Source organism: Pseudactinotalea sp. Z1732 (assembly GCF_049724975.1).
In the GTDB taxonomy this organism is placed as follows: Bacteria; Actinomycetota; Actinomycetes; order Actinomycetales; family Beutenbergiaceae; genus CALKWS01.
Genome location: NZ_JBMPQC010000006.1, coordinates 169,283 through 226,953, shown reverse-complemented (window position 1 = coordinate 226,953; position 57,671 = coordinate 169,283). Strand labels below are relative to the sequence as shown.

48 protein-coding genes (2 of these 48 running past the window's edge) are annotated in these 57,671 nt (G+C 68.8%); 39 read left to right on the top strand and 9 right to left on the bottom strand.

Annotated features, from left to right (window positions below; genetic code table 11):
- The 5 genes from ACPL7H_RS13030 to ACPL7H_RS13010 all read left to right on the top strand — a co-directional run.
- Positions 1 to 3,025, top strand: the 3' portion of a protein-coding gene (locus tag ACPL7H_RS13030) for a DEAD/DEAH box helicase family protein (protein ID WP_424797313.1). Its footprint begins 347 nt before the window's first position; the window shows 3,025 of its 3,372 coding nt (coding positions 348-3,372); the start codon falls outside the window, past its left edge; it ends in the stop codon at positions 3,023 to 3,025.
- A 219-nt stretch (positions 3,026 to 3,244) separates the two neighbouring features.
- Positions 3,245 to 5,032, top strand: coding sequence for an FAD-dependent oxidoreductase (locus tag ACPL7H_RS13025; RefSeq protein WP_424797312.1), 1,788 nt, complete (start codon positions 3,245 to 3,247; stop codon positions 5,030 to 5,032).
- Entirely contained in the window at positions 5,016 to 5,957 is a 942-nt protein-coding gene (locus ACPL7H_RS13020; RefSeq protein ID WP_424797311.1) for a hypothetical protein, read from the top strand. The genes ACPL7H_RS13025 and ACPL7H_RS13020 overlap by 17 nt, the downstream gene beginning before the upstream one ends.
- A gap of 381 nt (positions 5,958 to 6,338) precedes the next feature.
- A complete protein-coding gene (gene ileS / locus ACPL7H_RS13015) occupies positions 6,339 to 9,674 on the top strand; it encodes an isoleucine--tRNA ligase (RefSeq protein WP_424797310.1) in 3,336 nt (1,111 codons plus the stop codon).
- On the top strand, positions 9,671 to 11,095 hold the full coding sequence (locus ACPL7H_RS13010) for a bifunctional folylpolyglutamate synthase/dihydrofolate synthase (protein WP_424797309.1): 1,425 nt from the start codon (positions 9,671 to 9,673) through the stop codon (positions 11,093 to 11,095). The genes ileS and ACPL7H_RS13010 overlap by 4 nt, the downstream gene beginning before the upstream one ends.
- A 21-nt stretch (positions 11,096 to 11,116) precedes the next feature.
- Here the strand turns inward: ACPL7H_RS13010 and pflA are convergent, their stop codons facing one another.
- The 3 genes from pflA to ACPL7H_RS12995 all read right to left on the bottom strand — a co-directional run bounded on the left by pflA (position 11,117) and on the right by ACPL7H_RS12995 (position 15,480).
- Positions 11,117 to 11,992, bottom strand: coding sequence for a pyruvate formate-lyase-activating protein (pflA, locus tag ACPL7H_RS13005; protein WP_424797308.1), 876 nt, complete (start codon positions 11,990 to 11,992; stop codon positions 11,117 to 11,119).
- An 8-nt stretch (positions 11,993 to 12,000) separates the two neighbouring features.
- On the bottom strand, positions 12,001 to 14,262 hold the full coding sequence (gene pflB, locus ACPL7H_RS13000; RefSeq protein WP_424797307.1) for a formate C-acetyltransferase: 2,262 nt from the start codon (positions 14,260 to 14,262) through the stop codon (positions 12,001 to 12,003).
- Positions 14,263 to 14,367: 105 nt separating this feature from the next.
- The gene (locus tag ACPL7H_RS12995; protein ID WP_424797306.1) at positions 14,368 to 15,480 is read right to left on the bottom strand and encodes a DUF418 domain-containing protein; all 1,113 of its coding nucleotides are present in this window, start codon (positions 15,478 to 15,480) and stop codon (positions 14,368 to 14,370) included.
- 137 nt (positions 15,481 to 15,617) lie between these two features.
- On the opposite strand from ACPL7H_RS12995, the gene ACPL7H_RS12990 reads away from it, so the two are divergent.
- The gene (locus ACPL7H_RS12990; RefSeq protein WP_424797305.1) at positions 15,618 to 17,297 is read left to right on the top strand and encodes a gamma-glutamyltransferase; all 1,680 of its coding nucleotides are present in this window, start codon (positions 15,618 to 15,620) and stop codon (positions 17,295 to 17,297) included.
- A gap of 12 nt (positions 17,298 to 17,309) precedes the next feature.
- On the opposite strand, the gene ACPL7H_RS12985 is transcribed toward ACPL7H_RS12990, so the two are convergent.
- Positions 17,310 to 18,548 carry a DUF418 domain-containing protein gene (locus ACPL7H_RS12985; protein WP_424797304.1) on the bottom strand — a complete coding sequence of 413 codons (1,239 nt, stop codon included), beginning with the start codon at positions 18,546 to 18,548 and terminating at the stop codon, positions 17,310 to 17,312.
- 161 nt (positions 18,549 to 18,709) lie between these two features.
- Here ACPL7H_RS12985 and dhaK point away from each other — a divergent pair, with 161 nt between their 5' ends.
- From dhaK to ndk, 5 genes are all read left to right on the top strand, one after another.
- Positions 18,710 to 19,717 carry a dihydroxyacetone kinase subunit DhaK gene (gene dhaK, locus ACPL7H_RS12980; RefSeq protein ID WP_424797303.1) on the top strand — a complete coding sequence of 336 codons (1,008 nt, stop codon included), beginning with the start codon at positions 18,710 to 18,712 and terminating at the stop codon, positions 19,715 to 19,717.
- Positions 19,717 to 20,373 carry a dihydroxyacetone kinase subunit DhaL gene (gene dhaL, locus ACPL7H_RS12975; RefSeq protein WP_424797302.1) on the top strand — a complete coding sequence of 219 codons (657 nt, stop codon included), beginning with the start codon at positions 19,717 to 19,719 and terminating at the stop codon, positions 20,371 to 20,373. Before dhaK ends, dhaL begins: the two co-directional genes overlap by 1 nt.
- Positions 20,366 to 21,091 (top strand): dihydroxyacetone kinase phosphoryl donor subunit DhaM, encoded by a 726-nt coding sequence (gene dhaM, locus ACPL7H_RS12970; RefSeq protein WP_424788423.1) that lies wholly within the window; start codon positions 20,366 to 20,368, stop codon positions 21,089 to 21,091. Before dhaL ends, dhaM begins: the two co-directional genes overlap by 8 nt.
- 74 nt (positions 21,092 to 21,165) lie before the next feature.
- Entirely contained in the window at positions 21,166 to 21,618 is a 453-nt protein-coding gene (locus ACPL7H_RS12965) for a DUF4233 domain-containing protein (RefSeq protein ID WP_424797301.1), read from the top strand.
- A gap of 38 nt (positions 21,619 to 21,656) precedes the next feature.
- Entirely contained in the window at positions 21,657 to 22,094 is a 438-nt protein-coding gene (gene ndk / locus ACPL7H_RS12960) for a nucleoside-diphosphate kinase (protein ID WP_424797300.1), read from the top strand.
- Positions 22,095 to 22,167: 73 nt separating this feature from the next.
- Here the strand turns inward: ndk and putP are convergent, their stop codons facing one another.
- Positions 22,168 to 23,682, bottom strand: coding sequence for a sodium/proline symporter PutP (gene putP, locus ACPL7H_RS12955; RefSeq protein WP_424797299.1), 1,515 nt, complete (start codon positions 23,680 to 23,682; stop codon positions 22,168 to 22,170).
- Positions 23,683 to 23,744: 62 nt separating this feature from the next.
- The gene (locus tag ACPL7H_RS12950; RefSeq protein ID WP_424797298.1) at positions 23,745 to 27,215 is read right to left on the bottom strand and encodes a bifunctional proline dehydrogenase/L-glutamate gamma-semialdehyde dehydrogenase; all 3,471 of its coding nucleotides are present in this window, start codon (positions 27,213 to 27,215) and stop codon (positions 23,745 to 23,747) included.
- Between the two features lie 142 nt (positions 27,216 to 27,357).
- Between ACPL7H_RS12950 and ACPL7H_RS12945 the strand changes: the two genes are divergently transcribed.
- A complete protein-coding gene (locus ACPL7H_RS12945) occupies positions 27,358 to 28,305 on the top strand; it encodes a LysR family transcriptional regulator (protein WP_424797297.1) in 948 nt (315 codons plus the stop codon).
- A 7-nt stretch (positions 28,306 to 28,312) separates the two neighbouring features.
- On the opposite strand, the gene ACPL7H_RS12940 is transcribed toward ACPL7H_RS12945, so the two are convergent.
- Positions 28,313 to 28,720, bottom strand: coding sequence for a RidA family protein (locus ACPL7H_RS12940; protein WP_424797296.1), 408 nt, complete (start codon positions 28,718 to 28,720; stop codon positions 28,313 to 28,315).
- 195 nt (positions 28,721 to 28,915) lie between these two features.
- On the opposite strand from ACPL7H_RS12940, the gene ACPL7H_RS12935 reads away from it, so the two are divergent.
- Positions 28,916 to 29,146, top strand: a complete 231-nt coding sequence (locus ACPL7H_RS12935; protein WP_424797295.1) for a hypothetical protein — start codon at positions 28,916 to 28,918, stop codon at positions 29,144 to 29,146.
- A gap of 17 nt (positions 29,147 to 29,163) precedes the next feature.
- Here the strand turns inward: ACPL7H_RS12935 and ACPL7H_RS12930 are convergent, their stop codons facing one another.
- Positions 29,164 to 30,411: a CehA/McbA family metallohydrolase gene (locus tag ACPL7H_RS12930; protein ID WP_424797294.1), complete on the bottom strand. Its 1,248-nt coding sequence runs from the start codon at positions 30,409 to 30,411 to the stop codon at positions 29,164 to 29,166.
- A 162-nt stretch (positions 30,412 to 30,573) separates the two neighbouring features.
- Between ACPL7H_RS12930 and smc the strand changes: the two genes are divergently transcribed.
- From smc to ACPL7H_RS12910, 4 genes are all read left to right on the top strand, one after another.
- A complete protein-coding gene (gene smc, locus ACPL7H_RS12925) occupies positions 30,574 to 34,140 on the top strand; it encodes a chromosome segregation protein SMC (RefSeq protein ID WP_424797293.1) in 3,567 nt (1,188 codons plus the stop codon).
- Positions 34,141 to 34,236: 96 nt separating this feature from the next.
- Entirely contained in the window at positions 34,237 to 34,518 is a 282-nt protein-coding gene (locus tag ACPL7H_RS12920) for a hypothetical protein (protein ID WP_424797292.1), read from the top strand.
- Positions 34,519 to 34,641: 123 nt separating this feature from the next.
- Positions 34,642 to 35,856: a signal recognition particle-docking protein FtsY gene (gene ftsY, locus ACPL7H_RS12915; RefSeq protein ID WP_424797291.1), complete on the top strand. Its 1,215-nt coding sequence runs from the start codon at positions 34,642 to 34,644 to the stop codon at positions 35,854 to 35,856.
- 165 nt (positions 35,857 to 36,021) lie between these two features.
- Entirely contained in the window at positions 36,022 to 37,281 is a 1,260-nt protein-coding gene (locus ACPL7H_RS12910; protein ID WP_424797290.1) for an ammonium transporter, read from the top strand.
- Between the two features lie 117 nt (positions 37,282 to 37,398).
- Here the strand turns inward: ACPL7H_RS12910 and ACPL7H_RS12905 are convergent, their stop codons facing one another.
- Positions 37,399 to 37,785, bottom strand: coding sequence for an STAS domain-containing protein (locus ACPL7H_RS12905; protein ID WP_424797289.1), 387 nt, complete (start codon positions 37,783 to 37,785; stop codon positions 37,399 to 37,401).
- 253 nt (positions 37,786 to 38,038) lie between these two features.
- Here ACPL7H_RS12905 and ACPL7H_RS12900 point away from each other — a divergent pair, with 253 nt between their 5' ends.
- The 22 genes from ACPL7H_RS12900 to ACPL7H_RS12795 all read left to right on the top strand — a co-directional run.
- Complete coding sequence (locus ACPL7H_RS12900; RefSeq protein WP_424797288.1) at positions 38,039 to 38,818, top strand: TetR/AcrR family transcriptional regulator; 780 nt, start codon at positions 38,039 to 38,041, stop codon at positions 38,816 to 38,818.
- A 126-nt stretch (positions 38,819 to 38,944) separates the two neighbouring features.
- The gene (gene ffh, locus ACPL7H_RS12895) at positions 38,945 to 40,537 is read left to right on the top strand and encodes a signal recognition particle protein (RefSeq protein ID WP_424797287.1); all 1,593 of its coding nucleotides are present in this window, start codon (positions 38,945 to 38,947) and stop codon (positions 40,535 to 40,537) included.
- An 89-nt stretch (positions 40,538 to 40,626) separates the two neighbouring features.
- On the top strand, positions 40,627 to 41,712 hold the full coding sequence (locus ACPL7H_RS12890) for an amidohydrolase family protein (RefSeq protein WP_424797286.1): 1,086 nt from the start codon (positions 40,627 to 40,629) through the stop codon (positions 41,710 to 41,712).
- Between the two features lie 135 nt (positions 41,713 to 41,847).
- Entirely contained in the window at positions 41,848 to 42,747 is a 900-nt protein-coding gene (locus ACPL7H_RS12885; protein ID WP_424797285.1) for a carbohydrate ABC transporter permease, read from the top strand.
- Positions 42,748 to 42,765: 18 nt separating this feature from the next.
- Positions 42,766 to 43,713 carry a carbohydrate ABC transporter permease gene (locus ACPL7H_RS12880; protein WP_424788406.1) on the top strand — a complete coding sequence of 316 codons (948 nt, stop codon included), beginning with the start codon at positions 42,766 to 42,768 and terminating at the stop codon, positions 43,711 to 43,713.
- A gap of 11 nt (positions 43,714 to 43,724) precedes the next feature.
- On the top strand, positions 43,725 to 45,167 hold the full coding sequence (locus ACPL7H_RS12875; protein ID WP_424797284.1) for an ABC transporter substrate-binding protein: 1,443 nt from the start codon (positions 43,725 to 43,727) through the stop codon (positions 45,165 to 45,167).
- Positions 45,168 to 45,472: 305 nt separating this feature from the next.
- Complete coding sequence (locus ACPL7H_RS12870; protein WP_424797283.1) at positions 45,473 to 45,832, top strand: GntR family transcriptional regulator; 360 nt, start codon at positions 45,473 to 45,475, stop codon at positions 45,830 to 45,832.
- Complete coding sequence (locus ACPL7H_RS12865) at positions 45,829 to 46,707, top strand: ATP-binding cassette domain-containing protein (RefSeq protein ID WP_424797282.1); 879 nt, start codon at positions 45,829 to 45,831, stop codon at positions 46,705 to 46,707. The genes ACPL7H_RS12870 and ACPL7H_RS12865 overlap by 4 nt, the downstream gene beginning before the upstream one ends.
- The gene (locus ACPL7H_RS12860) at positions 46,704 to 47,423 is read left to right on the top strand and encodes a hypothetical protein (protein WP_424797281.1); all 720 of its coding nucleotides are present in this window, start codon (positions 46,704 to 46,706) and stop codon (positions 47,421 to 47,423) included. The genes ACPL7H_RS12865 and ACPL7H_RS12860 overlap by 4 nt, the downstream gene beginning before the upstream one ends.
- Positions 47,420 to 48,370: an ABC transporter ATP-binding protein gene (locus ACPL7H_RS12855; protein WP_424797280.1), complete on the top strand. Its 951-nt coding sequence runs from the start codon at positions 47,420 to 47,422 to the stop codon at positions 48,368 to 48,370. Before ACPL7H_RS12860 ends, ACPL7H_RS12855 begins: the two co-directional genes overlap by 4 nt.
- Entirely contained in the window at positions 48,367 to 49,152 is a 786-nt protein-coding gene (locus tag ACPL7H_RS12850) for an ABC transporter permease (protein ID WP_424797279.1), read from the top strand. Before ACPL7H_RS12855 ends, ACPL7H_RS12850 begins: the two co-directional genes overlap by 4 nt.
- A gap of 237 nt (positions 49,153 to 49,389) precedes the next feature.
- Complete coding sequence (rpsP, locus tag ACPL7H_RS12845) at positions 49,390 to 49,893, top strand: 30S ribosomal protein S16 (RefSeq protein WP_424797278.1); 504 nt, start codon at positions 49,390 to 49,392, stop codon at positions 49,891 to 49,893.
- On the top strand, positions 49,893 to 50,132 hold the full coding sequence (locus ACPL7H_RS12840) for an RNA-binding protein (RefSeq protein ID WP_424788398.1): 240 nt from the start codon (positions 49,893 to 49,895) through the stop codon (positions 50,130 to 50,132). Before rpsP ends, ACPL7H_RS12840 begins: the two co-directional genes overlap by 1 nt.
- 118 nt (positions 50,133 to 50,250) lie before the next feature.
- Positions 50,251 to 50,778, top strand: a complete 528-nt coding sequence (gene rimM / locus ACPL7H_RS12835; protein ID WP_424797277.1) for a ribosome maturation factor RimM — start codon at positions 50,251 to 50,253, stop codon at positions 50,776 to 50,778.
- Entirely contained in the window at positions 50,775 to 52,040 is a 1,266-nt protein-coding gene (gene trmD, locus ACPL7H_RS12830; RefSeq protein WP_424797276.1) for a tRNA (guanosine(37)-N1)-methyltransferase TrmD, read from the top strand. Before rimM ends, trmD begins: the two co-directional genes overlap by 4 nt.
- A 176-nt stretch (positions 52,041 to 52,216) precedes the next feature.
- Complete coding sequence (gene rplS, locus ACPL7H_RS12825; RefSeq protein WP_424788395.1) at positions 52,217 to 52,576, top strand: 50S ribosomal protein L19; 360 nt, start codon at positions 52,217 to 52,219, stop codon at positions 52,574 to 52,576.
- A gap of 20 nt (positions 52,577 to 52,596) precedes the next feature.
- Positions 52,597 to 53,388, top strand: coding sequence for a signal peptidase I (lepB, locus tag ACPL7H_RS12820; RefSeq protein ID WP_424797275.1), 792 nt, complete (start codon positions 52,597 to 52,599; stop codon positions 53,386 to 53,388).
- A 3-nt stretch (positions 53,389 to 53,391) separates the two neighbouring features.
- Positions 53,392 to 54,108: a ribonuclease HII gene (locus ACPL7H_RS12815; protein WP_424797274.1), complete on the top strand. Its 717-nt coding sequence runs from the start codon at positions 53,392 to 53,394 to the stop codon at positions 54,106 to 54,108.
- Positions 54,105 to 54,410, top strand: coding sequence for a DUF2469 domain-containing protein (locus ACPL7H_RS12810; RefSeq protein ID WP_424788392.1), 306 nt, complete (start codon positions 54,105 to 54,107; stop codon positions 54,408 to 54,410). The genes ACPL7H_RS12815 and ACPL7H_RS12810 overlap by 4 nt, the downstream gene beginning before the upstream one ends.
- Before the next feature lie 93 nt (positions 54,411 to 54,503).
- On the top strand, positions 54,504 to 56,105 hold the full coding sequence (locus ACPL7H_RS12805) for a hypothetical protein (RefSeq protein WP_424797273.1): 1,602 nt from the start codon (positions 54,504 to 54,506) through the stop codon (positions 56,103 to 56,105).
- Between the two features lie 94 nt (positions 56,106 to 56,199).
- Positions 56,200 to 56,559 (top strand): YraN family protein, encoded by a 360-nt coding sequence (locus tag ACPL7H_RS12800; RefSeq protein ID WP_424797272.1) that lies wholly within the window; start codon positions 56,200 to 56,202, stop codon positions 56,557 to 56,559.
- Between the two features lie 204 nt (positions 56,560 to 56,763).
- A protein-coding gene (locus ACPL7H_RS12795; protein WP_424797271.1) for a YifB family Mg chelatase-like AAA ATPase crosses the window boundary here: on the top strand, positions 56,764 to 57,671 show its 5' portion. The gene runs 706 nt beyond the window's last position; 908 of the gene's 1,614 nt are visible here — the first part of the coding sequence; its start codon is at positions 56,764 to 56,766; its stop codon lies beyond the right edge, outside the window.

Here is a 57,671-nt window from a genome sequence, read left to right as displayed (position 1 = left end):
GTGGGCGGCCTTCCACCACTCCGCCGACCCCGCGGCCGTCCCGGTACGAACTCCGTTCGACCCGACACTGGCAGCCAAGGCGGCGCCGCTCTCACGTGACGAACTGGTGCGCCTGGCCAAGAAGTTCCAAGAGCAGGACGAAGCACACGCCCGGGAACTCGCCCAACGGGACGAACTCCTGGCCGCCCACGAGGAACGGATCGCCCAACTCCAGGCACAGATCGCTTCGGCTCAGGACGCCAAAGCGGCTGCCGGTATCGAAGACACCCGCGACTACAGCGAGGCCCAGACCCGCGAGGCCTATATCGATGTCGACTTACGCGCAGCCGGGTGGCTCCTGGACCAGGACCATGACCGGGAGTACCCGGTGGCCGGGATGCCCGGCGGAGGCCGCGGCTACATCGACTACGTGCTGTGGGGCTCCGACGGCCTACCGCTGGCAGTGGTGGAGGCCAAACGCGCCGGCAGCAGCGTCCAGGTCGGCCGACAGCAGGCCGAACTTTACGCCGACCGGCTGGAAGCCCAGTTCGGCCGCCGACCGGTGATCTTCTACACCAACGGGTACGAGCATTGGCTCTGGGACGACGCCGCCGGCTATCCGCCCCGGAAGGTGCAGGGTTTCTGCACCCGCGACGAACTGGAACTGATGGTCCAGCGCCGTCACACCCGCATGCCCCTGGCCACAGCCACGGTGGACACCGACATCGCCGGGAGGCCCTACCAGGTGCGGGCGATCAAGGCCATCGGTGAGGTGCTCGATAGCAGGGAACGCCGAGCCCTGCTGGTGATGGCCACCGGATCCGGGAAAACCCGCACCGTCATCGCCCTGGTGGACCAACTTATGAAAGCCGGTTGGGTCAAGCGGGTCCTGTTCCTGGCTGACCGTAACGCCCTGGTGCGCCAGGCGGTCGGGGCGTTCAAGGAGCACTTGCCCGCCGCCACAACGGTCAACCTGGTCACCGAACGAGACGGCGAGGGCAGGGTATACGTGTCGACCTACCCGACCATCATGAACCTCATCAACGAAGCCGACGATGACGCTACCCAGGCGCAGCGGTTCGGGCCCGGACACTTCGACCTGGTCATCATCGATGAGGCGCACCGGTCGGTCTATGCCAAGTACGGCGTGATCTTCGACTACTTCGACGCGATACTGGTGGGTTTGACCGCCACTCCGAAGGATGAGGTTGATTACAACACGTACCGTCTCTTCGACCTTGAGGAAGGCGTCCCCACCGACGCCTACAGCCTGGAGGACGCGGTAGCCGACGGATATCTGGTGCCGCCCAAGGGCGTGTCCGTGGGTACGAAATTCCTACGCCGGGGCATCCGCTACGACGAACTCAGCGAAGATGAGAAGGACCAGTGGGACGTTCTGGACTGGGGCGAGGGCGAGGCGCCCGATGAGGTGGGCGCCGAGGAACTCAACCGGTTCCTGTTCAACACCGACACCGTGGACAAGGTGCTCGAGACGCTCATGACGCGTGGGTACAAGGTCGCCGGTGGCGACCGGATCGGCAAGACCATCATCTTCGCCAAGAACCAGCGCCACGCGGAGTTCATCGCAGAACGTTTCGACATCAATTGGCCCGGGTACGCCGGACACTTCGCCCGCACGATCACCCACGCCAGCCCGTACGCCCAGCAACTGATCGAGGACTTCGCCACACCCACCAAGGCCCCGCACATCGCGATCAGCGTGGACATGCTCGACACCGGCATCGACATCCCCGAGGTGGTCAACCTCGTCTTCTTCAAGACTGTGTGGTCCAAGTCGAAGTACTGGCAGATGATCGGCCGGGGCACCCGCCTGCGCCCCGACCTGTTCGGCCCCGGCGCAGACAAGACCGACTTCCTCGTCTTCGACTTCTGCGGCAACCTGGAGTACTTCAACCAGGACCTGCCAGGCAGCGAAGGGTCGATACAGAAATCCCTCACCCAGCACTTGTTTGAAGCCCGGGTTGCCCTGGCTCGTGGGCTGCAGCACGTTCGGGTCGAACCGGACTTGCGGAGAAGTATCACGGCTGCGTTGCAGCAGACCGTGGCGGGCATGCACCCGGGCAACGTCCTGGTGCGGCCGCACCGCCGCGCCGTCGAACGTTTCTCAGAACCCTCGTCATGGGTATCGCTCAGCAGCGCGGATGCCGAGGACGTTCTCGAACTCGCCGGTCTTCCCTCATCGGTGCGCGATGAGGACGAGCACGCCAAGCGATTCGACCTGCTGATCCTGCGTCGTCAACTGGCCGACCTCGAAGGCGATACCGCTACGGCCGATCGGTTGCGAAAGACCATTCAGGCGATCGCCGGCGCCCTCCTGGGCAAGACCACGATTCCGATGGTCGCCGAGCAAGCGACGTTGCTGGAGGCCGTGGCATCCGATGGCTGGTGGGTGGACGTCACCCTGCCGATGCTGGAGTCGGTCCGGAAGCGGATGCGCTCCCTGGTGCGCCTTGCCGACTCGGCGCGGCGCAATCCCGTCTACACCGACTTCGTCGACGAACTCGGCGAGGCCAGCGCGATCGAGTTGGCGATGGTGACCCCGGGCACCGACCTGGACCGCTTCCGGCAGAAGGCGGCCGCATACCTGGTCCGGCACCAGGATCATGTGGCATTGCAGCGCTTGCGCAGGAACCGGCAACTGACTCCGGAGGATCTGGCTGCGTTGGAACAGATGCTGCTGGCCAGCGGAACCGGTGAGCCGCAGGACATTGCCGCTGCCGCCGAGCAGACCGGCGGCCTGGGGCTCTTCATCCGCTCCCTGGTGGGCCTGGACCGGCAGGCCGCCACCGAGGCATTCGCCGACTACCTGGACGCCGCCACGTTCACCGTCAACCAAGTGCGCTTCGTGGAGTTGGTGGTCGAGGAACTCACCGCCAACGGGATGATGGAACCAGGCCGGCTGTTCGAGTCGCCCTACACCGACCACGGCCGCGCGGACCTACTATTCACCGACTCCCAGGTCGATGCCATCGTGGCGACCCTTCGCGACATCAAAGCGAGAGCCATCCCGGAGAGTGTCGCGTAGCCGTCTTCACAGCCTCCGCTGCCAGCGGCGCTTCCGCGGAAGCGTTCGAGGCGGGCGATCCTGTACTCGGGTATCAACTCGCTCCTGGTCACGTCGTCTCGGGTCCTTCTATGCGTGCAGGTTTGGCGCGGCGATCGGCATTGTGGCTCTTGTCGCGCCCTGGTGCCAGGAGTAGCGTCAGTCCTCTCGGGGCCAGGCACCCACCCGGAGGTGGCGACCATGGAGGATTCGGCCCAGACCGATGGTGCGCAGGTGCCGGTCATGCTGGTCGTCACAACCGATCCGGTCACGCGTACGATCCTGGCTGAGGAGTTCCACCGTCGCTACGGGGTGGATTACGAGGTGGTGGTGTGCGACCACTACGACCACGCCGAAACGGTGTTGCAGGAGTTGGCACGCTTGGGTCGGGGAGTGGTACTCATCGCCGGCTGCTACGGTCCGGCGGACCGCCAGGGCCTGGGCTTCCTCGGGCGCACCTACGCCACCCATCCAGCGGCCAAACGCGTGGTGGTGGTGATCTGGGGCGACTTCGCCAGTGCCGCCACGGTGTTCCAGGCCGTGGGCCAGGGGCACGCGGACCTGGTTGTCGTGCGCCCCGAGCGCCCGCGCGATGAGGAGTTCCATGGCGCGATCACCGACGCCCTGGACGACTGGTACCTGGCCCACGGAGTCGGTTTCGAGGCGGTCCGGCTGATCGGCAGGCAACAAGATCGGCGCACCCACACACTGCGGGATATGTTCGGGCGCAACCACATCCCGGTGGGCTTCTATGCGGTGGAGTCCGCTGCCACCGAGCGGTTAGTGGCAGGCCTGAACCTGCAGGGTGCGGAGTTGCCGATCGTGGTGCTGCAGTTCACCTCCCCGCCCACGGTGCTGACCAACCCCAGCGACCTGCAGATCGCCGACGCCTTCGGCCTGACCGGCGCGCCCCCGGTGAACAAGGTGTTCGACGTGGCCATCGTCGGTGCCGGACCTTCCGGGCTGGCCGCCGCGGTCTACGCCTCATCCGAAGGGCTGAGCACCTTGGTCGTGGAACAACAAGCCGTCGGCGGCCAAGCCGGAACCAGTTCACTCATCCGCAACTATCCGGGCTTCTCCAGCGGGGTGAGCGGTGCGCACCTGGCCTACCGCTCCTTCAAACAGGCCTGGAGTTTCGGCACTGAATACCTGTTCATGCGCCAGGTCACCGGCCTGAAAACGGAGGAACACGTGCACTCGGTCAGGCTCTCGGACGGCACCCACATCCGGGCCCGCAGCGTGATCGTGGCCACTGGCGTGGACTATCGCCTCCTGCCGGTGCCCGAACTGGAGGCACTGGTCGGTAGGGGAGTGTTCTACGGCGCGGCGGTCGCCGAAGCACCCGCCATGACCGGCGAGCGGGTCGTGGTGGTCGGCGGCGGGAACTCCGCGGGGCAAGCGGCCTTGCACCTTGCCCGGTACGCCCGGCAGGTGGACCTGCTGGTCCGCGGCCCGAGCCTGGCCGCCAGCATGTCCCATTACCTCATCGACCAACTCACCGCGACGCCGAACGTGACCATCCGCTATCGCAGCGAGGTGGTCGGTGCCCGGGTGGTGGACGGCTGCCTGGCGGCACTCACCGTCGCGCGCGCGGAGCCTGCTGCGGGGCTCCCTGAGCCCTCCGAGCAAGAGATCGAAGCCGTGGGGTTGTTCGTGCTCATCGGATCAACGCCACGCACCTCCTGGCTGCCGCCGGACGTGGCCCGCGATGGCGCAGGGTTCGTGCTCACCGGAAGCCTCACACCGCAACGCTCGGCAGCACCGGCACCAGAGCCATCACCCTCACCCGCGCCATCACCCTCACCCGGGCCCGCGCCGTCGTCATTGGAGACGACCATGCCCGGGGTGTACGCGGTAGGCGATGTGCGGTCCGGGTCCATCAAGCGCGTCGCGACCGCCGTGGGGGACGGTGCGGCTGTGGTCGCTCACCTGCACACCTATCTGGCGAGCCATCCCATCCCACAGCCCGCCGATGTCCCCGCGCACTGAATCCCCCGTCCTCCCCGCGATGCGAGTGTTGCTGTACGTGGCTGCCTTCCTGGTGTTCCTGGCCGGGCTGCAGTTGTTCCTCTTCCCGGAACGGACCGACTCCTGGTTCGCCTGGACCATTGACCCGCCAATGACGGCGGTGTTCCTGGGCGCGGCCTACTGGTCCAGTGCCGTGCTGGAGGTCGGCGGGGCAAGATCGGTGACCTGGCAGCGGGCGCGGTTGTCGGTGTGGCCGGTGTTCCTCTTCACCACCCTGACGCTGGTGGTCACGCTGGTGCACCTGGACCGCTTCCACCTGGGCCCGGCCCATCCGCTCGGTGCCCGGGTGGTCACCTGGGCTTGGCTGGCTATCTACGTGGTGGTGCCGATAGCAATGGTCCTCATCGGCGTCCTGCAGGCCCGGGCGGGCCGGCTCCCCACCAACAGCGCGCCTGGCGGTGGCGTCCCGCCGGCCACCAACAGCACGCCCGACGGTGCCGGCCCGCGCCCGGCGTTGCCGGCCCCGGTGCGGCACCTGCTGGAGGTGCTGGCGCTGATCATGCTCACCGTTGGCGCGGCGCTCCTCGTGGCCCCACTGTGGGCCGCGGCGTGGTGGCCCTGGGACCTGACTGCCCTCACCGGGCGTGCCGTGGGGGCGTGGCTGGTGGGCCTGGGCTCGACGGCCGCCTACACCCGGCTACGGGGCCGGCGTAACACGGTGGGGGCGGTGGGGGCGACTGCGGTCAGTTTCGTGGCCCTCCAGTTGATTGCCCTGATCCGGCACGGCGATGACCTGCGCTGGACCGGCCTGCCCGCTGCCGGAATCATCCTGGTGCTGGCGGTGCTGGGAGTCACCGGGATCTGGCTGCTCGCCCTGTCCGGTACGGCACGAGCGGGTCGACCGAACCGGCCGGTGCACCAGCGGCCCAAGCACGGCAGAATCTGACGTTGGCGACGCGGATACCACGACGTAATCGATGTCGGCACGAGCTGGTTCATCAGGACCGGGCGCACAATGAGCAGATCCTGATCAGGATGGACCGCTGCGGGCCGCTGCCGGTGATACGAGCCACGCCAAGCCGTTAGGTGCCAGGGCTGCAGCCACGTTAGACTGAAACCTGGCATTGACCCGGCTATCACCGGTGAGCCATCCGGAAGAACGGGCCCCGCGGGTGCGGAGCCTCATTAGACCCGGACGGGACGGCCCGTCACAGCCGGGAACGAGTGGTCGCAGGCGCGGGCCGGCGGCAATCGAGGTGGTACCGCGGGGCTTCCCGAATCCGGGTGGCATCGTCCTCGCACGAAGGCGACGAGGAGAAGGACCCCGATGGCGCAGCAGGCAGGCGAGCACCAGGCCAACCAGCACCAGGCCAACCACTACCCCCGGCACAGCGATACCTCTGGTGTGCCCGCCTCCCCGGACCTGCCCGCCCTGGAACGACAGGTGCTGGCCTACTGGGAGGACGACGACACCTTCACCGCCTCGATCGACCAGCGCGAGGCAGGCACCGACGGCGCCAACGAGTACGTCTTCTACGACGGCCCGCCGTTCGCGAACGGCCTGCCCCACTACGGCCACCTGCTCACCGGCTACGTCAAGGACGTGGTGCCCCGGTACCAGACCATGCGGGGCAAGCGGGTGGAGCGGCGCTTCGGATGGGACACCCACGGCCTGCCCGCCGAACTGGAGGCGATGGACCAGCTCGGGATCAAGACCAAGGACGAGATCCTGGACATGGGGCTCGAGGCGTTCAACGCCGCCTCGAGGGCCTCGGTGCTGAAGTACACCGACGAGTGGCGCGACTATGTGACCCGCCAGGCCCGGTGGGTGGACTTCGACAATGACTACAAGACGCTCAACCCCGACTACATGGAGTCGGTGCTGTGGGCGTTCAAGCAACTCTGGGACAAGGGCCTGGTGTACGAGGGCTTCCGGGTGCTGCCCTACTGCTGGAACGACCAGACACCGCTGTCCAACCACGAGTTGCGCATGGACGAGGACGTCTACCAGTCCCGCCAGGACCCCTCGGTCACCGTCGGCTACCGCCTGGAGACCGGCGAACTCGCGCTGGTCTGGACCACCACCCCCTGGACGATGCCTTCCAACCTGTTGGTCGTCGTCGGGGAGGACATCGACTACATCGTCGTCGAAGCCCCGCACCCGGGCGATGACTCGCGCACCGAGCGCTACATCCTGGCCGAGGAGCGCCTGGAGGCCTACGCCCGGGAGCTGGCCGGCGGCGACGCCGACCTGGCCCGCTCGCGGATCGTGGACCGGCTCAAGGGCGCCGACCTGGTCGGGCGGTCCTACACCCCGCCGTTCACCTACTTCCAGGGCCACGAGGGGGCCCACCGCATCGTGGCCGATGACTACGTCACCACCACCGACGGCACCGGGCTGGTGCACAACGCCGGCGCCTTCGGTGAGGAGGACAAGCAGACCACCGACCGCGAGGGCATCGAACCGGTGCGCCCGGTGGGCACCGACGGTGCCTTCACGCCCCCGGTGGACGAGTACGCCGGGATGCTCGTATTCGACGCCAACCTGCCCATCATCGAGCACCTCAAGGCCGCCACCACCGGGCACGGTGACGCCGGGTCGGTCACCCCCGGTACGGTGCTGCTGCGCCGGGAGACCTACGACCACTCCTACCCACACTGCTGGCGCTGCCGTCAGCCGCTGATCTACATGGGCGTCTCGTCCTGGTTCGTGGAGGTGACGAAGTTCAAGGACCGGATGGTCGAACTGAACCAGCAGATCACCTGGGTGCCCGAGCACGTCAAGGACGGCCAGTTCGGCAAGTGGCTCTCCAACGCACGGGACTGGTCGATCTCGCGTAACCGGTTCTGGGGCAGCCCGATCCCGGTGTGGCGCAGCGACAACCCCGACTACCCCCGCACCGACGTGTACGGCTCGTTCGAGGAGATCGAGCGCGACTTCGGGCGCCTGCCCCGCAATGCCGAAGGCGAGGTGGACCTGCACCGTCCGTTCGTCGACGAACTCACCCGGCCCAACCCGGACGACCCCACGGGCTCCTCCACCATGCGCCGGATCGAGGACGTGCTCGATGTGTGGTTCGACTCCGGGTCGATGAGCTTCGCCCAGGTGCACTACCCGTTCGAGAACGCCGAATGGTTCGCCCGCCACTTCCCGGCCGACTTCATCGTGGAGTACATCGGCCAGACCCGCGGTTGGTTCTACACCCTGCACATCCTGGCAACCGCGCTGTTCGACCGGCCGGCGTTCTCCGCGTGCGTCAGCCACGGCATCGTGCTGGGCAACGACGGGCAGAAGATGTCCAAGTCGCTGCGCAACTACCCGGACGTTCGCGAGGTCTTCGATCGCAACGGCTCCGATGCGATGCGCTGGTTCCTGATGGCCTCCCCGATCCTGCGCGGCGGCAACCTGGTGGTCACCGAGGACGGCATCCGTGACGCGGTGCGCACCATCCTGCTGCCGTTGTGGAGCACCTGGTACTTCTTCAGCCTGTACGCCAACACCACCAATGACGGCGCGGGATACCAGGCCAAGCCCGTCACCACCGAGCGGGTGGCGCAACTGGGGGAGATGGACCAGTACCTGCTGGCCCGCACCCACGACCTGGCGCTGGAGGTCACCAAGGCGCTGGACGTCTACGACATCGCCGGGGCGGCGGAGTCGATCCGCGACCACCTCGATGTGCTGACGAACTGGTACGTGCGCACCCAACGCGACCGGTTCTGGGCCGAGGACGCCGACGCCTACGACACCCTGTGGACCGCACTGGAGGTGCTGTGCCGGCTGATGGCACCGCTGGCCCCGCTGGTGACCGAGGAGATCTGGCGCGGCCTGACCGGTGCGCGGTCGGTGCACCTGACCGACTGGCCGGTGCGCGACGGTAGCGGCATCACCGGATCGGTCGGCGGTGCCGTGGTGGAGGACGGCCTGGTTCCCAATGCGGACCTGGTCGCGGCGATGGACCAGGCCAGGACTGCGGTCTCGGCCGCCCACGGCATGCGCAAGGCCCACCAACTACGTGTCCGCCAGCCCCTGCGGCGGGTCTACATCGCGGTGCAGGAGCCCGAGGCTGTCCAGCCCTTCAGCGGCTTGATCGCCGAGGAGCTCAACGTCAAGGAGGTCGAACTGCTGCTTGCCGGAGATGAGGCGGCACACCGGTTCGGGGTGACGACCCGGTTGAGTGTGAACGCCCGGGTAGCCGGACCGCGCCTGGGCAAGGACGTGCAGACGGCGATCAAGGGCGCCCGTGCCGGGGACTGGGCCGAGCAGGACGGCACCGTCGTGGCCGGCGGTATCGAACTGCACGACGACGAGTACGAGTTGGTCACCCAGGTAGCCGAGGACGCCGACGGCCGGCAAGCGGTGGCGATACTGCCCGGCGGCGGATTCGCGGTGCTGGAACTGGCACTGGACGATCAGTTGCGTGCCGAGGGTTACGCCCGGGACGTGGTGCGCCAGGTCCAGGACGCCCGCAAGAGTGCGGGGCTACACGTGGCCGACCGGATCACGCTGACGCTGACCCCGCCCGCGCAATGGTCGGCAGCGGTGCAGGCTCACGCCGACTTCATCGCCGCCGAGACGCTGGCCACCTCGGTGCAGGTCCACTCCGGCAACGGCGCGGACCTCGGGGTGGACCTGGCCCGGGATGAGGAGTGGGGCGCATGAGCCGATCGCCAGCAGTTCCCGGCCCGGATCGACCCGGGACCGGAGAAGATGCCGCACCGGTGGATCCCGCACTCGCCGCCCGCGCCGAGGAGATCTATCAACAGATCGTCCAACGCAGGCCCGAGCACGACATCGAGCCCACCATCGAGCGGGTCCAGATGCTCACCGACCTGCTCGGACGCCCGCAGGATGCCTTCCGGGTGATCCAGGTGACCGGCACCAACGGCAAGACCTCCACCGCTCGGATGATCGAGCAGCTCCTGCGGGAAGCAGGTCTGCGTACCGGACGGTTCACCTCCCCGCACCTGCACACGGTGCGCGAGCGGATCAGCATCGACGGCGAGCCGATCTCGGTGGAGGCGTTCGTGGCCGTGTGGGAGGACGTGGAGCCGTATGTGCAGATGGTCGATGCACAACTCGCCGAGCGGGGGGAGTCCCGGCTGAGTTTCTTCGAAGTCCTCACCTCGATGGGCTATGCCGCCTTCGCCGACGCCCCGGTTGAGGTTGCGGTGGTGGAGGTGGGTCTGGGCGGCCTCTGGGACTCCACCAACGTTGCCGACGCCGAGGTGGCGGTCTTCACCCCGATCGCCCGGGACCACCAGCGCTGGCTGGGGGAGACCTTGGAGGAGATCGCCGAGGTCAAGGCCGGCATCATCAAGGAGCGCGACCCCGAAGTGGTGGTGATCAGCGCCGAGCAGACCGAGGAGGTCGCCTCGATCATCGCCCGCACCGCCGTCCGGCGCCGGGCCCGGGTGTTGGCCCAGGGTTTCGACCTGGGGATCGCCAACCGGGCTGTGGCGGTGGGTGGCCAGTTGCTCGACCTGAGCAGCGCCGGGGCCCTGTACACCGAGATCTTCCTGCCGCTGCACGGCGCACACCAGGCACAGAACGCGCTGCTGGCGCTGGCTGCGGTGGAATCCTTCTTCGGCGGCGGGGCGCTGGACGGCAGCCTGGTCGAGGCAGCCTTCGCCGCGGTGACGTCACCGGGACGGCTGGAACTGGCTCGATCAAGCCCGGCGGTGCTGCTCGACGCCGCACACAACCCGGCCGGGGCGAAGGCGCTGGTCGAGGCCCTGCAGGAGGCCTTCTCCTTCACCCGCCTGGTCGGGGTGGTGGGCATCATGGCGGACAAGGACGTGGACGGGATCCTGGTCGAACTGGAACCGGCGCTCGATGAGGTGGTGATCACCCAGTCCACCTCGATGCGGTCGATGGATGCCGAGGACCTGGCCGAGATCGCCCGCGACATCTTCGACCCCGATCAGGTGCACGTGGCCCCGTTCGTGGGGGATGCGATCGCCCTCGCCGCGGACCTGGCCGAGCAGGGCCAGGTGGACCAGATTGCTTCCGGCACCGGTGTGCTGGTGACCGGATCGGTGATGCTGGCCGCGGACGCGCGCGCGATTCTCGGCCACGGGTGAGAGGCCGCGCCGGTCGTGTGATCAGTACGTCCTGAGCCCGCGTGCCCGGAACTGCCCGCGCACTCGCTCGATCAGTTCCGGGGACGGCGGGCAGGTATCGGCCAATTCATACGGCAGGCCCAGCGAGACCCACTTGTCCCTGCCCATCTGGTGGAACGGCAGCACCTCCACCCGGGCCACGGACGACCACGGCGCGACCTGAGCCGCAACCTGATCAACGTTCTGCGCGTCGTCGGTCAGGCCCGGGACCAGCACGAACCGCACCCACATCTGTACCCCGGCAGCGTCCAGCCGGGCACCGAACCGCAGCGTGGGCGCCAGTGATCCTCCGGTGACCCGTCTGTAGGTCTGCTCGTTGCCGGACTTCACATCCAGCAGCACCAGGTCGATATCGCCCAGCATCTCCTCGCCGCACACAGAACCGAGGAACCCCGAGGTGTCGATAGCGGTGTGCACGCCCATCTGCCGCGCCCCCGCCAGGATCCGGGCGGCGAAGGCCGGCTGCATCAGCACCTCCCCACCGGAGAGGGTGAGTCCGCCGCCGGTCGCGGCGAACACGGCGCGGTACCGGCGCACCAGCGCCAGCACGTCGTCGGCCCGGACCGCTTGTTCCTCGCGCATCCGCAGCATGTCCGGATTGTGGCAGTACAGGCAACGCAGTGGGCAACCGGACAGGAAGACGACCAGCCGGGTACCCGGCCCGTCCACCGCGGTGGACAACTCCCAGGAATGCACCGTACCCAACTCGCCGGAGCGCATGCCGGCCTCCAGGTCACCGCCCGTCAGGTCTCTGGTCGGAAGTCCGTTCAGACCGGCGCCGGCCAGCCGCTCGCGCGGGGCGTCCGGGTACGGCGGGCCCACCGGGGCGGGAGTCTGCGGGACCAGCGCGGGCGTCATCGTTCACCTCACGAGGATGTGTGGAAGGTCCGGGACAGCACATCCATCTGCTGCTCACGGGTGAGTTTGACGAAGTTCACCGCGTAGCCCGAAACCCGCACGGTCAGGTTGGGATAGTCCTGGGGGTTGTCCATCGCGTCCTGGAGGGTGGCCTTGTTCAGCACGTTGACGTTCGCGTGGAACAACCCTGAGCCGAAGCCGGCGTCCAGAATCCCGACCAGGTTCGCGACCTGCTCGGCCTTCGTGTGCCCGAGTCCGGCGGGAGTGATGGTGTTGGTCAGCGAGATTCCATCCAGCGCATCGGCGTAGGGCAGTTTCGCCACCGACAGCATCGAGGCGACCATTCCGTGGGTGTCCCGGCCGTTGCCCGGGTTGGCGCCGGGGGAGAACGGGGTGCCCGCTCGGTGCCCGCACGGGAACGAGCCGGTGGCCTTGCCGTAGACGACGTTGGAGGTGATCGTCAGCACCGACTGCGTGGGCACCGCATCGCGGTACCGGGGCAGAGCACGGATCTTGTTCATCACCGTCGTGACCACCAACCGGGCGAGATCGTCGGCGCGGTCGTCGTCGTTGCCGTACCGGGGGAACTCACCCTCGGTCCGGTAGTCCACGATCAGCCCGGACTCATCGCGGACCGGGGTGACGCTGGCGTACTTGATCGCTGCGAGGCTGTCCGCCACGATCGACAGTCCGGCGATCCCGCAGCCCAGGGTCCGCACCACCTCGGTGTCGTGCAGTGCCATCTCGATCGCCTCATAGGCGTACTTGTCGTGGCTGTAGTGAATGATGTTCAACGCTTCCACATACGTCTCGGCGACCCAGCCGAGCATGGCCTCGAACGCGTCCCACACCTGCTCGAAGTCCAGCGGCGCCGACCCCCGGGTCGGCTCGAATCCGGGCACCACCGGCTGACCGGACACTTCGTCCCGGCCGCCGTTGAGGGCGTACAGCAACGTCTTGGCGATGTTCATCCGGGCGCCGAAGAATTGCATCTGCTTGCCGATGCGCATCGCCGAGACACAGCACGCGATCGCCGCGTCGTCACCGAAATGCTCTCGCACGTGGTCATCGCAGATGTACTGCAGGGAGGATGTCTCCACGCTGATCGCCGCGGCGAACTCCTGGTACGGTCCGGGCAGTTCCTCGTCCCACAGCACCGTGATGTTCGGCTCCGGTGCCGGGCCCAGGTTGCGCAGCGTCTGCAGCAGCCGGAACGAGGTCCGGGTGACCGTTGTTCGCCCATCCTCACCGAAGCCACCGTCGGTCCAGGTGGCCCAGTAGGGGTCCCCGGAGAAGACCTGATCGTAGGCCTCGGTGCGCAGGAAGCGCACGATCCGTAACTTGATCACCAGCGCATCGATGAGTTCCTGTGCCTCGGTCTCGGTCAGCACCCCTTCGGCGAGGTCACGTTCGATGTAGATGTCGAAGAACCCGGAGAGCCGACCGAAACTCATCGCGGCACCGTCCTGGGACTTGATCGCCCCCAGGTAGGCCAGGTACGTCCACTGCACCGCCTCCCGGGCATCGGCGGCCGGCCGGGTCAGGTCGAACCCGTACTGGTGGCCCAGCGTGATGAGTTTGCGCAGTGCCCTGATCTGCTCGGCGTGCTCCTCGCGGGACCGTGCCCACTCCTCGGAGAATCCCTGCCCGGCCTGATCGGCCAGCGCCTGCTGCTTGTGCGCGATCAACGCATCGATGCCGTACAGCGCCACCCGCCGGTAGTCACCGATGATCCGGCCCCGCCCGTAGGAGTCCGGCAACCCCGTGATCAGGTGCACCGAGCGTGCCGACCGGACGCGCGGGGTGTACATGTCGAACACGGCGTCGTTGTGGGTCCTGCGGTACCGGGTGAAGATCTCCTTGATCCGTTCATCGACCTCACCGCCCGCTTCCTCGATCGCGGTCTGCACCATCCGCCAGCCGCCGGCCGGCATCATCGCCCGCTTCAGGGGCACATCGGTCTGCAACCCGACGACGACGTCGTCGTCGCCGCTGATGTAGCCGGGGCCGAAGGCGTCGATGTCCGCCGGGGTGCTGGTGTCCACGTCGTAGACCCGCCGGCTGCGCTCCACCGACAGGTAGTCCCGTTCCAGGGTGGCCCACAGCCTGCGGGTCTTGTCGGTGGAGCCGGTCAGGAACCCGGGATCGCCGTGGTAGGGCCGGTGGTTGCGGGTGAGGAAGTCGCGCACGTTGATCGTGTGCGTCCATGGCCCCTCGTAGAACCCGCGCCACGCGGGTTGGAGTCCGGACCGGACCGTGGTCGTGGTCATAGTTCACATCCCAGGTTGAGTGCCGCACGGCCAGGCTACGGCGAGCGATGGCCGCATCCCTGGGACCAACGGCCCGCCCAGGAGGGGGCGGGCGCACGGGGTGGTTCAGGGGGCCGTGTGTGATCTGCGCGGTCCCCAGCGCAGTAGTGCCTCCAGGGGGCCACGGCCCACGAAGTGGCGCCACAGCGTGGCCGCAACGACCAGGACCAGGGCGAGCGCCACCGTCGTCAGCGCACCACCGATCAGGGTGTGCGGGCCGGGGCGTACGAACACCGCCAGGAGCACCATGTGCGCCACGTACACGGTGAGGGCCATCTGCCCGGTGGCCACCAGCGGCCACGACGCCCCACCCAAGGCGGGTTGCACCAGGAGCGCCAACCCCAGCACGAACACTCCTGCTGCCGTGCCGGCCACCAGCCACAGCGGCATCTGCGAGTGGGCACCCCCGGAGATTAGCCGTTCGGCGCCCAGGGCCTCACCCGCAGGGCCCACGGCCGCCTCCAGCACCCGCGTGAGCACCTCGGCGGCCACGGCCACCACGCCGCCGAGGGTGAGCAGGCGCAACTGCACGTCTCGATCACCCAGGCGCAGGCGCCCCAGCCACATCCCGAACAGGAACGGGGCCAGCCACGTCAGCATCGGGTAAGGCCCGGAGGCCACCGTGGACACGAGGATCTGAAGGGGCGGATCCAGCACAGTGGCCGGCTCCCGGTCGAACTCGGCGCCACCGGACTGCATCACGAGCCACAACACCGGCCCCGCCAACGTGACGCCACCGGTGCCTGCCAGAAGGAGCCAACTGGGAGCGCGCACGAACAACAGTGCCACGACGAACAGCGCAGCGTAGGTGGTCAGGATGACGTCGATCTCGTGGTCGAGCAGTTGGGTGCTGAGTCCGATCAAGCCCAGCAGAACCGCCCGCCACAGCACCTGCTGCCACGGCACCGGACCACCCTGGCGGGCCCGGCGGGTGAGCAGGGTGTAGCCGATTCCGGCCAGCAGCACGAACAGCAATGAGGCCCGTCCGTGCGGGAGCACCAGCAACTTGCCCGTGATCCCGGAACCGTCCAGCGGGCCCACGTTCACCGCGAGCATGCCCAGAATCGCCAACGCACGGGCGGCATCCAGGCCCTCGACCCGGCGCCCGGAGGATTCCGCGGTGGGAGAGTGCGCGCTCCCGCCGGGCTTCCCCAGGTGCGAATCCGGTGCCGAGTCCACCGATTCAATGTAGCCGTGGCCCCCTGGCGCTGCCCGTTCAGGCACGCCGTTGCCGCAGGGGCTGCTGACCCGGCCCGACACGCGAGGACGTGACCGGGCGGGTACGGTGGCAGCCGATCGACGGGAAGGACCTGGCCATGTCCCGACAACTCACCATCACCGTGGCGGCCGCGGCCCTGCTGCTGGCCGGCTGTTCGGCGGCGCCGGAAGACGACGTCCAACCGACCCCGACCACGGAGCAGCCCGCCCCCACCGACACCGACGAGCCGACCGACGAACCGTCCGAGCCCACGCAGGAGCCCGAGCCGGAGCCGGAGCCGGAGCCGGAGAGTCCATTGGCCCAGTACGGCATCAGTGCCGCTCACCCACTGGCAGCGGCCGCGGGGGAGGAGATCTTCGATGCCGGCGGCAACGCCGCCGATGCGATCGTGGCGGCTGCCTTCGCGGTGTCGGTGGTGGAACCGTTCGCTTCCGGGATCGGTGGCGGCGGTTCGGCCATCGTGGTGCCCGCCGAGGGGGAGGCGCAGGCCTACGACTATCGCGAGGTCGTCCCGAACTCGGGGACGATCGGCGCCGGTGGAGCCGGAGTTCCGGGATTCGTGGCGGGCCTAGGTCATCTGCACGAGGAGTACGGCGAGCTGGAGTGGGACCAGGTACTGGCTCCGGCCATCGACCTCGCCCGGGACGGTTTCGAGGTCAGCCCGTTCCTGGCGTTGCGGATGCGCTCGGACTACGGGCCGGAGGCGATCAGCGGCCTGGAGCACTACGCCCCCGGCGGGCAGCCTCTCGACCAGGGCGACCTGTTGGTGCAGGCCGACCTGGCTACCACCATGTCAACCATCGCCCAGGAGGGCCCGGATGCCTACTACACCGGCTCCCTGGCGCAGGATCTCAGCGTCGTCGACGGCCTGGACGCACAGTCGCTCGCCGACTATGAGGTGATGACCTCCTCACCGGTGCGCGGGGAGTTCGCCGGGTACGAGGTGCTCGGTCCGGCGCCTCCGCTGCCCGGGGTGTCGCTGATCCAGATGCTGCAGATCGCCGAGGCCGGGGGGCTGGACGGCACCGAACCGGGGTCGGCTGCGTTCATCGAACTGATCGGCCGGGGCTGGGAGTCCGGCTACGAGACCACCACCACGGTGCTGGGCGATCCGGCGTTCGTGGACGTGCCGGTGGACGAACTCACCAACGCCCAGGCCAACGCCGGACTGGCCGGTGGCACCGTTCAGCCGCCCACCTTCGGGCCTCCCGATCCGGGAACCGCCGGCAACACCACCCACCTGACCGCCGTGGACCCCGACGGGCTGCTGATCTCCATGACGAACACGATCACGAGTTTCTGGGGCTCCCAGCAGCACGTCGGCGGGTACTTCCTGAACAACCAACTCACCCGGTTCGACGCCATCGGCACCACCGCGGCCAACCAGCCCGAAGCGGGCAGACGCTCCGTGAGTTGGTCCCTGCCCGCCGTCGTCGTCGACGCCGAGGGCAGAGCGGTCCTGGGAATCGGCACTCCCGGCGCCGAACGGATCCCGCAGGTCCTGGCCCAGGTGATCAGCCGCTGGGCGGTGCATGACCAGACCCTGACGGAGGCCACCGAGGCCCCGCGGTTCTCCTACGAGGACGGTCAGTTGCTGCTCGAGGCCGAACCCTCCGCCGGGTTCGCCCAGGGGGTGAGCGGGTCCTACGAGGTGGTCCCGCCGGAGTGGGCCTACTTCGGTTCCCTGCAGGCTCTGGAGGTCGACTATGACACCGGGGAGGTCACCGGACCGGTCGACGAGCGACGGGAGGCGGCCGTGGTTATCGGAGCGCCTTGACCGGCCCACCGCTCATCGGTAGACCAGCCGACGCAGGAGGGTCTCGGCCGGTCCGCGGTACTGCCGCCGCTCCCACAGGTAGGCCAGCGCAGCCAGTACGGCCCAGGTCGCGATGGCCAGGCCCGCCGCCGCAGCCGAACCGATCGTGGCGCCCAGACCCAGGCCCCAGGCCGTCAGTACCGGAGCCAGCAGCACCGACTGGCCCAGATAGCTGGACAGGGACCGCTTGCCCACCGCGGCCACCGCCACCACCGGCAGGCTCGAGGCCACCGGGCGATTCTGGATCCGGTAGGCGATCAGGGTGAACAGAGCCACGTAACCCAGGCCACCGAAGACGTTGGTGAGCATCTCCACGCTGCCGAAGATCCACGAGACGTGATCACCTACCTGCAGCGCGCCCACGTGATACAGCGCGTGCGGAATGCCACCACCGAAGGCCACCCCCAGGCCGATCACCGCGGTACGGCGCAACAAGGGCAGGTGCGCCCCGGGGTTCTCCAGGATCCCCCGCCGAGCGGCCCAGAGGGCCAGCAGGATCATCACCGGCACCACCACGTTGACGAACGCCTGGGTCAGCAACGTCACCGGCCAGCCGGCGGCTCGCATCAGTACCGATGTCACGTAGTTCGACTCCGCGCTGACGGCCACCCCCATCCCGTAGAACTCCGCGCCGAAGGTCTCCTCGGCAGCCATGTCGGTGGGCACGAACGGCAGACTGATCAGCGACACCACCGCCGTCAGCGCCAGCAGCCCGGTGATCACAGCAGCCCAGACGATCAGGGTCCTGTCCCTGCGGCGGAAGAACAGCGCCACCAGCACCAGCCCGGCCAGGCCGTAGGCGCTGACCACATCACCGACCCACAGCAGGGCGGCGTGGAGGAAGCCGAAGGCGATCATCCACAGGTGCCGTCGCCGCAACAGTCGCCGCGCCGCGCCGTCATCGGCTCCGGCTTCGCGCTGCCGGCGGTAGAGCTGGACGATGCCGTAGCCGAACAGGAACGCGAACAGCGGGTAGATGCGCCCGTCCACGGCCACGATCATCACCGCTTGCACGGCCCGGTCCAGGCCGGACCCCTCCACCGGGTGCATCGTGGTGGTGCCTTGGGTGGACCCGTACAGGAACCAGGGGACGTTCGCCAGGGCGATCAGCAGCAGCATCGCCCCCCGGGCCAGGTCCGGGGCCAGGGCACGTTCGCCGGAACTGACCGGGCCCCGTGGCGCGGGGATACTGGTTCGCGGTGTACGGCTCATGCACGAGATCGTGGCAGACGGCCCGGATCAGCACATCTGACGCCTGTCACCAATGCACGCGTGGGCGGTTCGGCTGGGAGGATAGGGGTGCGATCTGGCCAAGCCGGTCCATCCGGTCCACAGTGGGACGTAACACTCCACGGCGCATCCAAGGAGCCCTGATGAAGAAGCTGATCAATCACGCCGACGACATCGTCGCCGAGAGTGTCACCGGGTTCGTGCGCGCTCATGCCGACCTGGTCAGCGCTGGTGGTGGGCAGGACGCGCTCTTCATCCACCGGCGCGGTGGTGCCGTGACCGGCAAGGTCGGGCTGGTCAGCGGAGGTGGTTCCGGTCACGAACCGTTGCACGGGGGTTTCGTGGGGGTAGGCATGCTCGACGCCGCCGTGCCCGGGGCCATGTTCACCTCACCCACCCCGGACCCCGTCCTGGCTGCCACCAGGGCCGCCGACGGCGGCGCCGGGGTTCTGCACATCGTGAAGAACTACACCGGGGACGTGCTGAACTTCGAGACCGCGGCCGAACTGGCCGAGATGGAGGGACTCGAGGTGGCCTCGGTCACTGTCGATGACGACGTGGCGGTGCAGGACTCGCTGTACACCGCCGGGCGTCGCGGGGTCGCCGGTACGGTGCTGGTGGAGAAGATCGCCGGCGCCGCCGCCGAGCGCGGTGAGAACCTGGCATCGGTGGTCGCGATCGCTGAGCGGGTCGTGGGGAACGTGCGCACGATGGGGGTGGCGCTGAGCGCGTGCACGGTCCCGCACGCGGGCCGGCCCTCCTTCGACCTGGGCGGTGGTGAGATCGAGATCGGGATCGGCATCCACGGTGAACCGGGGCGCGAGCGCGTCCCGATGGCCGGTGCCGATGAGGTGACCGACCTGCTGCTGGACGCGGTGCTGGCCGACATGGACCTCCAGGCCGGGGAGCAGGTGTTGCTGCTCGTGAACGGGATGGGCGGGACGCCCCTGAGTGAGCTCTACATCGTCTACGGGCACGCCCGGGAACGGCTGGAGGCAGCCGGGATCACGGTGCACCGGTCCCTGGTCGGCAACTACGTGACCTCCCTGGAGATGCAGGGCGCCTCGGTCACGGTGCTGCGCCTGGACGAGGAACTGACCGGCCTCTTCGACGCGCCGGTCATCACTCCGGCCCTACGGTGGGGTGCCTGATGAGCACGTTGGATGTGACCTGGGCCAGGGCCTGGATCCGCGCCTGCGCCGAGGACGTGGCGAACCACCGGGTGGCGCTGAACGAGTTGGACCGGGCGATCGGGGACGGTGACCACGGGCAGAACCTGGACCGGGGACTGAGTGCGGTGACGGCCACGTTGGCGCAGACCACCACCGACACTCCCGGGGAGGTGTTTCGCCTGGTGGCCTCGGGGTTGATGTCCGCGGTGGGCGGGGCGGCCGGCCCGCTGTACGGGACCGCATTCCTGCGTGCTGCCAAGGCCGCCGGGGCCGGAAACCTGGACGCCACCGGGCTGGCCCGGGTGCTCGCCGCCGCCGTACAGGGAATCATTGACCGCGGAAAGGCCGAACCGGGCGACAAGACCATGGTGGACGCCTGGTTGCCGGCCGCGAATGCCGCCCGCGCGGTGGCCGAGGAGGGTGCAGACGTGACCCAGGTCCTCGACGCGGCCGCCGCTGCCGCTGCGCAGGGGGCCAGGGATACCGAGCCCTGGGTCGCGCGCAAGGGCCGGGCCAGTTACCTCGGCGAGCGGGCTAGGGGGCACCGGGATCCCGGGGCCCAATCCAGCGCCCTGATGCTGGCCGCGGCCGTACCGGCGAGCCTGGCCGGAGCAACGGAGGCCACCGATGGTTGAGACCGCACTGGTGTTGGTCTCGCATTCGGGGCAACTGGCCCGTGGTTGTGCCCAGGTCGCCGCGCAGATGGCGCCGGATGTGACCATCCTGGCGGCAGGAGGCACCAGCGAGGAGGGTATCGGCACCAGTTACGACCTGGTGGAGTCCAGTGTCCGGCGCGCGCTCGCCGATGGCGCCGGGTACGTCGTGCTGCTGGCCGACCTCGGCTCGGCGCTGCTGACGGCGGAGTCGGTGCAGGAGATGCTCGCGGACGAGCGCGTACTCATCGCCCACGCCCCGTTCGTGGAGGGCGCAGTCGCAGCGGCGGTCTCGGCCCAGTCCGGCGCCGACGGGGAACAGGTGCGTGCGGCAGCCCACGACGCCATCGACACATTCGGCCCACCGGAGGTGCAGGGGCCCGGGTCCGCACCCGGGAACGCAGCAGATGACGAGGCAGCCGTCGGCGAGGACGACACCGGGGTGACGATCGAGCGCACCCTGACGGTGCGCAATCGCCTCGGTCTGCACGCGCGCCCGGCGGCGATGCTGGCCCGACAGGTCGCTGAGTTCGATGCCCGGGTCAGTATCAACGGCGTCGACGCCACCAGCGTGCTCGCGTTGATGGGCTTGGGCCTGACCGGGGGGGCCAGAATCGACCTGGTCGCCAGTGGCGCACAGGCCGAGCAGGCGGTGGAGACCATCACAGCAGACGTGGAGGCCGGCTTCGGGGAGGAGTGAGGCACCGGCCGCAGAACTCTCGTGGCGCTCGCGGGCAGGCGTGGGCATGCCGGCACCGGCAGTATCTTGGGGGGATGAACAGTTCCGGCGCCACCCAGGCCGGCCAGACCGCACCGGGCGAGCGACCCAGACGGTCCGCCCGGGCGATCTTCTGCACAACCGTGCTCACCCTGGAGGCGTTCGTGGTGCTGTTCGCCACCCTGGTGGGTATCGGCCTGGACCTGGGCGAGCCGGTGCTGGTCTGGAGCGTGGGCGGGGTGAGCGCGCTGGCCTGCCTGGTGCTCGCCGGACTGGCGCGCCACCGCATCGGACGCATCCTGGGGTCGGTGATGCAGGGACTGTTGATCGCCTCCGGTCTGATCATCCCGATGATGGTCGTGGTCGGCATCATCTTCGCCGTGATATGGGTGGTGGCGCTGCAGCTGGGCCGGCGGATCGACGTCGAGCGCGCCGAGCGCGACGAAGCCGAGCGGGCCGGCGCCGCACCGGCGCAGGACCAACCCGCCGGGGGAACCGACGCCGGCTGAGTCGGCACACTGCGCCCTGGCCAGTAGTGTGTGCATCCATGAGCCTGAACACCGAGCGCACCCTGGTCATCATCAAGCCCGACGGCGTGCGGCGTGGCCTGGTGGGTGAGATCCTCCGGCGGATCGAGGCCAAGGGATACACCCTGGCCGCCGCGGAGTTGCGCACCGCCGACGTGCGCCTGCTCGCCGAACACTACGCCGAGCACGAGGGTAAGCCCTTCTACGGCCCGCTGATGGACTTCATGAGTTCGGGCCCGCTGTTGGCCGCGGTAGTCGAGGGCCAGCGCGTGATCGAGGGGTTCCGCGCCCTGTGCGGGGCGACCGATCCCACGGCCGCCGCACCCGGCTCGATCCGCGGTGACCTGGCCCGGGACTGGGGCCTGAACGTGCAGCAGAACCTGGTGCACGGCTCGGACTCACCGGAGTCGGCGGCTCGGGAGATCGCCCTGTGGTTCCCTGACGGCGCCAGCGCCTGAACCAACCGCCAGTCCACCGGGCCGCCTACCCGTATCGGGGCAGGCGGCCCGCCTCATGGTGATCTGTGAAGCATCAGGCGGTGGGCGCCTTCATCTTGCGCTTGGCCAACTCCACGGCCTGGTCGAACTCTTGCTCCAGGTTGGGGTTGGCCTTGTAGGTCAACTTGCTGACCACAACGGAGACCAGGACGTTGAGGAGGAACCCGGGCACGATCTCGTACAGGGAAGCGCCGAAGATCTCCGGTCCGAAGGAACTCCACAGGAATACCGTCACCGCACCGGTCACCATCCCGGCCAGCGCGCCCCAGTTGGTCAACTTGCGCCAGAACAGCGACAGCAGGATGGCCGGTCCGAAGGAGGCACCGAACCCGGCCCAGGCGAAGGCGACCAGGCCCAGGATGGTGTCACCGGGATCGATCGCCAGGATGATCGCGATGATGGCCACCGCGAACACGACTACCCGTCCCAGGATCATCAGGTGCCTGGGGGAGGAGTCCTTCTTGAACACCCGGTAGAGGTCCTCGACGAACGCCGAGGAACTGACGATCAACTGGGAGGACACCGTGGACATGATCGCCGCGAGCACCGCGGCGAACACGAGGCCGACCAGGAAGGGGTGCATCAGGATCTGCGACAGGGCCAGCACCACGTGCTCGGCGTTGTCCAACGTGAGGTCACTGACCTGGAAGTAGGCGATGCCGGCCAACGCCGTGACGGTCGCACCGAACAGGGAGATCACCATCCAGCCGATCCCGATCCGGCGCGCGGAACCGGCGGAGGCGGCCTCGCGCATCGCCATGAACCGCACGATGATGTGCGGCTGACCGAAGTACCCCAGTCCCCACGCCAGTGCTGAGATGATGGCAACCGTCGCCCCACCGGTGACGGCCTGCCCGGCGGTGAAGGACAGGGCGCCCGGCTCGGCCGCGCGGATGGCGTCCAGGGTGTTCCCGAAGCCACCGACGGCGAAGATGGTGAGCACCGGGACGATCAACAGAGCCAGCATCATCAGGGTGCCCTGCACCACATCGGTCAGGGAGGCGGCGAGGAAGCCGCCGATGAGGGTGTAGGCGAGGGTCACCGCGGCAACGATCAGCATCCCGGTCATGTAGGAGGTGTCGAAGGAGACGATGAAGAATTCGCCACCCGCCACCATCATGGAAGACACGTAGAAGGTGAAGAAGATGAGCACAATGACACCCGAGGCGATCCTCAGCGCGCGGGATGTGTCATGCAGCCTGTTCTCGAAAAAACTCGGAATAGTGATCGAGTTCTTCGCCACTTCGGTATAGGAACGCAGCCGGGGGGCCACGAACTTCCAGTTCAGATAGGCGCCGATGGTCAAACCGATCGCAATCCAGGACTCGATCAGCCCGGCAACGTAAATTGCGCCGGGCAGGCCCATCATGAGCCAGCCCGACATATCGGAGGCACCGGCGCTCAGCGCTGCCGTCGTCGGACTCAACTTGCGCCCGGCGATCATGTAATCCTCGTGATCGGCCGTCTGCCGGAAGGCGTAGACGCCGATCCCGATCATTGCTGCGAAGTAGAGGAGCAGGGCGATGATTTGGAATGTTTGATCAGACACTTCGTGGCCCCTTTGCCAATTGGGTGATGGTGGGTGATGAAGGAATCCTGGTTATTGTCGAATCAGCCCGAGACACCCCCCGCGGGCACCGGCACGGATGCTGGAATTCTGTGCGGTCGAGGCGTTCCGAAGCGATGTGCGGTGATTGAAACAGCCTGTTCCCGCAAGAATGTCAGTAACTCTACTCGTCCGGCGCTGACAACAGGGCCGGAATAGATCGCCAGTAGCGGGGAGCCGTCCGTGGCCCGGGCCAGGTCGCTACCGGAACCGCCGATCAGACGAACCCGCCCGCCGACGCGGGCCAACCCGTTCGCCCGGGCGTGCCAGGCCCTGGCGTCCTCGTGGAAGACGTCGATGCCGAGTTCGCCTACGTACGGCTGCAGTGCGGGTGCGACGTCGGTGGCCGAACTGACCGTCACGTGTGCGCCGCTGCGAGCGGCGGCGGCCAGGATGCGCAGCAGATCCCGCAACCGCTCGCTCTCGAACCGCACCGTCACCGGCGTGGGGTGATAGCGCAGGGCGTTGTGTTCACTCTGCAGACCGGTGGCATCGCGCACGATGCCGAACTCCTGCTCCCAGGCGTTCACGTCGGTGTGCAGGGCACCGGCGAGCCAGTCCCGGTCCTCCTGGGAGATCCCGGCATCCTCCGCCGCGCGTAGTGCGCGCAGGCTGACCGGATCGGTGACGTCGGTGGCCGTGACCTGCCGATCGGCCCAGGTGCCGAAGGACACCAGATAGTTGGGGCCCCCGGCCTTGGTGCCGTTGCCCACGCTCGACTTCTTCCACCCTCCGAAGGGCTGGCGCTGCACGATCGCACCTGTGATCCCGCGGTTGACGTAAAGGTTGCCGGCCTGGACGCTCTGCAACCAGGTATCGATCTCCTCGGAATCGAGGGAGTGCAGACCCGAGGTCAGCCCGTACTCGACCTCGTTGACCATCTCGATGGCCTCGGTGAGCGTCTCGGCGGTCATGACGCCCAGGATCGGGCCGAAGTACTCGGTCATGTGGTACTCCGAGCCCGGGGCCACCCCGGCGCGCACCCCCGGGCGCCACAACCGGCCGTCGTCGTCGAGTTTCCTGGGCGGCAGCACCCAGTTCTCACCCGCACCCAGCGTGGTCAGACCGCGCTGTAGTTTGCCCTCCGGCGGGGCGATGACCGGGCCCACCTGGGCACGCTCCTGCCACGGCATGCCCACCTCCATGGAGGTGACGGCATCGAGAAGTTGGCGGTGGAAGCGTGCGGAGGTGGCCACCGACCCCACCAGGATCACCAGAGAGGCCGCCGAGCACTTCTGTCCGGCATGACCGAAGGCGGAGTTGGCCACCTCCTTGGCGGCCAGATCCAGATCGGCACTGGGTGTGACGATGATCGCGTTCTTCCCGCTCGTCTCGGCCAGCAACTGCAGGTCCGGGCGCATCGAGCGGAACAGTTCGGCCGTCTCGTAACCACCGGTGAGGATCACCTGGTCCACCAGGGGATGTGAGATCAACTCGGTGCCCAGATCGCGCTCGCTGAGCTGGACGTACTGGAGCACGTCCTTGGGCACACCGGCCTCCCACAGGGCCTCCACCATCACCGCGCCGGTGCGCTTGGCCTGCTCGGCGGGCTTGATCACCACCGTCGAGCCGGACGCGAGGGCGGAGAGGGTGGATCCGGCCGGGATCGCGGCAGGGAAGTTCCACGGGGGTGTGACCACGGTCAGATCCGAGGGGGTGAAGGCGGCTCCCTCCACCTGCTCCAGGCGCCGACCGGACTCGGCGTAATAGTGCGCGAAGTCGATCGCCTCGCTGACCTCCGGGTCGCCCTGCTCGATCACCTTGCCGCATTCGGCCCCCATCACCTCCAGCAGGTCTGCCCGGCGTGCCTCCAGGGCGTCGCCGGCCCGGTGCAGGATCTCGGCCCGGGCGCCGGCACCCAACTCCTGCCAGCCCTTGGCGGCGGAGCGGAGGGTGCCGATGACCTCCTCCAGCGCCTCCCGGGTGGTGAGCAGCCCGGCTTCGGCGGTCTCCACCCCGAGTGTGCTGGAGGCCATCCGGGACCGGATCTGCTCGGCCCAGTCGCGGTTCGCGGCCACCGAACTGTCGGTATCGGCCGCGTTGCGGAACCCCTCCCGCGGACCGGCGGGCTGGGGCCGGCTGCGATCCTGGTCCCGGTTCGGTGCCGGCACTTCGGTGGGCATGATCGCCAGGGAGTCCATGAACCGCGTGCGCTCACGCTCGAACAGGGACTCATCGCTTCTCAGGTCGAACACTGCGGACATGAAGTTCTCGTCCGAGGCGCCCTCGTCCAGGCGTCGCACCAGGTAGGCGATCGCCACGTCGAACTCCTGCGGGTGCACCACCGGGGTGTACAACAGCAGGTTGCCGATGTCCTTACGGATGGCGGCAGCCTCTGCGGTGGCCATGCCCAGCAGCATCTCGATGTCCACATCGGAGGTGCAGCCTCGGCGCTCGGCCAGCAACCAGGCCAGGGCGAGGTCGAACAGGTTCTGCCCCGCCACGCCCACCCGAACCGCGCGGGTGCGAGAGGGGTGCAGGGCGTAGTCGAGGACCGCCTTGTAGGAGGCGTCGGTGGCCTTCTTCGAGTCCCAGGTGGCCACGGGCCAGTTGTGCACCTCGGCGTCGACGTGCTCCATCGGCAGGTTCGCACCCTTGACCACGCGGATCTTGATCGGTGCGCCACCGGCGTCCACCCGGGCGCTGGCCCACTCCTGCAGGTGCATGGTCGCGCCCAGGGCATCGGGCAGGTAAGCCTGCAGCACGATGCCGGCGCTCAGGTCGGTGAACTCCGGCCGGTCGAGCAGTTGCGTGAACACGGCGAGAGTGACGTCGAGGTCCTTGTACTCCTCCATGTCCAGGTTGATGAACTTGGGCCCGCCCGGGGCGGTCCGAGCCAGTTCGAACAGCGGCACCAGTGCCTGCACGGCCCCGGCCACGGCCTCATCGAAGGACCACGGGCTGTGCGGGGCGACGGTGGAGGAGACCTTGATCGAGATGTAGTCGACGTCGTCACGGGCCAGCAGGCGCCGAGTGCCCTCCACCCGCCGAGCCGCCTCTTCCTTGCCCAGGATGGCCTCGCCGAGCAGGTTGATGTTGAGCCGGGCACCGGGCTGCTTGGCGCGGATCTGCTTCAGCGCCGGTCCGAGTTTGCGTTCGGAGGCGTCCACCACCAGGTGGCGCACCATCTGGCGCAATGAAGCCTTGGCGATCGGGATGACGATGCCGGGGGCGACCGTGCTCAGGGAGGCGCCCAGGCGCACGGCGGTGCGCAGCGGCCAGGACAGGAACCGGGGGATGAGTGGCACCAGGGTCTGCAGGTGCCGCGCCGCGGCGTGGGGGTCCTCGGGACGAATCACCCCGTCGACGAATCCGACGGTGAAGGCCAGACCGTTCTCATCGCGCAGCACATCGGACAACCGCTTGGCGGCGGCGTCGACGGGTTCGTCGCGGCTGGCGTGCAGCCATCGTCGCACCAGTTCCACCGCTTCGTCGGCCAGTGCCTGGTCAATACCGGGTGTTGACTGCTCGTTCACGTTCTGACCTCCACGTCCAGGTCGGACTCGGTTGCGGGCCGGTCATCGGCTTCGAGCGGGTAGCCCACGCCGATATGACCTTCCCGACTGATCCTGATCTGTCAGTGTGTCAGGACATACGTTTCGTGATAAGCGTGAAAAAGTGAATGATACCGTTCGGTTCTGGCGAAAGGTCAGCGAAGTGTGGGATCTGCACCGGTTGCGCCTGCTACGGGAACTGCAGTTGCGCGGCACGATCACCGCCGTTGCCGAGACGCTCAGTTATGCCCCGTCCTCGGTCTCCCAGCAGCTGGCGCGCCTGGAGCGCGAGGTCGGTGTGCCGTTGCTGGAGCAGGACGGACGGCGGGTACGGCTGACCCCGGCCGGCACCCGGGTGGCCCGCTACGCCGCTCAGGTGATCGAACTGCAGGAAGGCGTGCAGAGCGAACTGGCACCGGAGCGTCCGGTGCCCGAGACGATCCGGCTGGCCACACTGGAGACGGCGGCGCGGGCGCTGGTTCCCTACGCCCTCACCACCCTGGAGAAGCAGGCTGCACACCTGCGGATCGAGGCGTCGGTGGTGCCTCCGGAGTTCGGCCTCTCCGAACTGCCCACCCGCGGGTTCGACCTGGCCATGGCCGAGCAGTACCCCGGCTACACCCGTGCGCACCACGATCAACTGCACCGGGAACTCCTGGGCACCGACACGATGCGCCTGGTGGTGCCCGGGCGCAGCGGCATCCAGTCGTTGAGCGAGGCCCGGAACGTGCCCTGGGTGGTCGAGCCGAAGGGGACCGCGGCCAAGGACTGGGTCGTCCAGCAGTGCCGGGCCGCCGGGTTCGAGCCCGACATCCGGTACTACTCCGCCGACCTGAGCGTGCACATCCACCTGATCCGGGCGGGGCACGCGGTGAGCCTGCTCCCGGACCTGATCTGGACGACGCAGCCGCGCGGGGTGCGCCGGATCAGCCTGCCCGGCCCCTTCTACCGGGAGCTGTTCACCTCGGTGCGCCGGGCCGCGGTGAACCGCCCGGCGATCGTGACCGTACGCGCGGCGTTGCGCGGTGCGCTCGAGGCGGTTCAGCGCACACCCCCGGGTGGAGCCGGGTGAGCAGCCGTCAGTCCACGACGGCGGCGATGGCCTCGATCTCCACGAGTTGGTCGTCGTAGCCCAGCACCGTGACCCCCATCAGGGTGGAGGGCACGTCATGGTTGCCGAACGCATCGCGCACCACCTCCCAGGCCGCCACCAGATCGGCCTGGTCAGCCGAGGCCACCAGGACCCGGGTGCTGATCACGTCGGTGATCGAGGCCCCGGCATCGGCCAGCGCGCGGTTCATGGTCGCCACGCACGCGGCGGCCTGGCCGGCGTGATCGCCAACCGCGACGGTGCCGCCGCCGGCGTCCAACGGGCACGCGCCGGCCAGGAAGATCAATCGGGCATCTTTCGGTGCGGTGGCAGCATAGGCGTACTCGGCGACGTCGGACAGTGTGGCCGAGCGAATCAGTTCAACGGCGGAGGGCATATCGGCGACCCTGGCACGCAGGGGCCGGCGCCGTAAAGACGATTACGGAGCCCCCTCCGGCCCGGTCCGGCACCAGCCGCCCTCGCACACCCCGCTGTCGCGCCGGCATCCGGCGGGTTAGGCTGGCATCGCCGCCGGCACCCCGCCGGTGTACCGGTGGCTGAGTCCTCGACATGGTGAGCCGAAGGAGGAGACATGAGCACCGTCCCCGGTGAGCAGTCCTGGCAGGATGCCGGGCTGGTCGATCCCGATGCCCACGAACCGGTCAGCCTGGCCGATGAGACGTCCGCTCCGTCCCCGGAGTCCGGTGAGGACTACCGTCCCCGCACCGCACGACCGGATCTGGAGGGGCGGGCCAGCGAGGCCGATGTGGCGGACACCGCGGCAGCCGTCCCGGCCCAGGACCTGGACGACGACGACGGCTGAGGCCGCCGGGGCCGGGCCTACGGGCTGATCGCGAGGATCCGGCGTTGGTCGTCCACGATCCGGTACGGACCGGACCCCGCGGCAAGGCGCTCGGCGGAACCGGCCAGTCGCCGGCGTCGTCCCTCGGCATCGACGAGCACGGCACCCGCGGCACCCAGGGCGAGCAGCTCGCCCTCGACGCGCACCAGCAACGGGCTGTGCAGCGGGTCGGGCTTGGCGTCGGGGCGCACCCCGACACTGATCGCGGTGCGCCCGGCGGCCACTCCGGCCAGGATCGCCTCGGGCGAATCGTCCTGCGCCGCCACCCACGTGGTGGGCGTGCCCACGGTGAAGCCCTGACCGGGCCGGTGGAAGTCACTGCCGCCCAACGGCACCACCGAGGCACCGCCGGCGGCCTCGCGCCAGCGTTGCCAGATCGCCCATGGGCCGGTGGCGCTCAGGTCCCGGAACCAGCCGATGTGCCACACCTCCAGCGCGCGGGGGGCGCGGTCGAGCGGGTGTATCCAGGCGCAGTCGCCCGCCAGGGGGTGGTTGATGCTCAGCACCCCGCCGCCGCGCTGGACCGCCTCGGCCCAGTTCCTGGCTGGGGCGCGGAAGTCCACCCAGCCGACATCCCCCAGGGCGTTGGCGTGCCCGTCTGCGGTGGTGACCTCCTGGCCGGGAATGAGGGTGATGCCGTGCCGGGCTCCGGGGCCGGCAAGGTGGGCGTGGTGACTGATGGTGTTGTGGTCGGTCACGGCCAGGAAGTCGAGTCCGGCCGCGGCGGCCCGGGCGGCGAGCTCATCGATGCTCTCGACGCCGTCGGAGTGGGTGGTGTGGGCATGGAAGTCCCCGGCATACCAGCGCAGCCCCGGCTCCGCGGGTACCTGCCGGTCCGAACCCCGCACCCGCTGAGTGGCCACCGGCGCCAGCGGCTCGTCCGGGACGGTCACCGATGGCACCACCTCGGCGCGCACCCGCACCCCCACCCCGGCGGCCGGGATCTGATGCAGCCCCAGGATCACCTCCCAGGTGCCGCCCTCCAGTTCCCCGGGGACGTACCCGGGGGTGGCGCCATTCGGCCCGATCCAGAACTCCCGTCGCGCCCCGCCGGACCAGCCACGCCAGCCGTGGGAGCCGGCACAACCCAGGTCGATCACGGCCGCCGAATCGTCATAGTCCAACTCGACGTGCAGACCCCCCGCACCGGCCGGCACCTCCACCGGTACCGCGCGGTAGCGGTCGGCGATCTGGTCATCGATGGTCAGGTGGCGGCTGTCAATCATGCGCGGCGGGCATCCAAGCGTGCGTGGCGGGGGCCCGGCTGATGCTAATACACCCGCGCCCCCGGTGCCTGGAGCGCCCGGCTGCGGGCCATGCCACACGGGCCCGGACGTTCGCGCGCGTGCGCCACGAAGGTCACCACCGGCACGGCTAGAGTGACCGACGTGCACCTGAAGACGTTGACGCTGCGTGGGTTCAAGTCCTTCGCCTCGGCGACCACGTTGCACTTCGAGCCCGGGATCACCTGCGTGGTCGGCCCGAACGGGTCCGGGAAGTCCAACGTGGTCGATGCGCTGGCCTGGGTGATGGGGGAGCAGGGCGCGAAGTCCTTGCGCGGTGGGGCGATGGCCGATGTGATCTTCGCCGGCACCTCCAAGCGTCCGCCGTTGGGCCGGGCCGAGGTGTCCCTGACGATCGACAACTCCGACGGTGTGCTGCCGATCGAGTACTCGGAGGTGACGATCTCGCGCACCCTGTTCTCCGGTGGCGCCTCGGAGTACGCGATCAACAACACCCCCTGCCGATTGCTGGATATCCAGGACCTGCTCTCCGACACCGGTATGGGCCGGGAGATGCACGTGATCGTGGGACAGGGGCGGTTGGACTCGGTACTGCAGGCCGGACCGGAGGAACGCCGGCACTTCATCGAGGAGGCGGCCGGCATCCTCAAGCACCGCAAGCGCAAGGAACGCGCCCTGCGCAAACTCGACACCATGTCGGCGAACCTGGCCCGGGTCAGCGACCTGTCGGCGGAGATCCGGCGGCAGCTGGGGCCACTGGCCAAGCAGGCCGATGTGGCGCGCCGGGCCCAGGTGGTGCAGGTGGATCTGCGCGACGCCCGCGCCCGGCTGCTGGCCGACGATCTGGTCCAGCTCTCCTCGGCGCTCGCGGCGGAGATCGCGGACGAGACGGCGCTGCGCACCGAGCGGGAGCAGGTCGAGCAGGCACAGCAGGACCGACGACGGCGGCTGGCTCACTTGGAGGCGGAGGCCGCCGCAGCCGCACCCCGGCTGAGTGAGACCACCGAGACCTGGTACCGGCTGTCCGGTCTGCGCGAGCGGCTCCGAGGCACCGCCACGCTGGCGGCCGAGCGCACCCGGCTGCTGGGATCGGCGGCGGCGCCGCAGGAGGGTCAGGATCCCGACGACCTTGAGGCCCAGGCCCAGCGCACCCGGGAGGCCGAAGCCGAACTGACCGCGGAGCGGGAGCAGGCCCAGCAGGGTCTGGCCGATGCGCAGGCCGCGCGAAAGGAGGCCGAGGAGGCCGCCGCCACGGCGGAGCGGGAACTGGCCGGTGTGCACCGGGGCGTGGCCGATCGGCGCGAGGGGCTGGCCCGGCTGACCGGGCAGGTCGGCGCCCGGCGGAGCCGCCTGGAGGGGATCGAGTCCGAACTGGCGCGCCTGCGTGAGGACCTGCGCTCGGCTGAAGCCCGCCAGGAGGAGGCCCGCTCCGGTTACGTCGAGCTGGAGCAGACCGTGGTCGGGGCCCAGGAGGGTGAGGTCGGACTGGATGCCGCCCATGAGGCGGCCCTGGAGACCCAGGAGGCGGCACAGGCGAAGGTCGTCGAACTGACCGAGGCCGAACGTGAGGCGGAGTCGGCCAGGTCCACCTGGGCCGCCCGGCGGGACGCACTGGACCTGTCGATGGACCGTAAGGACGGCACCGGGACGCTGCTCGGTGCGGACGGGCCCGCCGGGTTGCTGGGCTCGCTGGCCGATCTGATCACCGTGGCCAGCGGGTACGAGAACGCGATCGCGGCTGCCTTGGGGCCCTTGGCCGATGCCGCCGCGGTGGAGTCGGTGGCCGCCGGGGTGGACGCGGTCCGGCTGGTGCGCAGCAATGACTCCGGCCAGGCACGCCTGGTGGTGGCCGGCGGACCCGGTGACGGCGAGCCCGCGGTCGCAGCGGCGCCCGCCGGGAAGTGGGCCAACGATCTGGTCTCCGCCGACGAGACGCTGGGACCCACTATCGCCCGGCTACTCGCCGGTGTGGTGGTGGTGGAGGATCTGGCCCAGGCCCGCCGGGTGGTCGGTGCCCATGACGTCATGGCGGTCACCCTGGATGGTGATGTGGTGGCGCGCACCCAGATCCGGGGCGGCTCACCCGGGGGCCCTTCGGTGCTGGAACTGCACGCTGCGCGTGACGAGGCCGAGCAGAACCTGCAGGAAGCGGTGGGACGGGCGGAGCAGGTCCGGTTCGCCCTGGGTCCGGCACGCGAGGAGGTGCAGACCGCGCAGGAGCGGGTCGACGCCACCCTGGCCGACCTGCACGAGTCCGACGCCCAGTTGGCGGCCGTGGCCGAGAAACTCGGGCAGTTCCAGGCCGCCATGCGCGCGGCCGGCGCCGAAGCCGATCGGATCCGGCCGGCGATCGAGACGGCCGAACTCACCAAGGAGCAGGTGGGCGCCGAACTGGCCGAACTCGCCGAGCGGCTCGAGCGGGCGCAAGCCGAACCGGAGGAGCAGGCGACCGATCTGGAGGGTGCGACCGCACAGCGCGATCGCACCGCCGAGGCCGCGACGCAAGCACGCGGCCTGGAGACCGAGGCGCGCCTTGCCCTGCGCACCGTCGAGGAACGCGTCCGCGCCGTCACCGCCCGAGCCGAGTCCCTGGAGGGAGCCGCGGCTGCGGAACGGCACGCCCGTGAGGTGGCCCGGGAGCGGGCGCGGCGTCGTGCGGTGCAGGCAGCGATCGCCACCGAGGTGCACGCGGCCGCCGAGACGGCGCTGCAGCACCTGGAGCACTCCCTGTCCCTGGCCGCCGAGCGCCGTGAGCAGGCAGAGGCCGCTCGGGAAGAGCGGGAGCAGGCCCTTCGGGCTGTGCGCGAAGAGCTGGAGCAACTCAGCGCACGGCACAGCGAGCTGACCGATGTGGTACATCGCGACGAGGTGGCCCGCGCCCAGCAGAAGTTGCGGATCGAACAGCTCGAGCAACGTGCGGTGGAGGAACTGGGCCTGGACCCTCAGGTACTGGCATCCGAGTACGGGCCGGACCAGTTGGTACCACCGGTCCCTGCACCGGGTACGGCGGCCGCCGACGGCGAGCATGCCGACGCCGAGGAGCCGCGCCCCTATGTGCGGGCCGAGCAGGAGAAGCGGTACAAGGCCGCCCAGCGGGCCCTCAGCCTGTTGGGCAAGGTGAACCCGCTGGCCCTGGAGGAGCACGCCGCGTTGGAGGAGCGTCACCAGTTCCTGGCCGAGCAGCTCGCCGACCTGAAGAAGTCCAAGGCCGACCTGATGCAGATCGTCGCCCAGATCGACGAACGGGTGGAGCACGTCTTCACCGCTGCCTACCACGACACCGCCGTGCAGTTCGAGCAGGTCTTCGCCCGGCTCTTCCCCGGCGGCAAGGGTGCGTTGGTGCTGACCGATCCGGACGACATGCTCACCACCGGCATCGAGGTGCAGGCCCAGCCCCCGGGCAAGAAGATCAACCGGCTCTCACTGCTCTCGGGCGGGGAACGGTCGCTGACCGCAGTGGCGCTGCTGATCGCGATCTTCAAGGCCCGGCCGAGTCCGTTCTACGTGATGGACGAGGTCGAAGCCGCCCTGGACGATGTGAACCTTGGCCGGCTGCTGGAGATCTTCACCGAACTCCGCCAGGACTCCCAGTTGATCGTGGTCACCCACCAGAAGCGGACCATGGAGGTCGGCGACGCACTCTACGGGGTGACGATGCGCGGGGACGGAGTGACCCAGGTGATCTCCCAGCGGCTGCGCGAGGAGCAGTAGGCCCGGGTCACGGTGTGCTGCTCGTCACGGCAATACGCTCGCGACACGCTGCCCCACACGTCCCCGGATGGGCGACGCGGTGTGATAATCGACAGCGTGTGGGAAGTAGTCGCCGTCGTCGTGCTCAGCACGTTCATCGCCACCCTGGTGGCGGTGGTGCTCTTGCGCGCACACGCACCGGACGGCGGATACCGGGCCTGGGTCGCCGAGGCGTTCACGGCCGTGCGCAACACCGGCGGACCCGGCTGGGTCCTGTCGGAGGATGAAGGCGAGGAACTCCTGGTCCAGGACCTCGCCGCGCTGGCCGAGCAGGGCAACGGGTACGAGGAGGCTCCGGACCTGCGTGAAATGCTGCGCCGCCACCGCGGCCGGGACTGATCCCGGCTGCGCCCACGCTCGGGGGTGACCGCTCCGACCCACGCCCCGGGGCCCGGCGGCACCGACGCGTCCCCCTGCGCTGCGGTTGGCCGGTAGTGGCTTCGGTGGTCCACACTGGATCTCGTGATCGAGAACATCTGGTTGTATCTGCTCCTCGGCCTGCTCGCCCTCGTGGTGCTGGGCCTGTCCCTGGTGGCGGTGGGCCGCCGCCGTGGCGGTGCCCCGACCGCACCTGAGGGCGAGCAGGAGGCGCCACCGGCGCGACCGCCCGAGGCTGAACCGGAGGACGCTGAGCCCACGGGCGGCGGCACCGACGTCGATAGCGCACCCCCGACCGCGACCGGGACGGTCGAGCCCGAAGCGACGGTGACCGAACCTGCCCAACCGGTGCTGGACCGGCCGGAGGCGGCCGGAAGCCGGATGGCCCGGTTGCGCAGCCGGCTCGCGCGCTCCGGAACCCTGGGCTCCACCTTGTTGAACCTGTTGTCCAAGGACTCCCTGACCGAGGCCGACTGGGAGGAGATCGAGGAGACGCTGCTCCTGGCCGACGTCGGTGCCGGACCCACCGATGACCTGATGGCGGCGCTGCGCACCCGGGCTCGGGTCGATGCGGCCCAGGAACCCGAGCAGGTTCGAGCCATTCTGCGCGCCGAACTGCTGAACATCGTGGACCCGGAGATGGACCGGAGCCTGAGTATCGACGCCGGCCTAGGAGACGACGGTGAACCCCACCCGGCCACGATCCTGGTGGTGGGCGTCAACGGCACCGGGAAGACCACCACGATCGGTAAACTCGCCCGGCTGCTCGTCGCCGAGGACCGAGACGTCTATCTCGGCGCCGCCGACACCTTCCGGGCCGCCGCCGCCGAGCAGCTGAGCACCTGGGGAGATCGCGTGGGCGTGCCGGTGATCCGCTCGGACCGCGAGGGAGCCGATCCTGCCTCGGTCGCCTTTGACGCGGTGCGCGCCGGCCGCGAGGCGGGGGCCGATGTGGTCATGATCGACACCGCCGGCAGGTTGCAGAACAAGTCCGGACTGATGGACGAACTCGGCAAGATCAAGCGGGTGGTCTCCCGATCGGCTCCGGTGGCCGAGGTACTGCTGGTCCTGGACGCCACCACCGGCCAGAACGGGATGCGACAGGCGCAGGTGTTCGCCGAGGTGGTCGACGTCACCGGCATCGTGCTGACCAAGCTGGATGGCACCGCCAAGGGCGGCATCGTGGTCGCGGTACAGCGTGAACTGGGAGTTCCGGTCAAACTGGTCGGTCTGGGAGAGGGGCCGGACGATCTGGCGCCCTTCGATGCCGAGGAGTTCGTGGATGCGCTCCTGACCTGAGCCGGATCCAGCATAGTCGAGCACCATTCTTGCCGCCCATGGCAGCCAAGTCCAGCCCATTCGAAGATATATAGAAAGTAAATTCAAAGTCTTGACAACACCATAAGTTTCCCTCGACGATTTAGCGCGGACCAGCCGCCCGGGCTGGCGTTGGGAGAGAAGCGAATGGAACCGTTCATCGATACCGGTATCAGCGCCTGGATGCTCGTCTCGGCATCCTTGGTACTGCTGATGACCCCCGGCTTGTCACTGTTCTACGGCGGTATGGCCCGCTCCAAGTCCGTGTTGAACATGATGATGATGTGCTTCGGCGCGATGGCCGTGATCGGGGTCATCTACGTCCTGTGGGGATGGTCGATGTCCTACGGCGCCTCCCTCGGTGGCGTCGTGGGCAACCCGTTGGACCAGTTCGGCCTGGGGGGCAGTTTCGCCGAACTCACGGTGGTCAATGAGGAGACCGGCCAGGCGATTCCGACGCTTGTCGACGTGGGATTCCAGGTCACCTTCGCGATGATCACCACCGCACTGATCGCCGGATCGATCGCCGACCGCGTCAAGTTCGGAACCTGGCTGGTGTTCGCCGGCCTGTGGGTCACCTTGGCCTACTTCCCCATGGCCCACATGGTCTGGGGCGGCGGCCTGCTCTCCGAGGATGGTCCGTTCGCGAGCATCGCCGAACCGATCGACTTCGCCGGAGGCACCGTGGTGCACATCAACGCCGGCGTGGCCGGACTGGTGCTCGCGCTCATCATCGGCGTGCGCCGGGGTTTCAAGACCGAGGTGATCCGGCCACACAACCTGCCCTTCGTGATGCTGGGTGCTGCGCTGCTGTGGTTCGGCTGGTTCGGTTTCAACGCCGGCTCTGCCTATGGAACCAACGGTGAGGCGGGTCTGGCCTGGGTGAACACCACCGTGGCTACCGCCGCGGCGGTCTGCGGCTGGATGGTGGTGGACAAGATCCGGCAGGGCAAGCCGACCGCCCTGGGTGTCGCATCGGCCATCGTCGCGGGTCTGGTCGCGATCACCCCCGCAGCCGGGTCGCTGAGCCCGGTCGGGGCGATCGTGCTGGGCCTTGCCGCCGGCACCGCGTGTGCGCTGGCCGTCGGCCTGAAGTACGCGCTGGGCTACGACGATTCACTCGACGTGGTCGGTGTCCACCTTGTCGGCGGGCTCATTGGAACACTGATGATCGGGTTCCTGGCGACCGACGGTGGCATCTTCTACGGCGGTGGGCCCAGCCTGCTCCTCGTCCAGGCCCTGGTGGTGCTCGTTGCGATCGTGTTCTCAGGGGTCGTCACGGCGGTCATCGGCCTCACTCTCAAGGCCACCATGGGATGGCGGGTACCCGAGGAGGGGGAGCTCTCCGGAATCGACCTGCTCGAACACGCCGAGAGCGCGTACGAGGGAATCGTCCCGACGAACTAACCGCCCGAGCCGGAGACGGCCCCGGCATCGGCGGAGGTGGGCTCCGTGCCACGCAGGCGCGGAGCCCCCTCCGGCGTTATGGCCGACGTCTGCGGCGCGCCGAGGCGCGAATGGCCGTCAATCCCGCGAAACGCGGACCTGCGTGGCGTCCTCCCCGAAGCCCGGGTCCTGATCCACGACGTCCACGTCCTCGGCGACCCTGGTGACGTCGAGGAGGAAGAGTACCGACTCGGGCGGGCAGATCATCCGCGGCCGGTGCCCGAGCTGGCTGCTCAGCCTCGCGATCCCGGACAGCGCCGAGGAGTCCATGAATCTGATGTTGCGGGCATCGATATCCACTGGGAGTCCCAGGGAGAGCAACTCACCGATGGCTTCCGCCAGTTCGGCCTCGACGGCGATGTCGATTTCACCGGCGAGCACAAGACGGGAGCGGTTCGATGACGTCAGCACGGCGACCGAACCGGGTTCGCCGGCCGATGGCAGGACTTTCCCCGTGGCTGTCATAATGGCCTCGTGTCTTCTCGTGGTCCTCATGGTACGCATTCAGCCGGAGTTTACAGTGTAAATGCGAAAGTGGCTACGACCACGCATCGGGAACTTCCCCGAGCGGACGGTCCCGGGGGCGGGTTGCCATTCCCGCTGGGCGCGGAGAGCGTCGGTGACCAGGGGAGTGCGGGCACCAAACCTCTCGGCAGGACGGGGTCTGCCCCGGATGCCACAATGGGCCCTCACGCCCAGGGCTGATCAAGGAGTTGTCATGGCCGATACGGATGCCGAGCGCGCGGACGATGGCGCCCCGGCCGGCGCCATGGGCTCCACAGCAACTGACGGCGGTCCCGAGGACCACGGCTCCGGTTCGGACGCGCGCGGGGGCCTGACGCGTGCCCAGATCATCGAGACCGCCATCGCCCTGGTCGACGCCGAGGGGGTCGGTGCGCTCAGCATGCGGCGCCTGGGTGCGGAGATCGGCGTGGAGGCGATGGCCCTGTACCGCTACGTCGACGGCAGGGAGGACCTGCTCGACGCGATGGTCGACGAGGTGTCGGGCATGGTGGAGTCGGCCGCCAGCGCCGACGTCGATTCCGCGGGAGGGTGGCGGGCGTACCTGTGGCGGCTGGCGCACCAGATGCGCGACCTGGCCCTGCGTCATCCGAACCTGTTCCCACTCGTCGCCACCCGGCACCCGGCCGCGCCCTGGCTGCGTCCGCCGCTGCGCAATCTGGAGGTGGTCGAGGAGTTCCTCTCCACCCTGCTCGGGGCGGGGTTCGACGAGGATCAGGTGGCGGTGGTCTACCGCACCTTCGCCAGTTTCCTGCTCGGCCACCTGCTCCTGACCGCCGCACAGGAAGCCCGGCAGAATCAGGGGCCGGAGCCTTCGGCGCCGGGACCGGATGCGCAGGCGTTGACCGACTATCCCACCATCGCCTCGATCGCCACCCTGCTCAGCGCGCCGCGCAACGACGCCGAGGAGTTCGCCGAGGCGCTGGAGAACCTGCTCGAGGGCGTCGCGGAAGTGGCCGGCGAGCCCCGCTCCTGACCAAGGGCGCCGGGCGGGCTGTGCCGACCGAGCCCGGTGGGCACCAGCGGCGCCTCGCTCAGAGGAGTGGGCCGGCGCGTTATCCTGACCAGAGCCCGCTCCCACAGGTCAACCGAGGAAGTGCCAGTGTTCGCCAGTCTCTCCGATCGGCTCAGCGCCACGTTCAAGTCCCTGCGTGGCAAGGGCCGGCTGTCCGAGTCCGATATCGAGACCACCGTGGCCCAGATCCGGCGCGCGTTGCTCGACGCGGATGTGGCGGTCCCGGCGGTCCGTGCCTTCACCGCCGCTGTGCGGGAACAGGCCGGGGGCGTCGAGGTCTCCGAGGCACTCAACCCGGCGCAGCAGATCGTCAAGATCGTGCACGCCGAACTCGTGGAGATACTGGGCGGTGAGTCGCGCGAACTGAGCCTGGCCAAGCACCCGCCCACGGTGATCATGCTCGCCGGTCTGCAAGGTGCGGGAAAGACCACGCTCGCCGGGAAACTCGGCCGGTGGCTGCGCGAACAGGGTCACACCCCACTCCTGGTGGCCTCGGACCTGCAGCGTCCGAACGCGGTGAACCAGTTGCAGATCGTGGGTGGCCAGGCCGGCGTGCCGGTCTGGGCCCCCGAGCCGGGCAACGGCGTCGGTGACCCGGTTGAGGTGGCGCGCTCCGGCGTCGCCCGGGCCCGGGACAAGCACCACGACGTGGTCATCGTCGACACCGCCGGACGCCTCGGTGTGGACACCGAGATGATGGGCCAGGCCGCCGATATCCGCGATGCGGTGCAGCCCGACGAGACCCTGTTCGTGGTCGATGCGATGATCGGGCAGGACGCGGTCACCACCGCCCAGGCGTTCGCCGAAGGGGTCGGCTTCACCGGTGTGGTGCTCGCCAAACTCGACGGCGACACCCGCGGTGGTGCTGCGCTGTCGATCCGCACCGTCACCGGCAAGCCGGTGCTGTTTGCCTCCACCGGCGAGAAACTCACCGACTTCGAGCGCTTCCACCCCGACCGGATGGCCTCCCGCATTCTGGACATGGGTGACGTCCTCACGCTGATCGAGCAGGCCGAGAAGGCCTTCGACGAGCGCCAGGCCGCCGAGATCGCTGAGAAGCTCTCCGGCGACGGTGACTTCACCCTCGACGACTTCCTCAGCCAGATGCAGCAGATGAAGCAGTTGGGCTCGATGAAGAAGATGCTCGGCATGCTGCCCGGGATGGGCCAGATGCGCGAGCAACTGGAGAATTTCGATGAGCGCGACGTGGTTCACGTCGAGGCGATCGTCCAGTCGATGACTCCGGCCGAGCGCGCCAACCCCAAGATCCTCAATGGTTCGCGCCGTTCCCGCATCGCTCGCGGTTCGGGCACCACCGTCACCGAGGTGAACCAGATGGTGGAGCGGTTCGACCAGGCCAAGACGATGATGCGTTCGATGGCCCGCAGCGGGGGACGTGGCGGCCCCGGAGGGCTACCCGGGATGGGTGGGATGCCCGGAATGGGCGGGATGCCCGGTGCGGGAAAGAAGTCCAAGGGCCGCATGCAGCCCCCCCCGAAGAACCGCAAGAAGGGCAAGTCGGGCAATCCGGCCAAGCGTGCCCGGCAGGAACGCGAGGCGGCCGAGCGCGCCGCAAAGGCCAAGTCCGGCTCCTCCTTCGGGGTGGGGGCCACGACCGATGAGGTCGATCCCGACTCGCTGAGTCTGCCGCCGGGGTTCGAGAAGTTCCTGGGCCGCTGATGGCTGTGCCGTACGCCGGAGCGGACCGGTCCTGCCCTTCGGCACCTGCACCGGCCGGGTTCGGTGCGGACCGGGTGCGGAGCGGCTAGATGGACGTGATCGTCCGGGGTGAGGTGATCCTGGACGGCGCGCGGTCGGTAGGGCAGGTCGGCATTGCCGACGGCGTGCTGCGGCTCGACGACGCCGGCTCCGCCGACCGGATCATCGAGGGTTGGGCGGTGCCCGGCCTGGTGGACGTGCACTGCCACGTCGGTCTCGGCCCGCTGGGCGAGGTGGAGGAGTCGACCGCCCTGGCGCAAGCGCGCGCGGATCTGGCCGCGGGCACGCTGCTCGTCCGCGATGCCGGATCGCCGGTGGACACCCGGTGGCTCGCGGACCGCGACGATGTTCCCGAGATCATCCGCGCCGGCCGACACCTGGCCCGTCCGAAGCGGTACCTGCGCTACTTCGCCATCGAACTGGAGTCCGTGGACGAGTTGCCCGGTGCGATGGCCGTGCAGGCCCGTGCCGGGGACGGCTGGGTCAAGGTCGTGGGGGACTGGATCGACCGGGCCAGGGGATCGGCCGCGGACCTGGAACCGTTGTGGCCCGATGAGCAGCTGGCGCGCGGCGTGGAGTCGGCGCACGCAGAAGGTGCCCGTGTCACCGTGCACACCTTCGCGACTGAGACGATCGACCCGATCCTGGCCGCCGGGGTCGACTGCATCGAGCACGGCACCGGGATGAGCGCGAGCCAGATCGCCAGTGCCGCGCAGCGGCGGATCCCGGTGGTGCCCACGCTGCTTCAGGTGGGGACCTTCGACAAGATCGCCGATCAGGGTGCGGCCAAGTTCCCCGCCTTCGCCCAGCGGATGCGGGCGATGCACGCCCGCAGGTACCAGCACGTACGCGACCTGTATGAGGCGGGGGTCCCGCTGCTGGTCGGCACCGATGCCGGTGGCACCCTGGCGCACGGGTTGATCGCGCAGGAGTGCGCGGAGATGGCCCGGGCCGGCGTGCCGGCCGTCGACGTGCTGGCCGCTGCGAGCTGGGCGGCACGTGCCTACCTTGGCCGCCCCGGCATCGCCGAGGGGGCACCGGCCGATCTGGTTGTCTATCCGGCGGATCCACGCGCAGACATCGGGGTGTTGGCCCATCCCACAGCGGTGATCCGGCGAGGGCGGGTGGTGGGCTGACCGGCCCGATTCCGCGCAGACATCCGAGGTCTTGTCCCTCCATTGGCCGGGGTGTCGCGCTTGTCGCGCTCCCCGTGACCTGCTTGAATCGGTGAACCAGCAGTTCAGCAACGCCGAAGGAGTCGTGTGGTGGTCGTGCACACCGAGACTCGGCCAGTCCGCAACAAGCCGAGATCGGACCTGCGACTGGCGCTGGTGTTCATCTTCCCCGCGACGGTCGGGTTGTTGACCTTCTACTTCTGGCCGCTGCTTCGCGGCCTGTGGTTGTCGATGACCTCCTGGGACCTGCTGTCCCCGGCGGAGTTCATCGGGCTGGACAACTTCACCCGGATGTTCGCCGACCCGGTGTTCTGGAACGCCGTGCGGGTCACCATCTACTATGTGATCCTCAACATCGGGTTCCAGACGGTGCTGGCCCTGCTGATCGCGGTCCTGATGCAGCGGCTCACCCAGTCCACCCTGCTGCGTTCGCTGGTGCTGACCCCGTTCCTGGTCTCCAACGTGGTGGCGGCGCTGGTGTTCCTGTGGATCCTGGACTTCCAACTCGGCATCGGTAACCGGATCCTGACCGCGATCGGGTTCGACCCGGTGGCATTCTTCAACTCCGAGACCTGGGTAATTCCGACCATCGCCGCAGTCAACATCTGGCGGCACATGGGCTACACCGCGCTGCTGATCTTCGCCGGCCTCCAGACCATCCCGCAGAACCTGTACGAGGCCGCCCGGGTGGACGGCGCGGGGGAGGTGCGGTCCTTCTTCTCCATCACGATGCCGTTGCTGCGGCCGATCCTGGGACTGGTGCTGATCATCACCGTGATCGGCTCGTTCCAGGTGTTCGACACCGTCTCGGTGACCACTGCCGGAGGCCCGGTCGATGCGAGCAGGGTGCTGCAGTACTACATCTACGACATGGCTTTCGGCCAGTTCGACTTCGGCTACGCCTCCGCGCTGAGCGTTGCGTTGCTGGTGATCCTGATGGTGGTCACCTTCCTGCAGTACCGCGTCACGCGGGCCGGCCAATCGGATCTGAACTAGAGAGAGCGGGGTGAGGACATGACTCAGGAGAAGGTGGCCGCGGTGGAACCGGACGCCCCGATGAGGCAGGCGCAAACGTCCCGTCCCCACCGCAGGTCCGGCCTCGGGCGCATCCTTGCCTGGGTGGTGATGGTGCTCCTGTTGATCATCACCCTGTTCCCGTTCTACTGGATCCTGCGCACCGCGCTCTCCTCCAACAGCGCGCTGTACGCCAATGCCGCCTCGCTGCTGCCGGTGGAGTTCACCTGGAGCGGGTTCGCTCGGGTGTTCGGGATGCAGTCGGTGGAGGAGGCGATCGCCGACGGCGGATCCGGGGCGCACATGGACTTCTGGCTGTACCTGCGCAACTCGGTGATCGTGGCCACCGCGGTCACGGTGTGCCAGGTGTTCTTCTCCGCGATGGCCGCCTACGCCTTCTCCCGGTTGCGCTGGCCGGGACGGGACTTCGTCTTCGGTCTGTTCCTGCTCTCCCTCATGGTGCCGCTGATCTTCACCCTGCTGCCCAACTTCCTCCTGATCCGTGATCTGGGTCTCATCGACACGCTGCTGGGCATCATGCTGCCCGGGCTGTTCATGACCCCGTTCGTGATCTTCTTCCTGCGCCAGTTCTTCATGAACGTGGCCATCGAGGTGGAGGAGGCGGCCTTCATCGATGGTGCCTCGAAGGTCCGGGTGTTCTTCACCCTGATCATCCCGATGACCGTGGCACCGATCGCCACAGTCTCGATCCTGACCTACATCACCGCCTGGAACGACTACTTCTGGCCGCTGATGGTCTCCTACACCGACGAGTCCCGGGTGCTGACCGTGGCCCTGGCCACGTTCAACGCACAGACCCCCCAGACCGGACCGGACTGGTCCGGCCTGATGGCGGCGACCCTGGTGGCGGCCCTGCCCATGCTGGTGCTGTTCATGCTCTTCGCCAAGCGCATCGTCAACTCCATCGGTTTCACCGGGATCAAGTGAGGAGCGCCATGATGAACCCCACCACCCGGACCGGCCGAGTGACGCACGGTGCCACCCGCAGTCGTTCCTACCGGGGTGAGACCGGGCCGACCACACGCTCCACCGCCGGGGGGCGGCGCCGTCGGCTGCGGGTCTCCTCGATTGCGGCGCTCGCCGGTGCCGGCCTGGTGCTGGCCGGGTGCGCGGCGCCCGAACTGGACGGTGAGGTGCACCTGGACTACTGGTTGTGGGACGCCAACCAGTTGCCGGCCTACCAGCAGTGCGTGCAGGCCTTCGAGGATGCCAACCCCGACATCAACGTGCGGGTGAGCCAGTACGGGTGGGACGACTACTGGCAGAAGGTCACCGCGGGATTCGTAGCCGGCGCGGGCCCGGACGTGCTCACCGGCCACCTGACCCGATACCCCGAGTACGTCACCCGTGAGGTGTTGCTGGATCTGAACGAGTTGGAGGCCACCTCCCAGATCGAGCCGGATGAGTTCCAGGAGGGGCTCTCGGAGTTGTGGGTGGGACCCGATGGCGGCTGGTACGGGATCCCCAAGGACTTCGACACCATCGCGTTGTTCTACAACCAGGCCCTGCTGGCCGATGCCGGGCTGGAACCGGAGGACCTGGAGGGCCTGGACTGGAACCCCGACGACGGCGGCACCTTCGAGGAGATCCTCGCGCGACTGTCGGTGGACGCCAACGGGGTGCGCGGCGACGAGGACGGTTTCGACCCGGGCAACGTGGTCACCTACGGCATCGCCTCCAACGGGTCCGGCGGCTTCGACGGGCAGACCCAGTGGTCCTGGCTGGCCGGCGCCACCGGGTGGGAGTACACCAACGCGCAGGTGTGGGGGGATGAGTACAACTACGACGATCCGCGGTTCCTCGACTCCATCGAATGGCTCTTCTCGCTCGTGGACAAGGGGTTCATGCCACCCTTCGAGATCGGCGGAACCGACCCCAACCCGGTGCAGCAGTTCGCCTCCGGGCAGGCGGCGATCTCGGCCAACGGGTCCTGGATGATCCGCAGTTTCGCGGCCCTGGACGGGGTGGAGATGGGCATCGCTCCCGTCCCCAGCGGACCGGTGGGCCACCCGGTCTCGATGTACAACGGCTTGGCCGACAACATCAACGCCCAGACCGAGCACCCCGAGGAGGCGGCCCGGTTGGTGGCCTACCTGGGATCCGATGAGTGCCAGATCACGGTAGGGGAGCAGGCGGTGATCTTCCCGGCCCGGCCTGCGGGCACCGAGGCAGCGGTGGAGGAGTTCGCAGCCGAGGGGATCGATGTGACCCCCTTCACCGACCTGGTGGACAACAACTACACGGTGCTGTTCCCGGTGACCGACCACGGCGCCGCGATCACCTCGCTGGTGACACCGGTGATGGACTCGATCTACCTGGGCACCCGGGACGTGCAGGCGATGGCGGAACTGAACGACCAGATCAACAACATGTTCGAGTAGTGAACTCCTCGGCCGAGCAGGGGCCGGCTCCCTGTGCGCTCATGTCGGCGACGCACTGAGCCTTCCAGCGGCCTGAGGGCCTGCGCCGGTGCGGCGTCGCCCGCCGATTGACCCCGGCACTGCCCTGTCGCTGCGCCCCTCGTGCCCCGTTGGGCGCAACTGCGCTCCCGATGCGCCCCTTCGGCCCGACATCGCCTCGCCGGTGCGCCGCCGCGCCCTGGTGTCAGCGGGACGAGGCCCATGGATGGATTGACAGGTCTTCGGTCCTATGGTTCATTAGTGCAGTAATGAACTAGGGAGGTGGCATGTTCGACGGTCCTGAGCCGATCTACGTGCAGATCGCCGATCAGATTCGCGCCGACATCATCGGCGGCCGGCTGGCCGCCGGCGACCAGGTCATGTCGACCACGCAGTACGCCACCACCTACCGGATCAACCCGGCCACCGCCGCAAAAGCCTTCACCGAACTGGTGGCCGAAGGGATTCTCTACAAGCAACGAGGAGTGGGCATGTTCGTCGCCGAGGGGGCTCCGCAGAGGTTGCGGGCCCAGCGCCGCGAAGCGTTCTTCACCGACTGGATGGACCCGGTTCTGCGGGAGGCGCGGATGCTGGGCATCGACACCGCCGACCTCCTCGCCTACATCCGGAAGGGAGGCCGGCAGTGAGCGGGCTGAGCATCAGCACCGAGCAACTTGGTGTCCGGTTCAAGGACACCCAGGCCCTACAGGACGTCAGTGTGCAGTTCGACGCGGGTGCGATCCACGGACTGCTCGGACGCAACGGCTCCGGCAAGACCACGCTGCTGTCGACGATCGCGGCACTGCGCCGGCCCACCACCGGTGCCGTGTTGGTGGGCGGCGAGGATCCGTTCGAGAACGAACGGATCATGGGCGACATCTGCATGATCCGCGAGAGCGGCGATGTGCTCACCGACGAGAAGGTGCGCACCAACCTGGACTACTTCGCCGACGTGCGCAGGTACTGGGACGCCGACTACGCCGGGGAGTTGCTGGAGGCCTTCGAACTCTCGCCCAAGAAGCGCCCGGACAAGCTCTCCCGGGGCCAGCGATCGGCCCTCGGGGTGGTGCTGGGTCTGGCCAGCCGGTCACCGGTGACCCTGTTCGACGAGGTGCACCTGGGTATGGACGCCCCGTCCCGGTACCGGTTCTACGACCTGCTCCTGGCCGACTACGTCGAGAACCCCCGCACGATCGTGCTCTCCAGCCACCTGATCAGCGAGATCGAGCAACTATTCGCCGGCGTCACGATCCTGCACTCCGGGCGCGTGCTACTCAATGCCGACGCCGAGGACCTGCGGGCTCGCGGAGCCAGCCTCACCGGCGCCGCCGAGGCCATCACCGACCTGACCGCCGGGCTACAGGTGCTGTCCACCCAGACGCTGGGCCCGACCCAGCAGACGACTGTGTTCGGCGAACTCGATCCCGACCTTCGCCGGCGGGCCAAGGACTCCGGTGTCGAGATCGGCCCGGTCCCGCTGCAGGACCTGTTCGTCCATCTCACCTCCGGGGAGAACCGATGACCACCACCACCCGTGTCCGACCGAATTGGATCGTGGCCACCAGGACCCTGATCGGGGCGCACCTGCGTGTGGCCGTGTGGCTCTGGGGGGCCCTGGTACTGCTGCTCATCGCCGCGCACATCCTGATGAGCGGGATCATCCCGACCCGGGTGCTGGTTGCGCCGTACGGCACCCACGCCTCCACCTGGTTCGCCTTCTCCCTCGCGCTCATCTTCGTGCTGGCCTACCTGCCGGTGCACGTGCTGTCCGGGATGACCAGGAGGGCCTTCATCCGGGCGAACGTGCTCACCGCGCTCATCATGGGGGTGCTCTACGGCGCAGCGTTGTACCTGCTCGCCGTCCTGGAGTCGCTGGTATTCCCCGACGCGGCGATGCTGCTCGATGACGGGCCGATGCTCGGTTCGGGCGCCACCTGGGGGATGTTCGTGGGTCAGTGGTTGCTGTCCACCACGGCGATCATCTGCGGCCTGCTGGTGGCGATGGCCTACTACCGCACCAGCGCGCTGCTGGGCACCGTGCTGCTCATCCCCACCGTCGGCCCCGTGCTCGTGGTGATCGCGCTGACCGCGAGCGATGCGCCGATCCAGGCGTGGCTCGGTCTGCCCACCGGGGCCGGATGGGCGGTGGCCTTCGCCCTCATCGTCATCGCTACCGGCGCTTTCGCTTTCCATCTCGTTACCCGCAACGTTCCCATCAACTCCGTGGAGTCATCATGACGATCACCACCCAACCGGTCATCGAGATCACTGGCCTGCGCAAGACCTACGGCGACACCGTCGCCGTCGACAACGTCAGCCTGCAGGTCCAGCCCGGAGAGATCTTCGGCGTGCTGGGCCCCAACGGCGCCGGCAAGACCACCACCGTGGAATGCCTCGCCGGGCTGCGTACCGCCGACGCCGGGACCGTGCGCATCCTCGGCCGCGACCCCCAACGCGACCCGGCCTCGGTTCGGGAGGTGCTGGGGATCCAACTGCAATCCTCCCGGCTGCCGGCCAAGATCACCGTCGCAGAGGCACTTCGGCTGTACGCCTCCTTCTACGCCGATCCCGCCGATGCCGACGAACTGCTGACACTGCTGGGTCTGCACGACAAGCGGCACACCAAGTTCGAGGCACTCTCAGGTGGGCAGCAGCAACGTCTGTCCATTGCCCTGGCCCTGATCGGCAACCCTCACGTGGCGATCCTGGACGAACTGACCACCGGCCTGGACCCCCAGGCCCGCCGGGACACCTGGAAACTGGTCGAGCAGGTCCGCTCCCGCGGCGTGACGATCGTGCTGGTCACCCATTTCATGGAGGAGGCCGAACGGCTCTGTGACCGGCTGGCGATCATCGACCGTGGCCGGATCGTCGCCGAGGGTGCCCCGGCCGCCCTCATCGCCGACCTGGAGGAGGAGCGGACCTTCCGGATGCGACTGTCCGAGGCACTCGATGAGCAGGTGCTGCACAACCTTGCCGACGTGGACCAGGTGCGCCACGTGGGTCACGAGATCGAGGTCAGCGGCTCCCGCACGGTGCTGCCCTCCACCCTGCTCGCCCTGGCCGAACTCGACATCGTCCCCGACGAGATCCGCACCCTGAACCGTTCCCTGGAGGACGTGTTCGTGGCAACCACCGGCCGCGAACTGTCCGTCGTCGATGCCGACTCGGAGGTCTCCGCATGACTGCCACCACCACCCGTCCACCTGTCCCGCGCGGTCTGGGCCAACTCACCCGCACCGAAGCCCGGCTGTTCAGCCGCGACTTCGGCTCGGTCTTCTTCGCCCTGATCTTCCCTACCGTCCTGCTTGTGGGCATGAGCCTGGTCATTCCAGGCATGCGCACCGAGGTGGAGGGGGTCGGGCCGCCCTGGGACGGGTTGCAGGTCATCCACGTCTTCACCCCAGCCCTGGTCAGCGTCGCGATCGCCACCGTCGGGCTCACCACGTTGCCGGCCTATCTGGCCGGCTACCGGGAACAGGGCATCTTCCGCCGGCTGGCCACCACCCCGATGCGCCCGGCAGGGGTGCTGTACGCGCACATGGTGATCAGCATCGTCACGCTGTTGATCGCCGCGGCGCTGGCGGTAGTTGTGGGCGTGCTCGCCTTCGACGTGCCCCTCCCGTCCCAGCCGCTGGTGCTGGCCGCAGCGTTCCTGCTGGGCGCCGGGACGATGCTCGCGATCGGGCTGGTGATCGGAGGGCTCGCCCCGAAGGCCAGCACAGCTTCCGGAATCGGGATGCTGACGTACTTCCCCATGCTGTTCTTCGCCGGGCTGTGGACCCCGGGGCCGATGATGCCCGACACGCTGCAGACCATCGCTACCTACACCCCGCTGGGTGCGGCGAGCCAGGCGCTGTCGGAGGCGTGGTTCGGCACCGGCACCCCGTGGCTGCAGCTGGGAGTCATGGGTGCCTATACGGTGGTGTTCTTCACCGTCGGTGCCCGCACCTTCCGCTGGTCCTGACGGCGGCCCCGCCCGGTCCCGACCGGACCGGGCGGCGTGGTGTGGCGTGTATCCCATCACAGCGGGCGTACGGCTGTGGCCCGGTGCTGCCGCGATCTGGCACAATGGCCCGCTGTACCCATCGTGGTGCCCGGCCCTCTCTCCGCGCACCGTGATGTGTCCCGGGTGACCTGCCCGCCCTTGTCCCTACAGGGTGTGCCGGGAGCCCTCCCAAACACTCGAGGAGTAACCACCAACGTGGCCGTCAAGATCCGTTTGAAGCGCCTGGGCAAGATCCGGGCGCCCTACTACCGCATCGTCGTCGCCGACTCCCGCACCAAGCGTGATGGCCGGGTGATCGAAGAGATCGGCAAGTACCACCCCACCGAGGAGCCGTCCGTCATCGACGTCGACTCCGAGCGGGCCAAGTACTGGCTGGGGGTGGGCGCACAGCCCACCGAGCAGGTGCTCGCACTGTTGAAGGTGACCGGCGACTGGCAGAGTTTCAAGGGTCTGCCCGGCGCCGAGGGCACTCTGCGGACCAAGGAGGGCGGTGCCGACGCCGCCGAGGCGATCAAGGCCGCCGAGGCCGACGCCGAACTGCGCAAGGCGCAGGCGGCCAAGGCGAAGGAAGACGCCGCTCAGGCTGCCGAGGAATCTGCTGAGAAGCCCGCCGAGGACGCGAGCGCTGCGCAGGAGCCGGCTGAGGCCGACGACGCAGCCGCCGACGGCAGCGGCGAGGAGCCGGAGGCGCAAGCCTGATGCTGGCCGATGCGCTCGAGCACCTGGTGCGCGGCATCGTGGACAACCCTGACGATGTCCGGGTCGACACCAAGACGCTGCGCCGCGGTGACCTGCTCGAGGTACGGGTGAACCCCGCCGATCTCGGGCGTGTGATCGGGCGCTCCGGTCGCACCGCCCGGGCCCTGCGAACCGTGATCGGCGCACTGGCCACCGATGGCCCGGTTCGCGTGGACGTCGTGGACGTGGACCGACGCTGAACCGGTCCGAGCTTCGCAGCCACCCAGCCCCTCGGGGCCGGGTGGCTGCGTCGTGTCGACGCCGAGCGGATACCGGCCGGGTGTGTACCGGAGGAGGCGGGTACGCCATGATCGGGGAGTGACCGGCGAGGATCAGGAACTGCTGCGGGTGGCGACCATCGGTCCCCCCCACGGCCTGCGTGGCGACGTCCGACTGCAGGTGCACACCGACGATCCGGAGGCTCGGCTCGCGACCGGTACCGAGATCGTGACCGACCCGCCCGAGGCCGGCCCGCTGGCCGTGGCGCACCTGTACCTGCACCGCGGCCGGTACCACGCCCGCTTCACCGGACACACCGACCGCGACGCCGCGCAGGCGCTGCGCGGAGTGAGCCTGCTCGCCCCTCCCGTGCACGAACCGGACGCGTGGTACCCCCACCAGTTGCGCGGGCTGGTCGCCCGCACCCCGGCTGGCCTGGACCTGGGCAGCATCGAGGACGTGCAGCACATGCCGGCCCATGACGTGCTGGTGCTGCGCACCACCGCCGGGGAGCAGGTGCTCGTGCCGTTCGTGTCCCAGATCGTGCCCGAGGTGGATGTGGACGCCGGCACGGTGACGATCGACCCGCCCGGTGGGCTCCTGTCCGATGAGGAGCAGCAGGCGTGACCGGGCGGATCGATGTGGTGAGCATCTTTCCCCAGTACCTCGACCCGCTCGACCTATCCCTGGTGGGTAAGGCACGCCGGGACGGGCTGCTGAACATCTCCGTGCATGATCTGCGTGACTGGACCACCGACGCTCACCGCACCGTCGATGACGCTCCCTTCGGTGGCGGCGCCGGAATGGTGATGCGCCCCGACGTCTGGGGTCGTGCGCTCGATGAGGTGTTCAGCCAGGGCCAGCATCATGTCCGCACCCTGGTGCTGCCCTCCCCGGCAGGGGAACCGCTGACCCAGACCACCGCTGAGGAACTGGCGCTGATGGTCGCCGCCGGGGCCCAGTTGGTCCTCGCGTGCGGGCGGTATGAGGGCATCGACGCCCGGGTGGCCCACCACTACCAGGCCGGCGAGCAGATCGAGGTTCGCGAGATCTCCGTCGGAGATTACGTGCTGAACGGAGGCGAGGCCGCGGCCCTGGTGATCATCGAGGCGCTGGCACGCCTGCTACCCGGGGTGGTCGGCAACCCCGAGTCCCTGGTGGAGGAGTCCCATGGCAGCGGTGGCCTGCTGGAGTATCCGGTCTACACCAGGCCCACCTACTGGCGTGACCAGGAGGTGCCCGAGGTGCTGCGCTCGGGTGATCACGATCGGATCCGCCGCTGGCGCCGTGCCCGCGCACTGCAACGCACCGCCCAGCGCCGCCCCGACCTGCTGGAGGCCGCTGGGACGGTGCAGGTCCGCCCCGCGAAGGCCGCTGACGTCGAGGAACTGGCCGAGGTAGCCGCGGTCACCTTCCCGCTGGCCTGCCCAGCCCACATCGCCCCCGACGACGTGCAGACCTTCGTCGACACCAACCTCAATCCCCAGCGACTGCGCGCCTATCTGCGCAGCCGGGAGCACACGATCCTGCTGGCGACCCTGGGCGGGGCCATCGTGGGCTACACGCTGTTGGGCTATCAGGAGCCGAGCTCGGAGGACGTCCGCGCTGTGGTCCGGGCCCGGCCGTGCGCGGAGTTGAGCAAGATCTACGTCCTGCCCGAGCACCACCGGCGAGGCGTCGGCGCGGCCCTGGTCCGTGCGGCGATCGCGGAGGCCGGGCGCCGCCCGGTCGACTCGGTCTGGCTCGGGGTGAGCCAACTCAACGAACGTGCGCAGCAGTTCTACCGCAGCCAGGGATTCACCCGGGTGGGGGAGCGCACGTTCAACGTCGGCTCCAGCATCGAGTCCGACTTCGTGATGGAACTCACCCTGGGTCCAACATCGGCCTGATTCTCTCCGATCGTCCTGGTGTGGCAGAATATGCCGAGGTCACCACCCTCCACGCCTCTGCCGCAGGGGAGCGCGTGCCCGTATGAGCGTTGGGTGACCACCGACCACTACTTCGACGGCGGCGCCCGCCGCCCGTATCAGCGCGAGTGACCTGTGGCACAGCGGAAAGGCTCAGCATGAACATCCTGGACGAAGTCGACGCAGCATCGCTGCGCACCGACGTGCCCGAGTTCCGCGCCGGTGACACCGTGCGTGTACACGTGAAGGTCATCGAGGGGAGCCGTTCGCGGATCCAGGTGTTCCAGGGTGCCGTGATCGCCCGGAGCGGTGGCGGCGTGCGCGAGACCTTCACCGTGCGCAAGGCCAGTTTCGGCGTGGGCGTGGAGCGGACCTTCCCGCTGCACTCACCGACCGTGGACCACATCGACGTCGTCAGCCGTGGTGCGGTTCGCCGGGCGAAGTTGTACTACCTGCGCGACCGTCAGGGCAAGGCCACCCGGATTCGCGAGCGTCGCGAGACCACTCCGGCCAACTGACCGGCATCGGCCGGTAGCAGGTGACCGATCAGCCCCGGAGCGGGGCCGGCAGCGCGAACGACGACGACACCCCGGCGCCCGCTTCCGAGGCGACCACATCCACCGTCGGAGCAGCCCGGGGCGACTCGCCCCGCCGGCGTCGCAAGCGGGGGCCGTTCGCCACGTTCCTGCGCGAGACCACCATCGTGGTGGTGACCGCACTGGTGCTGTCGTTCGTCATCAAGACCTTCTTCGCCCAGGCCTTCTTCATCCCGAGCGTGTCCATGCAGGACACCCTGGACGTGGGGGACCGGCTGGTGGTGAATAAGTTGGTCCCCGCCGTCAGTGACATCGAGCGGGGCGATGTGGTCGTGTTCGTCGACCCCGGTGGCTGGCTGCGCGATACCCCCGCGCCCGAGCCCACGGTCTGGCAGCAAGCCCTGATCTTCGTCGGGATCCTGCCCCAGCACGCCGATGAGCATGTGATCAAACGCGTGATCGGCCTGCCCGGCGATGAGGTCGTCTGCTGCGACGAGCAGGGCCGGGTGAGCGTCAACGGTGAGTCGATCGACGAGGCGCCCTACCTGGCCACCGGGGTCGCACCCAGCCAGGATGAGTTCGACGTCGTCGTCCCGGCCGAGCATCTGTGGCTGATGGGCGACAACCGCGCCCAGTCGGCCGACTCCCGTTACCACGGTGGGGCCGCGGGTGGCGGATTCGTCCCGGTTGATCAGGTCACCGGCCGTGCCTTCGTGATCGTGTGGCCGCTGGACCGGCTCACCTGGCTGTCCGGGGGCGAGGACGTTTTCGTCGGTGTGCCCGACCCCGCCTGAACGATGAGTGCCGCCCACCGCCCAAAACGCCGCAGCAGGACGCGCCCACCGGGCCGGCATGTCGAGCGCGACCTGATCGACTCCGGTCACGAGCTGGTCGCCGGCATGGACGAGGTGGGCCGTGGTGCACTGGCCGGGCCGGTCAGCGTGGGCGTGGTCGTGGTGCGCAGGGATACCGGCCGCATCCCGGCCGGTCTGCGCGACTCGAAATTGCTGCGCCCCCAGGTCCGGCAGTCCTTGTGCGCACCGATCCGCCGATGGGCGTACGCCAGTTCTGTCGGTCACGCCAGTCCCGCCGAGATCGACGTGTGGGGGATCATCGGGGCACTGCGGATCGCCGGGCAACGTGCCCTGACGGCGCTGACCGAGCAGGACGCAGCGCCGTCGGCGGTGATCCTGGACGGTCATCATGACTGGCTCACCCCGCCCCGGGGGATGGTCGTGGAGGCGCCGGCGCCGCAGGTGACCACCCGCATCAAGGCCGATCTGACGTGCGCATGCGTGGCCGCGGCGAGCGTCCTGGCCAAGTGTGAGCGCGATGACGCGATGACCGCCCTGCACCCGGACCACCCGGAGTTCGGGTGGGCCGAGAACAAGGGGTACGCCGCCCCGGAGCACCTGCGTGCGCTCCGGGAGCGCGGGCCGACCCCCTGGCACCGGCGCAGTTGGGCGTTGCCCGGCACAACAGTGGCGCTCGAGCAGGGCATGATGGACCTGTGAGTGCCGACGACTTGGAGAGTTATGAGACCGACGCCGAACTCGCGCTGTACCGCGAGTACCGCGACGTGGTCGGGTTGTTCTCCTATGTGGTGGAGACCGAGCGCCGCTTCTACCTGGCCAACCACGTGGACCTACAGGTCCGTTCGGCCGGCGGTGAGGTGTTCTTCGAGTTGACCCTCGGAGACGCCTGGGTCTGGGACGTGTACCGCTCGGCCAGGTTCGTCAAGTCCGTACGGGTGGTGACCTTCAAGGACGTCAACGTGGAGGAACTGGCCAAACCGGACCTGGAACTGCCCGGCTGAGCACCCACCACCCCGCCGCGAGCACGGGCAGCAGAACCTGCCCGGCGCCGTCGGGCACACCTGTCAACGCAGACTTCGAGAAAGGGACCGGACGTGGTCCAGGACAAGGATGGGCAGCGCCGGACGATAGCGCTGCTGGGCAGTAGCGGGGGGAACCTGCGCAGCCACGGCGGCCACGACGCGGCCGGGATGATCGCCGATGTCCGGCGTCAGGTACACGCCGCCGGCTTCGAACTGACGCACGTGCAGGTCGTCTCGGCGCAGACCTCGATGCACAGCGCCGCGGAGGAAACCCCGGCGGAACTGTTCGCCCTGGTCGACGGTCGGGTCACGGTCACCGCCCGCGGCACCCTGGCGGAGGTGAACCGGGCCGCAGCGGCACTCGACGCCGAGATCGCCGAGCAGGTGCGCGCGGGCGCAGTCGACGGGTTGATCCTGATGAGTGCGGACCCGACCGGCACGAACGCTGCCACGGTGGCCGCCGGCGTCGAGCAAGGCCTCCCGGCCGCCGGAACCGGGGGGACCTCGATCGCCACCGCACAGCAGATGGGGTTGAACGTCGTCGGCGCCTCGGGCACCACCGGCACCACCTCCACCACCCGTGCGGTGGCCTACGTCTCCGCCCTGGCCCGGTACTGGAAGGTTCGGTACCGCCCCGCGCTGGGCGGCGGTGGCAGCCAGTCGGGACACACACGTGAGGCCGCGTGGCGCCGGATCAGCATCCGCGGCATTATGGTCGGCTCCATCCCGGCCTTCATCGCCCTGGCGCTGGTGCTGGCGGTGAGCAAGATCCCGCCGCTGGCCGGGTTGTCCGATGTGTTCGACGTGCTGATGGCCGGTCTTCCGGTGGTCATCGCGGCGGTCGCGGCGCGCAAGATATCCGGGCTCGATGAGGTGGGCCTGGTGGCCGGTGCGATCGCCGGAATCCTGGCCGCCGAGGGCGGCATCCTGGGCGGGCTGGCCGGCGGGATCCTGTCCGGGCTGCTGGCGGCATGGCTGATCGGAAAGACCCTGGCCTGGCGCTTCCCGGCCACCACCGCCAACATCGCCACCGGTGCGGTCGCGGGAGTGGTACCGGGACTGATCGTGTACTACCTGTTGGCGCCGGTCACGAACTGGCTGGGCCTGGCCGTCAAGGACGGCATCGAGGCGGCCCTGGTGTTCAGTCCGATCCTGGCCGGGGCACTGGCCGGCGCGGTGATCTGGTTCGCGATCATCGGCGGGGTCTACCACGCGGTGATCCTGCCGCTGGTGCTGCTGGAGATGGGGCAGAAGGGCCACAGCTTCTTCGGTGCCATCGACATGGTCGCTCTGGTCATGGTCAGCCTGGGCATCACCCTGGCCAACGTGATCAAGCCCCGCACCAGCGGTGAGCGGGCGCTCGCCGGATCCGGTGCGCCGGTGAACTTCTTCTTCGGGACCTTCGTCGAGGCGGCTTATCCGTTCATGTTCGGCGATAGGCGCGTCTTCGCCGCCGCTGTCGGCGCGGCGACCGTCGGCGGTGCGGTGGTGGGTGCCTTCGGGGTCGAGGCCACCGCATACGTCCCGGCCTTCGTCGCTCCGTTCATCGCCACCAGCGCGGTCGGGATGGTGATCTCGATGCTCACCTCGATGTCCCTGGCCTTCGTGCTCACGTATCTGATCAACCTTCGCGCGATCCGCACGTCGCGGCGGAGCGAGGCCGTGCCGGTCTGAGCCGTCCACAGCCCGAGGCGCTGTCCACACGTGCGCCCGGGGCCTCCGTGCTCACCTCCCCCGGCGGGCACGCTGGGCAGTGGAGGTGGTGGCTGTGTCCGCTCACAACCAGCAGATCGGGGCACGTGGCGAGCACGTGGCCGCCGGGTGGTTGCGCAACCACGGCATGCGGGTGCTGGCCACGAACTGGCGTTGCCCGGCCGGCGAGATCGACATCGTCGCCCAGGACGGGTCCACCCTGGTGGTGGTGGAGGTCAAGACCCGCACCTCGACCCGGTTCGGAAGCCCGGCCGAGGCGGTAGCCGGGGTGAAACTGCGGCGTCTGCGGCGCCTCGCCGCCGCGTTCCTGGCCCAGTGCCCGTCCTATTTCCCGGCGGTGCGCATCGATGTGATCGCGGTGCTGCTGCCACCCGGGGGAGGGGCGCTGGTCAGGCACCTGCGCTCGGTCGGCTGACCAGGTCCGCGCAATGGACGTCCGGCCCTGCGCGCCTCGACGCGGAGCCGTGTCGGCGGTGCGCGCCAGCGCCGGCGCGCCGTCGAGCCGCAGAGCACCTATTCACAGTGCAACGGCGTCGTAGCGTCCGTCCACAACCCTTGTGCTCGGGCCCCCACCGCTCTGGCTCCGGCGGGCAGCCTGCAACGTGGAGGTGGTGGAGATGTGCAGCAGGATCCGGAGCACCGGTCCCGGGATGAGCAGGCAGGAGGCCGGGTGATGGGCCTGGGGCGCACCTGGGCGGTAGCCCTGGTGGGGATGCGCGGGGTGCTGGTGGAGGTGCAGTCCGACGCCGGGTCCGGCATCCCCGAGGCCACCATCGTGGGGTCGGTGAGCACCGCGATGAAGGAGGCCAAACACCGGGTGAAGGTCGCGCTGAAGCACTCCGGGATGCGGTGGCCGGACAAGAAGGTCGTGGTGAACCTGTCCCCGGCAGATGTGCCCAAGCGTGGCTCGGTCTTCGACCTGGCGCTGGCCACCTCGATCCTGTGCGCGGACCGGCAGATCGAAGCGCCGCTGGCCGAACGGACGGTGCACTTGGGTGAACTGGGTCTGGACGGCCGTGTGCAACCGGCCCGCGGAGTCCTGCCCGCCGTCCATGCGGCGGTACGGGCCGGCTACCCCCACGTGGTGGTCCCACAGGCCAACGCCGCCGAGGCAGCCCTGGTCCATGGCGCACAGGTCACCGGGGTCGGCCACCTGATCGACGTGGTCCGCCACTACGGCGTGCCGATCGACCCCGACCTGGAAGAACAGATCCGCAGCAGCGCTCCGGCGCAACCGCTCCAAACGCCCCATGCGGCCCACTCGGGCCCCGACGCCGATCTGGGTGACGTGCTCGCTCAGCACCAAGCCCGGCACGCCCTGGAAGTGGCGGCCGCCGGCGGTTACCACCTGCTCATGGAGGGCCCGCCCGGTACCGGTAAGACCATGCTGGCGGCACGGCTGCCCGGGCTGTTGCCGGACCTGGGGGATGCCGACGCCCTGGAGGTCACCTCGATCCACTCCCTGTGCGGGACGTTCAGCCCCGAGGCAGGCCTGATCCGGCGGCCACCGTTCGAGAGCCCGCACCA

Coding starts and splice junctions, on each gene's coding strand:
- ACPL7H_RS12900 (WP_424797288.1), top strand. CDS start 38,039: ATGGCCGATACGGATGCCGAGCGCGCGGACGATGGCGCCCCGGCCGGC.
- rplS (WP_424788395.1), top strand. CDS start 52,217: ATGAACATCCTGGACGAAGTCGACGCAGCATCGCTGCGCACCGACGTG.
- ACPL7H_RS13025 (WP_424797312.1), top strand. CDS start 3,245: ATGGAGGATTCGGCCCAGACCGATGGTGCGCAGGTGCCGGTCATGCTG.
- ACPL7H_RS12940 (WP_424797296.1), bottom strand. CDS start 28,720: ATGCCCTCCGCCGTTGAACTGATTCGCTCGGCCACACTGTCCGACGTC.
- ACPL7H_RS12985 (WP_424797304.1), bottom strand. CDS start 18,548: ATGAGCCGTACACCGCGAACCAGTATCCCCGCGCCACGGGGCCCGGTC.
- dhaL (WP_424797302.1), top strand. CDS start 19,717: ATGAGCACGTTGGATGTGACCTGGGCCAGGGCCTGGATCCGCGCCTGC.
- ndk (WP_424797300.1), top strand. CDS start 21,657: ATGAGCCTGAACACCGAGCGCACCCTGGTCATCATCAAGCCCGACGGC.
- ACPL7H_RS12990 (WP_424797305.1), top strand. CDS start 15,618: ATGTCCCGACAACTCACCATCACCGTGGCGGCCGCGGCCCTGCTGCTG.
- ACPL7H_RS12815 (WP_424797274.1), top strand. CDS start 53,392: ATGAGTGCCGCCCACCGCCCAAAACGCCGCAGCAGGACGCGCCCACCG.
- ACPL7H_RS12930 (WP_424797294.1), bottom strand. CDS start 30,411: ATGATTGACAGCCGCCACCTGACCATCGATGACCAGATCGCCGACCGC.
- ACPL7H_RS12870 (WP_424797283.1), top strand. CDS start 45,473: ATGTTCGACGGTCCTGAGCCGATCTACGTGCAGATCGCCGATCAGATT.
- pflA (WP_424797308.1), bottom strand. CDS start 11,992: ATGACGCCCGCGCTGGTCCCGCAGACTCCCGCCCCGGTGGGCCCGCCG.
- ACPL7H_RS12880 (WP_424788406.1), top strand. CDS start 42,766: ATGACTCAGGAGAAGGTGGCCGCGGTGGAACCGGACGCCCCGATGAGG.
- ACPL7H_RS12965 (WP_424797301.1), top strand. CDS start 21,166: ATGAACAGTTCCGGCGCCACCCAGGCCGGCCAGACCGCACCGGGCGAG.
- ACPL7H_RS13020 (WP_424797311.1), top strand. CDS start 5,016: ATGTCCCCGCGCACTGAATCCCCCGTCCTCCCCGCGATGCGAGTGTTG.
- pflB (WP_424797307.1), bottom strand. CDS start 14,262: ATGACCACGACCACGGTCCGGTCCGGACTCCAACCCGCGTGGCGCGGG.
- ACPL7H_RS12935 (WP_424797295.1), top strand. CDS start 28,916: ATGAGCACCGTCCCCGGTGAGCAGTCCTGGCAGGATGCCGGGCTGGTC.
- dhaM (WP_424788423.1), top strand. CDS start 20,366: ATGGTTGAGACCGCACTGGTGTTGGTCTCGCATTCGGGGCAACTGGCC.
- ACPL7H_RS12890 (WP_424797286.1), top strand. CDS start 40,627: ATGGACGTGATCGTCCGGGGTGAGGTGATCCTGGACGGCGCGCGGTCG.
- ACPL7H_RS12840 (WP_424788398.1), top strand. CDS start 49,893: ATGCTGGCCGATGCGCTCGAGCACCTGGTGCGCGGCATCGTGGACAAC.
- ACPL7H_RS12855 (WP_424797280.1), top strand. CDS start 47,420: ATGACGATCACCACCCAACCGGTCATCGAGATCACTGGCCTGCGCAAG.
- ACPL7H_RS12905 (WP_424797289.1), bottom strand. CDS start 37,785: ATGACAGCCACGGGGAAAGTCCTGCCATCGGCCGGCGAACCCGGTTCG.
- ileS (WP_424797310.1), top strand. CDS start 6,339: ATGGCGCAGCAGGCAGGCGAGCACCAGGCCAACCAGCACCAGGCCAAC.
- ACPL7H_RS12850 (WP_424797279.1), top strand. CDS start 48,367: ATGACTGCCACCACCACCCGTCCACCTGTCCCGCGCGGTCTGGGCCAA.
- ACPL7H_RS13010 (WP_424797309.1), top strand. CDS start 9,671: ATGAGCCGATCGCCAGCAGTTCCCGGCCCGGATCGACCCGGGACCGGA.
- ACPL7H_RS12910 (WP_424797290.1), top strand. CDS start 36,022: ATGGAACCGTTCATCGATACCGGTATCAGCGCCTGGATGCTCGTCTCG.
- ACPL7H_RS12875 (WP_424797284.1), top strand. CDS start 43,725: ATGAACCCCACCACCCGGACCGGCCGAGTGACGCACGGTGCCACCCGC.
- dhaK (WP_424797303.1), top strand. CDS start 18,710: ATGAAGAAGCTGATCAATCACGCCGACGACATCGTCGCCGAGAGTGTC.
- ACPL7H_RS12860 (WP_424797281.1), top strand. CDS start 46,704: ATGACCACCACCACCCGTGTCCGACCGAATTGGATCGTGGCCACCAGG.